This window comes from Sulfurimonas sp., from assembly GCF_041563495.1.
GTDB lineage: Bacteria > Campylobacterota > Campylobacteria > Campylobacterales > Sulfurimonadaceae > Sulfurimonas.
Genome location: NZ_JBFFMZ010000012.1, coordinates 1 through 54,755 on the forward strand (window position 1 = coordinate 1; position 54,755 = coordinate 54,755).

The following is a 54,755-nucleotide window of genomic DNA, read 5'->3' on the forward strand; positions in this document are numbered from 1 at the left end:
ACTACCTTGACCTTTCTTATGTGCCATCTGAAATCTCCTTAGTTTATGCTATTAAGCAGCTATTTTCGTGATACGAACACGAGTGAAGTCTCTTCTGAAACCTCTTTTAACTTTACTGTCTTTACGACGACGTTTTTTGAATGTAATAACTTTTTTGTCACGACCTTCATTAATTACTTCAGCAGTAACAATAGCACCATCCACGAATGGAGCTCCCATTTTAAGTTCACCAGCATTTACAGCTAGAACTTCATTAATCTCGATAGTAGCTTTTGGCTCAAGAGACATTTTATCTAATAGTAAAATATCACCCTCTTGAACTTTATACTGCTTACCACCGTTTTTGATAATTGCGTACATATACAATTCCTTGAATCTTTATAAAAGTGCGGAATTATACCCAACCAAGCTTTAAGTTTTATTTAATCAAGTTTATTTAGTTTAGTTCCAATTGCATTAAGTACATATCTTCACCATCAATTATCTGCAAATCTGAACTTTTACAGCTTGGACAAGTATATTCAAGCTCTTTTAGCGTGGATTCTTTTTGACATTCATTGCACTTTACTACGACACTTTGTATGTTGATGACAAACTCGGCTTCTTCGCACATAGTCTTCTCTTTGAAGGTATCGAATGCCGTCTTTAAAAGATCAGGTTCTACTCCGCTCATCACGCCTATTTTTACTACTACTTTCATAACTTTAGAAGCATCATTTGCTCTTGCATTTTCTTCACAACTATCTAGTAATGACTGTACTATACTATATTCATGCATTCTTTAACCTTTGTGGTGTTTTGATTGGGCATACTTTATATACAAACTCATGTCTTAAAAGATGAAACTCGCTCTTCTCATTCCAAAACTCAGGATGCATGACTTTGAGCTCTTCTTCTTTGCATTCGTTTATATATTCTTTGTTCTCCTGCAGATAATCTTGCTTATCATATATGAAGTCATCGTACTTCTCTTCATCCTCGATTAGAGATGTCGCAAAGCTTCTCAAATCATCAAAATAATTCTCTTTGGCAAAAACCTCATCGACCATTCCTATCTCTTTTGCTTTGTCGGCACTAAGAGGCAGACAAGCTTCAAGAAGTTTCTTTGCTTTTTCTTCGCCTACTCTTTTAGGCAGGCTGTAAGTATGATACTCGCTTCCGCTGAGTCCCATGGTCTTGTAGTGAGGATTTAAAACTGTAGCATCTGAAGCTATGACATAGTCACAAGCCAAAGCCAAAAAGACTCCTCCCGCACCTGCATTTTTATGCAGAGATGCTACGGTGATAACCTCATCTGAGAATATGATAGACTTCACAACATCATTCATAGCGTTGATATTACTCCAGCCGTCTTCTCCTTGCTTTTTAGAGTCTTCTAGTACATTTAGATGGATGCCGTTTGAGAAGAACTCCTCAGCACCTATTAGTACGATCACTTTAGCACTCTCTTTTATATAGTCTAAGGCATACTTTAGTCTGATGCACTGCTCGGATGTCATAGCCCCGTTATGAAAGTTAAAACACAGATACGCCACATCACCATCACAATGAGAACCTATCTCATAAAATGTCTTGTATGTCATATCAAAGATAAGAGGAAGCCTAAGCTCTTTTACCCCTTTTATCTTGTCTTTTAAAACATAGGTGCTTTGAAGCTTGAACTTTCCGACTTCCGTGAGATGGCTAATCCAGATAGCTCCGTCAATAGTTCCCACGCATATAGCACCGTCTCTCTTTGCAAGAACTTCTTTTGGTTTTCCTCTTAGTCTCTCTTCTTCCCACACACCAAAGAGATAACACTCTATACCGAAAAACTCGTCTTTGACACCGGGATAACTGTCACTGAATCTGATTTTTCTCATTATCTCTTTTGTAGTGTCTTTTTCCCATTCTATTGCTCTGTCTTCTTGCGTCAAGTATTTGTGCATCGGAGTTTGAAGCTGAGGAGTAGGTTTGAAGTTCTCATCTTCAAGATTCACAAAAAGTTCTCTCATGGCTTTTATGGTTGCATCTGCGACTTCTACTCTATATATAGAAGCCTTAGACGCATCTCGCATAAGAAACCTTACTTCGCTATATATCTCGCCCCCGTCAAACTCTTCGTTTGCTCTTAAAATCACAACTCCCCACTCTTTTTTCTCATCTTTGATGGCATGGTCAAGTGCATTATGCCCTCTGTCACCTCTGATGCCAGGATGCAAGATAAAAGTCGGTACGTTTAAAAATATCTCTTTAGGAATAAACTTCTTGAGATACGGAGAAAAAACAATGTCTGGTTTGAAATTCTCTACCGCTTCTAGCATCTCCTTATCATTTATGGCAAACTCTACCGAGACGGTATATCCCATATCCTGAAGGAAACAAAAGACTCTCTGCGTAAGAGAGTTAAATGCCGAGACGATTAGAAGGATTTTCATATTTAGCAGATGCGAGGAAGCAGTTCACCGCTTGGAGTATCTAAAAATCTTTTCGTACCCCAGCTACTGTTGAGTATAACTTTTTGAAGATGTAAATCTGTGACTTTTCCTATAATAGTCGCCTGCGAACAGTTCTCAAATGTTTTTAAAATCTCTACAGCTCTCTGTGCATCATCTTTATGTATAGCCAAAACAAAAGTTCCCTCATTTGCAAGAGCAGCCGCTTCAAAGCCAAGCATCTCACAGATGCCGTTTACCTCATCGCTTACAGGAATCTTCTCTTCTTCCACCTCTATACAAACATTTGACTGTTTTGACCACTCATTTAGCACTGCACTTACACCGCCTCTTGTTGCATCTCTAAGAGCCGTTATCTTTATCTCTGCATCCAGCAGAGCTTTTACCTGTGGAAATAGTGAAGCACAATCACTTTGAAGAGAACTGCTCATATCTATGTCTTCGCGAGCTGCAAAGATGGTAGCACCGTGACAACCGATGTCGCGGTTTACCAAAATAACATCATCCACACTTATGTTGTTTGAGCTGATGCCTTTTTTAAGCACCTCACCTACACCTGTCGTATTTATGAAAATCTTATCGACACTGCCACGTGGTACTACTTTTGTATCGCCGCTTACGACCATAGCACCGTTTACTTCAAGCTCACGCTTCATACTGCGAACTATCTTCTCCAAGTCTCTTAGAGGAAAGCCCTCTTCAATGATAACACTGCAAGTCAAGTACTTTGGTTGTGCGCCCATCATAGCAAGGTCATTACATGTCCCACAAACTGCCAGTTTACCTATATCGGCTCCGGGAAAAAAGAGTGGGCTTACTGTAAAACTGTCGGTAGAGAACGCTAGTTCACCACCGTGGATAATAGCCGCATCTTCACTCTTTTGTAAAATCTCATTGGCAAAGGCTTTATAAAACACTTTTGAAATCAGTTCGTTGTTTTCTTGTCCTCCGTTACCTTGAGCGAGTGTAATTGTCTTGTTCATAAAAATTCCTCGTTATCCCATCGGATACATAATGTCTAATTGTATTTTTTTAATCTCTTGCATCACTTCATCGCTGAGTTCTAAATCCATAGCGGCAAATGAGTCGTCGAGTTGTTGAGTTGTTCTAGCTCCAATTATAGTAGATGCTACGAACTTGAACTGTTTTGAATATGCTACGGCCAAGGTAACGGGAGAAATGCCGAGTCCTTGCGCTATTTCCATATATTTTGCTGTTGCTGCCAAAGTCTTCTCGTTTACAAATCTTGTTCCCTGTGCTTTGATGCGTATGTTATCGCTCTTTAAGTACTCGGAAAATCTGGCATTTTCAGGATAAAAATCTCCGTTATATTTACCGCTGAGAACTCCACCTCCGATAGGCGAATACGGAAGAAGCGAAATCTGCTCTTTTTCACATACATGAGCCAACTCATCCAGAAACCTAGGGTTGTTCAAAGAGAAGTTGTTTTGGATAGACTCAAATCTTGGGATGCCCAGTCTTTTAGAAGTCTCATTTGCTTTTGTCAGTCCGTAAGCAGTGTCGTTTGAAGTTCCAAGATATCTAACTTTTCCCTCTTTTACAAGCTCCTCAAATGCTCTTAGTGACTCTTCTATAGGCACGACAGAATCCGGCCAGTGCATCTGATATAAGTCTATGTAGTCAGTTTGAAGTCTTTTTAGACTTCCCTCTACGGCACTTTTGATATGAAACTTGTCAACGGCAGTAAAACCGTTACGAATAGGAGGAACAAACCAGCCGTTTGCAGCTCCTGCAACCTTAGATGCTATGATAAGAGAATCTCTTTTCTTATTCTTTAGCCACCTGCCGATGATAATCTCTGTTTCACCTGCGTAAACCTCTTTTGGAGGAACTGGGTAAAGCTCGGCGGTATCGAAAAAATTTATACCTCTCTCGTAAGCTTTATTCATGATTTTAAAAGATTCATGCTCGTCACTCCAGCTTCCAAAGCCCATGGTCCCCAAACAAATCGGAGTAACTCTGAGTCCTGTTTTTCCTATGTATCTGTAGTTCATTTCTGCCCCTTCTATTATTAAATATCATATAACCTGAACAAGTCCCGATTATATTTAGTCACTAAAGCTACGCCTTTGGCGAGAGAAGTCATTTTGACTTCTTTGGATAATCAAACGATATCAGTTTCGCATTTTTTCTACTGATGTCTTTCCAGCTTTTACAGTTAAACTTTATCTCAACAACCCCACATGTAACTATGTTCTCATCGAAGTCCACATAATCTTCGACAAACATGTTTAAATCTGGGTTATGCCCTAGTAAAAACAGCGTTCTATGCTTATCATCGACTTTTTTTATTATCTTGTCAATTACTATCTCACTAGATGCGTAAATATCATCTTCATATACAATCTCTTTAGAGTATCTGACTTTCTTAGCGATAATCTCTGCTGTTGTCTTTGCTCTTAATGCAGGACTAGATACAAACATATCAGGAACAATATGTCTCTTTCTAAGCCTTCTTCCCATTTCAGGAGCATTTGCTTTTCCTCTTTTGTTTAGAGGTCTCTCAAAATCACTTAGTTTTGAATCTTTCCAACTTGACTTTGCATGTCTTATTATAAACAATCTCTTACGACTCGGCATTTAGTGCCTCCCTGCATTGAACTTTAATTCTTATCACTTAGCACCTACCATTTCCAAATATAACTCTTCAACTTTTTCTCTCGCCCATGGAGTTTTTCTTAAAAACTTCAGACTTGAGTTGATGGTAGGGTCAAACAAGAAACATCTAATCTCTATGAGCTTTCCCAGTTTTTTCCAACCATAATGCTTAACAAGAGCCTCCAAGATATCTTTTAACTTAACACCGTGCAGTGGATTGTTCTTGTTTTTTTCTTCTTCGCTCATAAAATTCCCTTGAAATCTGATTTAATTTTTAATAATTATATCAGATTCCCATACTTATAGTACGCGGCACAAGCACCTTCACTACTTACCATACAGCTTCCTATCGGGCTTGTCGGTTTACATGCGGTTCCAAAGATAGTACACTCAGGAGGATTTGCCATACCTCTTAGTATATCCCCGCAGATGCAGAGTTTATGGTCTTCTATCTCCTCTAGCGGAAGGGAGTCTTTGTATATTACCTCCGCATCGTAGCGGGCAAATTCAGCTTTTAGTCTCAGTCCGCTTTTTGGGATATTTCCTAAACCTCTCCACTTAAAAAGGTCAGCTTTTTCAAAGTACTTCTCTACAAGTTTTTGAGCTGTTTTGTTTCCATCATAGGTAACAAGTCTTTTGTACTCTATTTCAAGCTCGCATCTGTCTTCGATGAACTGCTTGAGAATCATACTGATTCCCTGCATCACATCAACAGGCTCAAAACCGGTCACGACTACCGGACGGTTATAGTCTCTTGGAAACTCTTCATAAATTTTACTTCCGCTTATCACGCTTACATGCGACGGCCCGAGAAATGCATCAATTCTGTTGTTATAACTGTCAACATGTTCATCTCTGGAATCTATAAGCTCTTTCATAACCTCAGGGACCGTTACATGGTTTATGTGAAAAAAGATATTTTTTATATCTTGTTTTATTACCGCATCCAGCAGGGCTGACGTCATTGGCGTTGTAGTCTCAAAACCGATGGCAAAAAAGATTACATTTGCATCTGGATTTTCTTTTGCAATCTTTAAGCACTCCATAGGAGAGTATACAAAACGAACATCCGCACCTTTACTTCTTGCATCTTGAAGGCTTCCGTTGCTTCCCGGTACTTTTATCATATCCCCAAGAGTCACCAAGATGACTTTTTCTTGCATGCTAAGAACATAGGCATGATCTATTCTCTCTTTTGGCATAATACAAACAGGACAACCAGGACCGTGGACAAACTTGATGTTATCAGGCAGAAGCTGAGGGATGCCAAACTTCATGATAGTATGAGTATGACCACCGCATACTTCCATGATGTTTATGGGGTTTTTCAGTTTTTTTGCATCTTCGTTGATGATTTTAGCATATGCTTTTATAGTATCACCGTCTCTAAAGTCATCATAAAGATTTTTAAGTTCCAACTCCATTACGCACCTCTGTTTGGACACTCATCGTCCTCTAAAATCGCCCTTTGCCTATCCTCTTCATTCATCGCCTCGATGATTTCTTTATAGGTCTCAATGCTAAGGAGTGCATCTTCTTCATCTATCTTGTTCATAATAAAACCGATGTGAAGAAGTACATAGTCGCCGATAGAGACTTCACCATCAGCCATAAGGTCTAAGCTTGCATCTCGTTGAACACCCATGGTATCAACTGTCGCTATGTTTTGTTCTTTATCTATCTTAACTACTTTCGACGGTATTGATAAACACATTATCTCATCCCCATTTTAAATTTAATCCAAGATGCCACTTTTTTCAAGCTCTCTTCATCTTTTGTGCTGACTTCGAGTATGTCAACGTTTGGTTTTATCTTTCTTGCATCTGCTTTTTCTTTTTCAATGTCATATTCAAAGTACGGAAGCAAATCCACTTTTGTAAATAAAATCAAATCTGCCTGACGAAACATAACAGGATATTTTGCTATCTTGTCTTCACCTTCTGGAACTGAAACGAGAACAATATTTAAGTGACTTCCAACATCGTAAGATGCAGGACAAACAAGGTTACCTACATTTTCCACAAAACACACATCAAGGTTATCTAAGTCCATATGATGAAGAGCCTTGTGAACCATAAAGGCATCCAGATGACAAGCCGAACCTGTTTGAATCTGATGAGCAGGTATGCCTTTGGCTTTTAGTCTATCGGCATCTCTGCTTGTCTCTAAATCACCCTCGACTACACCAAACTCAAAGTCAACCACATCTGCCAAGTATTCAAGAAGTGTTGTTTTCCCACTTCCCGGGCTACTCATAAGGTTAATGCTAAGTACACCGTGAGAGTTAAAATGTTCTCTGTTGTGATGAGCTTCATGATCGTTTTTATCTAAAATCTTTGTTATGATAGAGATAGTCTTTGGATCATTGAGCTGTGGGTTATCATGTAGATGCTGATGTGCATCTTGATGCTCGTGAGAACTTCCGTGAAAGTGTTCATGAGTATGGCTCTTATCTCCGTGAGAATGACTATGTCCGTGAGAATGTCCCACGCTATCTGTTATACTACAACCGCAATCTTTACACATAATATATATTCCTTTATTGTTTTATCTATGCCAAAAGCATATTTGAGCCTACAACTATTGAAATTACTCCAGCAGTTGCAAACACTCTTTTTAAATTTTGTTTTGAGTTTAATAGATTTTTGTTGATATACAATATCACACTACCAAAACCTACGAAGATGACCATAACACCCAAAGAAAATGCAAATACCATAGTCATGTTAACACTGTTGGCCTCAACCATGCCAAGAGTTACAAGCATCCCTCTGACTCCGCCTATACCCATCAGTGCTCCGACTGTAAATGCCGAAGCCGTATCGCTGTTGTTATCATGCTCGTGATTTTTTCCAAACCAGATATGTATATGCTCTTTTCCGTGGTGATTGTGTTTTTTTAGTTGAATACGGTCATCAAAAACCATAAACAGCAGGTAAACTCCCATAGCCAGTATCACAGATGCAGAGATAATATCTCCATAACCTAAAAGAGACTCACTTATGTTGTAAGTGTCTAAAATCTTTGCAAATATAAAAAGGGTAAGCCCGTGACCGACAGCGAACAAAGCCGTAATTGTCATAGTCTTCTTTTTACTCTTACCGATAGAAAAATCAGCTATTGCCGTTAGGTGATCCGGTCCAAATGCATGTAAAATACCATACCAGAAAATAAGTAGTAACCCTAAATTTTCCATAAGCAAAATCCTTTTTATGAATACGTATTCACTATATTACATTTTTTAATTTTAATCTAAAGTTAATTACTTGTTTTCTTATATGTTTTTGGGACTAAATTATGCTAAAATTCATATATGAACTGTATTTATTGCAATAATAAAAAATTATACGAACTAAAATCAGGACAACTCAAGTGTTCTGCCTGTAAAAAAAAGTTCTCACCGCAGAAAATCAAAAGAGATTTTGAGCTTATAGAGTGCTTTTGCAAAAGCATGACAGCCAATCAGAGTGCCGATTATTTAGGCATAAATTATCTTACGGTCAAAACAAGATTTGAACTTTTTCGAGGGCTGATAGCAAACTTTTTAGAAGATGCTTACCAAGGAAAAGACGTGCTTGAATATGACGAGTATATTTATCTCAACCAGAGCAAAAAGAAAGTAAAAGAAAACATCTTTGATGCCCAAAACTTTTTAACATTCCACTATGAAGATAAAATCTACAATATGCTGATGCCAAATCTAAACAGATATAAAAACGAGTTTTTAGACTCGGGAGCGCAGGAAGCCCACTTCAAAGAGTTTTCAAAGTTCATGATGCTAAATAAAATCTCAAAGACTCAAAAGAGAGAAAATCTCATAACTAAGTTTTGGATTTTTTTTGAGCAGGAGATTTTAAAGTACAAAGGCATCAGAGATAAAAACTTTTTTTACTACCTAAAAGAGATAGAATTTAAGTTTAACAACTCACAAGAAGATCAAATATTGATATTAAAAAGTTTTCTTTATAAATATCTATAAAGAATCTGCTTAAATTTTTTAACGTCTATAGGCTTAGACAAATAATCATTCATTCCATTTTGAATAAACTTATTTTTATCATCCTTAAGTGCGTTAGCTGTCACTGCGATAATTGGTACATCCTTCCCATATTTCGTGGTTCTTATAACCCTGGTTGCTTCCAAACCACTCATATTTGGCATATTCTCATCCATTAAAACCAAGTCATATCTATTTGTCTTGAGCATTTCTATGGCTTCGATACCGTCATTGGCAATATCGCTATCAAGATTTAACTCTTCAAGCAGTAACTCAAGCAGCAACTGGTTTGTTTTATTATCTTCGACTATCAACACCTTAGCACTTAATTTTTTGTTTTGCTCACTAACGTATGGCTTAGCTGTTATGTCTGGGATCACTTCATGCAGAGCTACAGTAAAGTAGAACTTGCTTCCGACTCCCAACTCACTTTCTACACCTATATTTCCGCCCATCAGTTCGACTAAAGTCTTTGATATGGCAAGTCCCAAGCCTGTACCGCCATAACTCCTGCTTACACTGCTGTCAGCTTGCTCAAACGAATTATATATAAATTCTATCCTACTTGGTTCTATCCCTATTCCGCTATCAATGACTTCACAATAGAGTTTGTTTGAATCACTTAGATATTTAACATTTACAACTATATTTGTCCCTTCATTGGCAAATTTTATCGCATTGCTCAATATGTTTGAAAACACTTGCTTCAACCTGGTAGCATCTCCGAGTGTCTTTTTAGGCAGGTCTTTATCTATATTTAAAACTATACAGATTTCTTTCTCTTTTGCATTATCAAAAAAGAGTTCTGTTATATGTTTAAATATCTCTATTGTATCTATGGGCACACTTTCAATAAGCAGCTTTTTGCTCTCTATCTTAGAGAAATCGAGGATATCGTTTATGATTGATAGTAGTAAGTCACTAGATTTTTTTATAATTTGGAGTTTATCTTTTTTAGCATCATCTGTTTCGTTTTTATATAAAATATCAACAAAGCCGACGATACCGTTTAACGGGGTACGTATCTCATGTGACATATTTGCTAAAAAGTTAGACTTTACATTGAGTGCATTTTCTAATTCTCGAGTTCTCTCTTTTATCTTCTCTTCAAGGTTTTCGTTTAAAAGTTGAAGTGTGTTTTTGCTCTTTTGAAGTTCCTGCTGTACCTGTTTTTTTTCATTTATATCTTTCCATGTAACATAAAGCATATCATTCGTGTCAATTGCTATTTTTGTTAAAATAATCTCCGCCCAAAACTCTTCTCCTGTGACTCTTTTGTGCAGCCATTCAAAAGAATATGTGCCTAGCTCCATTGCAAGCTTTATAACTGCATCTGCCTTTTCATCACTTCTCTGCCCGTCAGGCTGAAACTCAGGTGAGAGTTCAGATGGATGCCTGTTTAGAACATCCTCTTTGGATTTTGCATTCAACAATTCTACAACTTGGTCATTACACTCGATGAATTTATTATTTTTTGGATCTATCAATAAAACACCGCCTGATGCTTTTTCAAAAACCAAATCATATAGTTCTTTCTGTTTTTCTAATTTTTCGTTGTATTTTTGCAGTTCTTTAGTTTTTTCATTTACAATTTTTTCTAAATTTTTATTCTCTATTTTTAAAATGTACTGCTTATATATACTCATTAAATAGATAAATAAAATGATCCCTGTAACACTTAGTATAAGTTTCAGAGTGAATATTTTCTTTAATATATTAAATAAGTCATAAGGCTCATAGATCAAACCGCTTAAATAGGTATCTGACTTGTTTGTAAATCCAAGCAGTTTATATATGTTTGCTATCTCCTGTATTCTGACTTCGTTTATATTACCAAACTTGGCTTCTCCTTTATATGCCAACTCTTTAAGTATATTTGCCTCATAAAACAATGCTTCTTTACTTTTATTTTGAGAATTGTATTTTTTAAATATTATTTCAACGCTCTCTTCTATGTGAGAAAAAGCGTACTCCCAGCCTTTTAAAGTAGCACTATGAAAGTTCTCTACCTTTTTAGGATTTGAATCTAAATAATTCTTTGAAGTAAATACAATATCAGCATAAAAATCAAAACCGTAATCCTTTGGATCAAAGACTTTAAAACCCGCACCTGCTTCTATCATGTGAAACGGTTCGTTAGACAAGTATGTAGTCATCAGGTCCACTTTGTCGTGTACGAGATCGTTTATGTTAAAACTATGGGGAACTTCTGTGTAATCTGAAGGTTTTATATCTTTTGTTTTCATCATCGATAATATTGAAGCGACCAAAGCCGTATCATCTGAGAGCATGATTTTTTTATTTTTAAAGTCTTCTATATTTAGCAAATCTGGACGCTGCTTTGATATAAGCACATAGGGAGAGCTTTGATAAATAGCACTTAAGAGAACTATATCTTTACCTTTTAGCTTTTCTAGAACCAACGATGAACGGCCTACACCGACATCTGAGACTCCTGAGAGCACATCATCAACAATGTTTATACCATAGTTAAACTCTTTGATTTCAACATCTAGACCGGCTTGTGTGTAAAAGCCCTTCTCTTTAGCCATGTAAAAACCTGCAAATTCAAACTGATGTTTCCAAAGAAGTTGCAAAGACACTTTATCATTTGCAAAAGCAGATATACTCGCTACTAAAAAAACAGCTATTAACAGCAGAAGTGATTTCAAATTCAGACCCTAAATATAAAGATTACAATGAATAAAGTATACCTTATTATATATTAGATTTTAACAAATAATATATCTGACCCAAAGCTATTCCACCATCATTAATAGGTGTTTCCTGCTGGTAGTAATGTTGTATATTTTCTCTCTTAAGTCCAGATGCCACAAGTTCTAGAAGTGTTTTATTTTGAAATACTCCGCCACTGAGTATTACTTCCATCTTTTCTTTTTTTGATACATCTATAACTATCTGGGCAAGTGTGTTTATAAATCTTGTTACTAACTCTTTGTCAAAAAAGTCGAACTCTATATCTATAATGTCATCGACTATTGTGTACTCGTAAGCATCTGTTACTTTTGGGTTATAGTTCTGCTCACAGATTAGTCCAGCCTCTCCCTCATAACTTTGAAACTGCAACAGGCTTGAAAAACTTGCCATTGCATCGAAGAGTCTTCCGACTGAAGAACTTAGAGGTGCATTTAGGTTTTTAGTGTGGCTTTGATACAAGATTTTAATCTCGCTCTCTTTAAATGACTTTACTAAATCCAAATCAAGACTTAGAACTTCATCAAGTGAGTAGTTATCAAAAAGCATACTAAGGGCAACACGGCGAGGCTCTTTTATAGCCTTTTCTCCACCTAAAAGTTTTAGCGGTTTGAAAGTGTATTTTCTCTCATCACCGACAAATATCTCTCCACCCCAAAGTTTCTTATCACTACCATAACCTGTACCGTCAAAACTAAAACCTAAGTAATCCCCACTCAGACCAAACTCGGCCTTACAAGCGTAGATGTGTGCCAAGTGATGCTGTACTTCTACAAGCTGCTTGTTTTGTCTCTTTGCCCATTTTGTAGTCTCATAGTTTGGATGCATATCGTGGACAATCACATCAGGTTCAAAGTCATAAAACTTTTTAAAAGTCTCTATGGTACGTTCAAAAAACTCAAAGGCTTTTAGTGAGCCCAAATCACCTATGTGTGGAGAGATTATGATGCTGTCTTCTATGACAAAAGCGATTGCATTTTTAGCATTTGCCCCCACTGCCAAGATTTTTTTCTCAGACTTAAACGAAAGCTTTATAACCTTTGGAGCATATCCTCTAGCGAGCCTTAGAATCTGCATCTTTGCATCTACAACTTGAACCAAAGAATCATCCACACCGTTTACTATATCTCTGTCAAAATCAAGCACAAAATCTACAAACGGGAGTTTTTCTTTTATATCTCGTGCTTTGATGATAATCGGCTCGCTTCCAAGGTTCGCACTTGTCGCCACTATTGGGTTTTTGAGTTGCTTAAACAAAAGATGGTGAAGCGCCGTATACGGCAAAAAGCACCCTATCCTGTCTATGTTTGGAGCCACTTCATCAGATATCTTTATCTTCGCATCTGGAGCCTTCTTTAAAATAACTATCGGAGCTTCTTTAGATGCTAAAAGTTCTTCTTCTTTCTCAGATGCAGATGCCAAAAGTTTCACCTGTTCTAAATCCTTGCACATAATCGCAAGCGGTTTAGTCGGTCTGTTTTTGTGTAGTCTTAATCTCTTTATGACCTCATCATTTGTCGCATCGCAGATAATATGAAAACCGCCGAGACCTTTGATGGCAACTATTTTTCCGTCTTTTATAAATTTTGCCGTTTTTTCTATGGTGTCAGATAATGTCGGTCCGCAACTGTTGCATGAGATAGGTTGTGCATGGTAGCGTCTGTTTAGCGGGTCTGTGTACTCGGATTCACATGAGTCGCACATTTCAAATGTGCTCATAGAGGTATTTTCTCTGTCATAAGGAACAGTTTGAATAATACTGTATCTTGGGCCACAATTTGTGCAGGTTGTGGCAAAATAATCGTAATATTTCGGTTTATAAGGGGAGTCAACATCCAAAATACATTCGTTGCAGATAGCCATGTCAGGTATTACCAATGCTACTTTTGAGCCATTGTTGACATTTAGTGTCGAGTGTATTATTTCAAACTGTTCCCTATAAAGAGCTTCTACCTCTATTTGTTCTATTTTATCTATGCGTGCCAGCGGAGGCAATCTGTCCGAGTTTAGTATATTTATAAACTCTTGTATTTGAGGGCTTTTACCTTCAAGTTCCAGATCAACACCGTTCTCACTGTTTTTTACAAATCCGTTAAGTTTTAATTCATTTGCTATTTTGTAAACAAATGGACGAAATCCAACTCCTTGGACCTGACCAAATATCTTAAATCTGAATCTTTTAACTGTAGAGTAATTCGTTTCCGCCATATCTAATGTTTATCCCATCCACCGGTAATTCTTTGTTGAAATATAGTTCATGGTTTACTGAGACTTCTTTATCTAACTTGCTGAATAAATGTTTATTACCAAGCAGTGAACCAGTAGCAACAACTACGTCGTTATTCATGTTTTGTTTTATCTCATCAAGTTGTCCCGACAAGAACTCAACAAAACTCTCAACCACTCCATATGACAGACACAAACTATCGACTCCTGCAAGTTTAAAAGTCATCGCTGTTCTGATTACCATCAATGGATCCAGATAAACTTTGGAGTCAATATTTTGCAATTTGTAATCTATTCTAGGACCTTTGGAACCTGAAAAAGATTTTGCATTGTTTTCCAACTTCTCTGCTGAACTATAAATATCTTTGTTATTACTATACCCTAAAATGATAGAAATAATTCCCCAGAGTTTATAAACATTTAACTCTTTTTCATCAAATGTTATAAGAGAAACTTTTTCATAAAGATCAGTATATTCATTTTTATAATTTTTAAGAAGCTTTATTCCTGTCTCGTTTGTATCTGCTATTGCTTTAAAAATCTCAGCAACAGAGCTATACTCAGACTTGAAAGACAAGTACTCTATAAGTCCAAATTTTTTACCGTAAACAAGTATGTTGTTATGGTAGTCTTTACTCATATTCAAACCGACGACAGTCTTTTCTTTAAAATCATGTTCCTTGATTACGGAGTTAAAAGTTCCGATATATGGAATTACTGCTTCATTTGTAAGTTCAAAATTCGGAAGACCTTTATCTCCTCTGAGAATAACTATGTTTCTCTCGCTTACAACACACTCTATCGGTTCCATAGTCTCTTTAAAATCAGCTATGAGAAGTTCACTCTCGTGTTTCATCTCACCTTTAGTGATAAAAACACAATCTACACCTAGTTTATGCAGCTCTACCATAGTTAAGTAGAGTACAAAATCATCTGCAAGTTTAAATCTTAATAACTCTTCTTCTACGCCTTCAAAATCCGTCTTGAACTTTAGGTTTGTTTTTAAGCCGATAAGAGGTTTTTCTATCGCACCCAAAGCAATAGTCTCGTTTTTTGTTACATTTGTGTACTTTGAGATTGTTGCCAGATCATAACTTAACACATCAAAAGAGATTTCATTACACTTAGCATCCAGCTTACCTAGATAATACTCTCCGTAAAAAGTATTTACTTTTACGCTCATACCGCTATTTATGGTGTTTGCTATCTGCTCAAAGAGGCTCTTATAGTTTCCTCTTTTTCCTTTGGAACCATATCCACAGACATCACACTCGCAATGTGGGTTATAGTAATTCTCACTTGACTCATCTAAAACTTCAGAGAGACAGCTTGGACAAAAAGAGAGAGCCGGTTTGTCTACCTGAGGCAGAATAAAATCATTGTCAGGCATAGCATCTACGACATTAACTTCTGTATTGCGCAAGAAGATTGAGTGAGGCAATACCAAAGACAACTCATTTGCAAACTTCTCCAATAAATCACTATCCTCTGCTTCTACATATAACTTTATTTCAGTGTCACTCTTTACAAGTCTGCCCTCAAGTTCTGAGCCTTCAAGTGCTTTTAGCAATACTTTGTCATATACTAACGACGAAGATGAATATTCAAATAAAAATTCTAATACCATTGTGTACCCCTTAAGTATGATGTTCTTGCAACTTCTTGCAATATCGCACCACTATTTTTTAAAGTTGTCTCTACATTCAACTCTTTTAAATAATTGATGATAGAGTGTTCCATCGTTTTACTAGCTTCAATAACTTCGTTTGTCATCGTAAAAGTTGTATCTTCACCGATTACATAGGGAATCACACCTACTATTTTTACAGGCGGTAAATCTCCAAGCATCTCTATCATTTGAAGGGTTTGAAGCATCTCTACTTCATGAGCACTTCCTTCCCAAGTTATAAAATCAGGAACATCATCAAAGTCAAAACTGTATACATCTCCGATATCTCCATCTACAACATTTACACAGTCTATAATCAAAACTCTGTCATAGTCTGTGATGATCGGTATCAATATCTGAGCAAGTGTTCCGCCGTCTATGACATCTACAGTATGCTCATCAGATATAAAGTTATATTTCTCATCGAGATAATTTGCCAGATGAACACCTATGCCTTCATCTCCAAAGAGTACATTTCCTATGCCTAGTATTAATATTTTCATATCACACCTCTATATATAAATCTTCAATAAGATTTTACAAACAATCATTATGAGGCTAAAATGATTGTTTGTAAAAATCTTATTTTTTCTAACAAAAAGCAAGGAAAACCTTGCTTTTTAACTAGTGTTTTTTATGCCACTTCATACCGCTAAAAATAGCGTCCATTCCACCTTCTTTTCCAAAGATGGCATTATATATAGCCATATAAATATGACCTACGACAAACAAAATCACACCCCATGTGAGTATGTGATGAATAGTACGGACTACAGCAAGTCCGCCTAGCATAACTTCAATGCTTTTCATAACATCGTAAAGATCTGCTCCAAGTCCGTTATGATATACATGAACATAAAGAATAAGTCCCGTAATAATCAGACCAAACAACATAATATACAGAGTTGCATAAGCCATAAACTGAAGAGGGTTGTAAACCCCGCTAAGTTTTGGATGCTTTGCAATCAGCATGTAATAACCTACTTGTTTTATCCAAATTTTTGGATTTAAAATATCTTTAAAAGCCGCTCTTTCCATCTCATGTTTTCTTCCAAAAACAAAAAGATAACTTTTAAACATCACCGCAGATATTAGTACAAAACCAAAAATTATGTGCCATGATCTCATCAAGGCCTGCATAAAATTTGTAGGTTCAGCATTTACTGCAGGGGTTAAAAAAGGAACTGCTATATAAAATCCGGTCACCATTAAAACAACAATAGACACCGCTCTTATCCAATGTTGCCATCTGTAGGCAGATGAAAATTCCAGCTCTTGTTCTATCTCTTGTTCTAATTTGATATCGTTACTAGCTTCACTAATCATAGCTTCTCCTTTTATACGCTACATCCACCATAAATAGGATCTAGTTTGTATTCACTCAGTTTATTCCCTTTTGTATCCATTACGTGAACCGCACATGCGATACAAGGGTCATAAGAGTGAATAATTCTAATAATCTCTAATGGCTGTGTTAAATTCTCGATTTTAAGACCAATCAAATCAGCTTCATATGGTCCTTTTTGACCGTTAGCATCCATAGGTCCCGCATTCCAAGTTGATGGAACAACAGCTTGATAATTTTCAACAACACCGTTTTTGATTCTAACCCAGTGACTTAACATTCCTCTTGGAACATCACCGATACCTCTGCCTTTATACTCTTTGTTTTTATCAATAGTATAAGTAGCACAAGTCTCTTGATCGACTTTTAGGTTCTCAATCAGATTGTTAAATGCGATTAGTGCATTGTCACCGATTAGTTTTGCCTGTAGCATTCTTGCCGCTGTTCTACCAAGTGTAGTAAATAGAGCTGCTGCAGGAAGACCTGTCGTTTTTAAGAAATCATTAACAACTTTTTGAACTTTTTTATTACCTTTTGCATAACTTACAACCATACATGCTAAAGGTCCTACTTCCATAGGTTTTCCGTCATATCTAGGTGATTTAATCCAAGAGTATTTTTCATTTTCATTAATCTGCTTAGAATGAATCATCTTACCGTCAGGACCAACAGTTTCACCATCTACAAAACCTGTATAGTTAGGTTCAGTCTCACCGTCATACGGGTGAAGTGCTTTATCATTTTGGTACCAAGAGTGTGTTGCCTCTTCTGTAATTAAGTCTTCATCGATTTCGAAAACTTTACTTAGGTCTCCATCATAAACGATTCCACTTTCAAAAAGTCTGTCACCGCGTCCTACAATGAAATCCTCATGAGCCATGAAGTTTTTAACACCGGCAGGTTTAACAACTGAACCTTCAGTTTTATACATTTCAGCAGCCATAACGATATCTGCGTAATATGCATTGTTAATAAAGTTAGCAAGTACTTTGAACTTAGTCATGTACTCACCCATTTTTGCAGGATTTAGGATATCCATAACACAAGTAACACCACCGACCGCAAGACTTTGTGGATGTGGATTTTTACCGCCAAAGATAGCTAAAAGTTGAGCAGCCGTTCTTTGGATTTCAAGTGCTTGCAAATAGTGAGAAAGCGCGATCAGGTTTTGCTCAGGAGTCAATTTATATGTTCCGTGTCCCCAGTATGCATTTGCAAACGGCCCGAGTCCTTGAGGGTTTTTAGCAAATTTAGCGATCTTCTCTTTTACCAGTTTAAGTTCATTCTCACCAGTACCTACAGGATTGTCACAATATTTAAATGCTAATTTACTTGCTTTTGCAGGGTCTGCACTAAGTGCTGATACAATATCAACCCAGTCAACACCGTGAAGGTGATAAAAGTGAACAACATGGTCATGAATGAAAAGTGCTGCATTCATCAACGATCTTACAAGTTCGGCATTGTAAGGAATCTTGATTCCAAGTGCATCTTCAACCGCCATTGTACTTTTAAGATAGTGAGAGTATGTACAAACACCGCAGATTCTTTGCATCATAAGCGGTACGTTTCTCGGATCTCTTCCTTTAGCGATTACTTCAAGTCCTCTCCATAAAGTTGAAGATACGAAAGCATCTTTAACTATTCCATCATCACCAACAATAACTTCGGCTCTTAAATGTCCTTCTATTCTTGTTATCGGATCTACTATTACTCTTTTTGACATAATTAAACTCCTCGATTATTCTTTTGGTTTTTTGACAGCCGATATTGCTGCGTGTGCTGCGATTCCAACTGCCGTAACAGTCAATAATCCTAAACCAATCTTGTCTGCCGTTGCATCTGCACCCAATCCACCGAATGTCGTATGGAAAAGTCTGTCCGCAAGTGGTTCATGTAAAACACCCATAGTATCCCAGAAATCAGGTTCACTACATCCTGCACAACCGTGTCCGGCTTGAACAGGCCATGATGTTCCTTCATTGAACTTCTGTCTTGAACAGTTGTTAAATGTGTAAGGACCTTTACAACCTACTTTGTACAGACAAAAACCATTTTTAGCTCCGTCATCACCGAACTCTTCTACGAACTCACCTGCATCAAAGTGACCGCGTCTCTCACACATATCGTGGATTCTAAGTCCATAAGCCCATTTTGGTCTGTTGTAAGCATCTAGTGCAGGAAGGGTCCCATAAAGTAAAAAGTGTAACAGTGTTCCGACTATATTGCTTTCACTAGGAGGACAGCCCGGAACATTGATAACAGGTTTACTTGTTACATTGCTAAGTGAAGTTGCATTTGTAGGATTTGGAGCTGCTGCTTGAACACCGCCAAATGATGAACAAGTACCGATTGCAAAAATTGCCGCTGCATGTTCAGATGCGTCTATAGCACTCTGCTCACCAGTCTTACCATGTCCTCCAATTGTCAAGAAATGGCTACCTTCACCGTGAGGGATGCCACCTTCAACCATTAGAACATATCTGCCTTTATATTTCTCAATAGCATTTTCAAGATTTTGTTCTGCTTGCCAACCAGCCGCCGACATTATCGTCTCTTGATACTCTAAAGATATATGATCAAAAATCAAACTGTCTATACTTGGACTCGCTGATCTTAGTAATGATTCAGTACATCCGGTACATTCTGCCATGTGCAACCAAACAACAGGAAGTCTGTCCGCAACCTCTGCCGCCTTTGCGATTAATGGTGTAAAACTTGAAGGAAGTGCTAACATAGCGGTCATACCACCTGCCCATGTCATAAAATCTCTTCTTGTAAAACCATTCTCTTTAATCAACTCAGGAATTGATTTTTGATCATCTAGTTTAGGTAACTTTGATAACTCATTTACTCTAGCTGACAACTTTTTATATAGAGTGTCATTCACCATAATTTACTCCTTTTGCTTATTCTTATTCATAAATGAATAATCATTCAGTTAGAAGTCTATATAAATATAACTTATGTGTAGCTTAATTTAAAAACTTAAAAAGTGACAAACAGAGGAGCAAGTTTTTGATAATTAAAACAAATACATGGTGTTTTTTTAAGAAGTAACTTTGTATACAAGGGGCTTACCCTTGTTAAATTTATTTAGTAGATTAATGAGTAGTACAAACAGAACAGACATCAAAAGTTTTAAAAACAAGCTCGGCAGTTTTTACATCTTGTAACCCTATCATAGCTTTTTGAGAAATTCCAAGATTTTCTTTAGTCCCGTTTCCCAAGTTCCACTGAGTCGGAGTTATTATCTCATAATTTGTAATTACTCCGTTTTCAATATTGACCTTATGAATCAAAGAACCTCTTGCTGCTTCAACGGCACTTTCACCGTAACCGCTGATATGACTAATGTCTATAGAGGGTTCTATATATGAGGGCTCGCTAAGATCAAGTTGTTCCAACAGTTCTTTTGAGTGGTTTAAAAGTTGCGGTATTTCACATACTCTGGCGATAATTCTGCTGAAGATATTATCACCGAATCTTCTGTGTGCATCTTTTACAAGCGGTATTTTGTTTATCATAGCACGAGATAGAGGTCCTACTTCGTAATATTTATCTTTATACATTACATTTTTTGCCAAAGAGTTTGGATTGCTATACTCTTTTACATGTTCTAGTGAAAGATTATGTGAAGTTATAGTCTTATGGGATTTGCCTTTGGTAAAGTAACTGTTCTCGCCAAAGGCTATAAATCTGTCGTATGATTTTCCATGTTGAAGATATTTTTTCTTTTTTATCTCTTTTAAGATATCCGGCAAGTCACCGTTTTTCTTTAGTACTTTATCTACATTGTCACAGACAAGAAAATCTTTAGTATCAGCTTCTACAAGGTTTTTTTCAAAAAAATTTATTGTCTCTTCTATGTAGTGTTTTACTTTAATGAGGTCTATCTCTGTCACATCACATACAACACCACCCACTATAGCGTAAGATGTATGCGGATACTGCCCTCCAAAGACAGCTATTGCTTTTGCCATAAGCTGAGTCGGATATGTAGCTTTAAGTACTTCTTGTTTCTCTCCAAAAAGAGGTCTCATGGTAAGATAAAACCACTTAAAGTGATTTTGTATAAGCTCAAAGGTAAGTGTTAGTTCTCTGATTATCTGGGCCTTGTTGGATATCTCTACGTTATCATAACAGTCTTCAAGAGCTTTTACCGTAGCTATAAGGTGAGCATGCCCGCAGATGCCGCATACTCTTGGGTTTATTACAAGAGCATCTAAAGGAGACTTGCCTCTTAAGATGTTTTCTATGTTTCTTGCAGTCATAAACTCGATATCTACAAAATCAATCTTCCCATTTGCAAAACTAAAATCCAATTTTGCTTCACCCTCTATTTTTTCTATTAGCTCAATCATCAAATAACTTCTTTTCTAATCTATCTATTGTAAATGCTTTTGTAATTCCGGCAAGAGTCAAATATGTTCTTTTGCCGACGCCTATAGGAAGGTCTTGAGGAATCCCCATATTTTTCTTCGTACCGAAAAGATTTTCTTTTGGAAATGCAGGTTCGGTGCATCCGACACACGGCATCCCTGCCCTTGTCTTGGAATTGACCTCGTTCCAAAGAGTCTTGTTACAGCTTGCATGTGTAAACGGAGCCTGACAGCCATGATCGTAAAACATGCATCCTTCAAGCTCACCGAACTTATGATTGTCTACTTTGTATTCAAAATATTCGTTTCTTGTGCAGCCGTTATGAACCGTATAGGCATAAAACTCTTTTGGTCTTAAAAAATCATCCAGTTGCAGGTCAACACTCTTTTTAATGGCGTACATAGTATTTACAAGAGTCTCAGGATGAACCGGACATCCGGATACCGAGATAGTCTTCTCTACCAACTGCTCAAAATTATCAACTCTTTTGTCTTTGTCAAAGTGCAAACCTGTAGTATCTTTGTAATCGCTATCTCTGAATATTCCTCCAAATGTAGCACATGTACCGACTGTTACTATTTTCTTGACAATATTTGCATATTTTTTTATTATCTCTACAACGGAGACATCTGCTCTTTTAAACTCACTCGATATTGAGCCTTCTATAAGCAGTATATCACATGCTATATCATCTGTGACTATCTCTTTGAGTGAGTATTTGGAATCTATAATGGGATGGTATATGAACTCAAAATCTTCTAAAAATTGTTCCATATACGGATAGTTTAAAAAAGAGTGAGTGTTGCCGTTACAGGCTATGGAACTTAGCCACAGCACTCTCACTTTATTGTTCATAATATTTATGCACTCAACGCTTTATATATATTATGTGAAATATCATCGACATAATCATCCAGCTCTTTTGGCAAGATGTTTTCGCCTTTTAAAAAGACCATTCCGCCAAGGTAACCCATGAAAAGTCCAAAAGCACTAAAAAAGTCTTGATCTCTCAAATCTCCGCATTTAACGCCTTCTTCAAAATAAATCATAATCTCTGTAACAAACTCGTTTACACAGATCATTCCTTCGCACCCCTCTTTAAACACTTCACGAGTTGAGAGATATATTCTTAAAAAGTAGTCTATCATCTCAGGTTTTTGCATGGCTGTCTGGAAATATACTTCTATTATCTTTCTTGTTTTTTCCTGCGTGGATATATCCTGCTCATTGATCTCTTTTATCTTATGTCCAAGATATATTGATATATATTTTATAATCTCTTTAGCCAGTATATCTTTTGATTTAAAATAATTGTACATATTACCTACACTCATCTTAAGTGCATTTGCAATGTCTGGAATAGTAGTGTTATAAAAACCTTTTAAAGAAAAAAGTTCCAATGCACCTTGCATTATCTGCTCTTTTCTCTGTTCTTTTTTGCTTAACAATATATCATCTCCTTAACTTCTTGAGCAATTATACTATGTATAATCATCTAAAGCAAAACCTTTAGAGAAGTAAGGGCTGCTCAATTGAAATTTACTCAGTATTCTGCTGTATAAGACACTGTTTTCAAATATATCACCCATCATCACGAATTTGTCAATTTTAAACTTTGTTTTTAACTGCCCAAAAGTTGATATAACCATATCGCCAAGAGCTTCAAAAATGGAGTAAGCCAAGTAATGTTCGTCGGTGTCTGCAAGTTTAAAACTCATGATAGAACCGATAAAAGAGACATAGTCGAAACCTTCATCACTAAAAGCGGTATCTATCTTCAACCCGCCGTTACCGTGAAACTCTAAAGACTTGTCACTTACTGACTCAAAACTTTTATCTTTTAATTCTAAAATTGCTGCGATTGTCTCAAACATACCGTATTCATCATTTTGGCGAAGTTCTTGCATCAATTGCGGAAATTTTTTCTCAAAGTTTAAAAGAAGTTTTGATTTATTTTCATCTTTACTCATCAAGTCTAAAACAGCTTTTAATTTAAAATCTTGAAAAGTTATGACCTTTTTATTTCCTGCCTCGTTTGAGACTATAAATGAGATGCCACCTCTTGTACTTAGATTTGCGGTAATAGAACCCTTTTCATAACCTGCTTCTTGGGAAATGTTTAAAAATCTGTTAATAGTGCTGTCACTGTCCAACTCTTTTAACTCTTTTGTAACGCCTCTTGCATCTCTAATGACAGTTATATTGTCTTGAACAACGACGACTTTTAAATCATCACTGCCATCAAAGAATAGGTACTCAACTTCACTCTCTCTTGCATTAAGAGCAACCAAATTGCTTTTTACACTGTACGGAGATTTTATGTTTATAAAATTTTTCCCCGTTAACTCTCTTAGCACTTTATCTTTGATAGTAACTTTTAGAGTAGGTTTTTCTATGCTAAAGAGTGCTTTTATCTCTTCTTTAGTCATTATAAAGTGTTTATTTACACTGTTTGGATCTACTACCAAGAGATCACTTCCCTCACTGTAATGCGGGGAGTAGTATTTAGAATCCAAGAACTCTTCATTTGCCTCGTTTGAGTAGTGAGTACATTTTAGAGAATCATTCAAGTAATCTTGGCTTGAGGGATCAGTTAATTTTTCTAAGCATCTTGGACATGCTGATATATTATAAGTAGGTGATTTAAAATCTGACTCTAAACCTTGTGAGTCAACTTGTATAGTCTGTATATCTCCTAAAAATAGCGAATGTGCCAAATATTTATTTGATAATTGGCTAAAATCAGATATCGCCTGTTGATTGGAATCATCTAATCTAATCACAATAGAATCATCAGCCTGAGAAACACTTCCAACGACACCGCTTTCTTTTATCATGAATTGCAAAAAACCTGCAAAATATTTACTGTCGCTTGTGTATTTAATTACTTGTTTGATAGCCATTTTTAAACTCACTTTGTGGATTTGCATATTTTTCTATTATATCATCTAGTTTTACGATGTCTGTGTTTTTTTTATATTCTATACCTGACTTGTCAAACTCAGATACTGCTGCATCAATCAAGTGATGAAACTTATTTTTCATCTCGATTGTAAGACCGATATTCACACTCTCTATATCTTTTGGGACAATTCCTATGATATTTACATCAGCCATCCTCTCAAGAAGTGAACAGATTTCTAGCATCTCTATAATCTCTACTTCATGAGCAGTCTGTTTATAACTTCCAAGCCCAAGCAGCTCTTGGGAAGGCAGATTATAGATAGAACCGACCTCATCATCCATTGTTATAGTATCAAGGATAATCACTTTATCGTAGTCTTGATAGTATGTCATTAGTTGAAAGCCCAAAACACCGCCATCAACTAATGTCACATCACCCTTAAATGTAAAATTTTCTTCAATATATTTTGAAGCATAAACTCCGATGCCTTCATCTTGGTATATTACGGTACCGGCACCGACTATTGCTGTTTTCATATTTATCCTTAATAAAAAAAGCCAAAAAGAGATTATTTTTCCTAGCTTATTGACTATATGATGTTAATGTTATTTTTCTTGCACAAACTTATTTCCGCCGACTACTATGTTGATGTCACCTTCTTTCCAAAAGATTGTTCTCCATACTTGGTAATATACATGTAGCACTAAACATTTTTGCCAAGGTTTCTCTTTTTTCAATCATAATCTACCCCTTATCTTGGAAATCAAAGCTTATGAATAAACATTCATTAAAGTTAATTGTAATGGAGATAAACTTAAGTTAAACTTATATTTCGCTGATGAAAAAAGAGGCACTTTGTAAAAAAAATTATATTAAAAAAATAATTGAAATGGATTATCATAAAAGCGTAAGAAGATTAAGAAAAAATTTAAATAAAACTAAAGCTTTTTTTTATCTAAAGTTTGTATCAAATAAGAACAAAATTTAATAAATTATAAATCTATTTATACCCTTTTCATATTCATATTCTAATTTATATCCATTAGCATTTAATATGTTGTTTATGATATAAAATCCTAATCCAAAACTTTGATTTGATTTAACACTGTCTGCTTTGAAAAAAGGTTCATAGTAGGCTTCTAATGGATAAATCAATTTTTTGCCAATATTTTCAAATATTATCTTTGTATCTTGAGTTTTAATAACTACTCTATTATCCTGAGAATATTTGATCCCATTATCAAGTATATTTTTTACGGCAATTGAAAAAAGTATGAAATCAACATTGATTTTAATATTTTCAAACTCTTTGATAACGTCTTCTTCATCACACATTAAAAGGTCAACTGCATTGTCAATAATATCAGCTAAATAATACTCTTTTTTTTTCAGTATCTTTTTAGTTGAAATCAACTCTTCAATAGATGCAAATTCATTGATTAATGATTCAAGCCGATAAAAGACTTTTTGCATCTTTTCTTTATTTTCTTGGGTTTGTGGAAGTTCAGTTAAAAACCTTCCCTTTGTAATTGGCGTCTTTAACTCGTGCATGATGTTTCTTATAAATATATTTCTTGATTCTTGAAGTTTTTTAAGTTTTTTGGCTGATTTGTCAAACTCATTTGCCAACAGTGAAATCTCATCTTTTTCATCACTTGCACAAGAGATATCAAACTCTTCATCTCCAAAATTTTGAACTTTATCTTTTAAAGTCTTTAATGGTCTTAATTTCTTAATTGTTGTTATATACAAAAATGTAAAGACAATAAAAATCACTAAAAACACAAAAATTATAGTGTATTGATGGTTTTTTATTTCATTATTGTTAACTAGCAGATAAGAACCTCTTGGTGTTTGTATATATACATAGTAAATGCCATTTAGTTTTAAATTTTTAATGAGAACTCTGGCTCTTCCTCTTTGTTCAATGTGAAGCTCTTTTATATTTTTATCATTTAGTATCTTGTTTTGTAGTCTTGCATCTGTAATCACTGAAAAGTTCATCATTTGAAGACTTTCTTCTAACTCTTTTGAAAAACCTCTATGCCTATATTCTCTTAAAAACATTCTTGAAGCATCCATATTACTTTTATTTGTGAAATGCTCTTCTCTTTTTTGGCTACCGGCAAATAAGATAAGAAAGCTTATTAGTATCATGACTAAGGCTATGACAAAAGTTATGGTAATGGAAAAGATAATCGAGTTTTTATTCATTCTACCAGTTTATACCCCACGCCTCTCATAGTTAAAAAGTACTCCGGTTTTTTAGGATCTTCTTCTATTTTATGTCTTATCCTGTTTATGATTACCGCTATGCTTCCACTATCTTCATCAGAGTTTAAAAAATCACAACTATCGAGAATGTCATATCTTGAAACTACAAAACCTTTTCTTTTGCACATTAAAGACATTATCTGAAATTCTGCCGGAGTGAACTTTATGAACTTGCCGTCTTTTTTTATCTCTTGCTTTTCTTCATCTAAAGTAAAAACTTCCTTTTTTTCCTCCACAGGCTTTGGCATGCTCTTGTTAAAACGTCTAAGTATCGTCTTGATTCTTACTTCCAACTCTCTTGGGTCATAAGGTTTTGGAAGGTAGTCATCTGCTCCGAGTTCGAGTGCTATAACTTTATCTGTTATATCACTTCTGGCACTCGATATTATTATGGGAATATCATATTTAGTAACCAACTCTTTACAGACTTCCAAGCCGTCCATGCCAGGAAGAGTCAAATCTAATATAATAAGATCAAACTCCTCTAGAGCAATAGCACTAAGAGCTATAAAAGGGTCTTCAAAGTTTGTTACTGAAATATTAAACTTACAGAGATACTGAGTCAGGACTTCTGCCAACTCACTGTCATCTTCCACCATTGCAATTTTTAGCATTACAATTCATACCTTTCATCATCTTTTTTTTCATAATATCTTTCATGTCAAGCATAGTTTTTAAATCTTTCTTTTGTGAAGCATCAAGAACTGCATATACTTTCTCAATCATATCTGCTCTTGTCTCAATTTTAGCATCTCTTCTCTCATTTGCCAATTTAATGAACTTCTTTTTATCAAAAGATGTCTCTGTAAATGCTTCATGAGGATTTGGCATACTTGCCATACTCTTTTTTACAATAGCTATTATTTTAGTTCTTTGCTCATCACTAAGGTCAAGCATCATAACTGTCTTCATAAACATATGTTTACCCTTATGTCTTTGACCTTGCATCATCATCTTACCTTGCTTAAATCCTTGTTTAGAACCTTGACCCATCTGTCCTTGTCCGTTAAAAGCCTGTAGTGATGAAGTAAGTAGTGCCGTTGCTGTTAAACCTAAAATAATTTTCTTGTTCATGGTGAACTCCTTATATTTGATGTTAAAAGTATAAGATTATGATATTAACGATATTTAAATTCGAGTTTAACAAAAGATTAACGAGATGCTTAGAGTTTTATCAGAATTGATATGAGTACATAAAAGAACCGTAGGTGTCAGCATTATTTTGCTCATTTGTATATGGTGAGTGAGATTGATAGAAGTATGAGAGTTTATGAACATTGTAGTAGAGTTCTGCCCCTACGTATAAAGAAACATTAAATGTTCTGTTGCTGATATCATACCCATCTTTTTGGGCTTGATCTATAATATACGAGTATCCTACTATTTCGCCATTTATTCCTGTACTTAGAGCCCAACCAAAACCATGAGAATTCTTTTCTATCTCTAACAAACCGGCCTCTTCTTTAAGATATGGATAGTGGACATTAAAATTTTGAATATAGTTGTCTCCTATACGAAACATCGTTCCTGCAAAACCCCTTATCTCAAAATTTCCAAACTCAAAACCGGTATGATTAAACCAGTCTATACTTAATGAACCACTCTTATTAGATTTCCAACTTGTCTCACCGTATCTATATAGTAGATTTAGAGTATATTTAATCTCTATTTGAGTGTCCCAGCCTTTTGCATGATGGTTTCTTATGATATTGTGAAAAGTATCTTGAACCTCTTGTGCCAGTGATTCTTTACCTACTACACCAAGTTCAATCCTTAACTCATTAAAACTCTTCTCATCCCATTCAAAAATATATCCACTAAGTGCCAAATATCCTGCATATGGGATATCATCATACTGAGGAGTGGAGAGAGTCGTGTCTATAGGAGTTATGATTATCTGAGAGAGACTCGCACCTGCACTGTAGCGTTTGGACTTGTCAAGTCCATTTGGAGATAAAGTTTCAAAAGTGTCTATCATTAAGTTACTGTAAGAAGTTATAGAATTACTGACATTATTTTCATATGCATTGTCAAGCCAGCTAAACGCTACCCCGTTTGTAAAATGCTGATCAGTCCCTGCAAAAAAATCATTGTAGAGTTGAAACGAGAACTGATCGGCACTTAATGTAGTTGCAACAAGTAACGATAATAATTTTTTTTTGTGCTTCATGCGGTAATTTTAGCTATTTAATTCTTTTTACCACATAAAACTTTTTCAAGAAACTGTCTATAGGATTAATCAATCTGTACATAACCGGAACGACAAGAAGTGTCAGTACCATAGAACTTAACAGACCGCCGATAATCGAGATGGACATCGGTGCTTTTGTCTCGCTTCCAAGCCCATCACCTATAGCTAATGGAAGCATGGCAAACACCATTGCAATCGTTGTCATTAAAATCGGTCTAAGTCTCTTTTCTCCCGCTTCAATCAATGCTTCATCCACACTCTTTCCTCTCTCAAGAGCACCGTTTGCAAAGTCCACAAGAAGTACGGCATTTTTACCTACCATACCCATTAAAAGCATAAATCCTATCATTACAAATAGACTAAACTGAAGTCCTGACGCATAAAGTGCGAGCATCACACCAATGATACTAAGAGGCAGTGCCATCATTATGATTATTGGTTGGATGAGTGATTCATAAAGAATCGCCAAGATGATAAACATAAGTATGATAGAAAGTCCGATGGCAGCGCCAAAAGCTTTACCTGTTTTTTCCATCTCCTCGGCAAATCCCGTAAATCTGTACGTCACGCCCGCAGGCATCAGAGCATCTATGCCTTTTTTTGTATAAGCAACCGCTCCGCCAAGGTCAAGGCCAAACAAATCAGAGAAAACAGTTACTTGTCTCTGTCTATCAAAGTGATTTATAGAAGCCAATGCTTTACTTTTGGTAAATGTTACCAGACCGTCAAGATAAACAAACTCTCCGTTACCAGAACGAAGTTGAATCTTTTTAATATCATCAATACTTACTCTATTTTCATCATCAAATCTAAGAGTGATGTTGTACTGTTTTCCATTCTCTTCAAAGTATGAAATTTCCAAATCACTTGAAAATGCCGTCGAAATAGCTTCTGCAATCTGGGATGCGGAGATGCCAAGACGGTTTGCATTTTGTCTTAATATATTTATATCTATCTGAGGTTTTGAATCATCGAGATTTGTATCGATATCGACAAATCCTTTTTTCTTTGCCAGATACTCCGTTAGATTTTTCTTTGCGACTTCCAAGTCTTCAAAGGAATCTGACTTTAAAACTATCTGGTATGGAACGGTTACACCGGTACCTTTGATGTTTGGAATTGCAGCTGCAGTTATAAACATATCTTTGGCAAACGGTTTCATCATCTGTCTAAAGCTCTGCGTCACTTCTTCTTGGGTTAACTCTCTTTTATCTTTTGAGACAAGTTTTACATACATCAGAGCTTTGTGCTTCTCATGCGCCGTGTTATAACCTATGCTTAATGTAGTGTACATAACGTTTTTATCGGCTTTGATAAGGTCTTCCACTTCTTTTGATTTTCTTATCATCTCCTCTAAGGAGATGCCTGAATCTGCTTTCATCTTTATCTCCAGCTCCGACTTGTCCTCTTTTGGGATAAAATCCATCCCAATCTTTGGAAAGAGACTAAGAGATGCAAAGAACAAAGCAAAGACCGCGATCAGAGTAAGGATTTTAAACCTGAGTACAACTTTGAGTGTCTTCTCATAAGCTCTCTCTAAAGCTTTAAATACCGGCTCTGTCATATTGTAAAATCTACTCTCATCCTTGCGCAGGACTCTGGCACTCAAACTCGGTATAAAACTAAGCGCAATCGAATATGAGATAATAATAGCAAACCCGACAGTCATGGCAAACGACTCAAAGAACTTACCGACTATTCCGCTCATGAATGAGACAGGGATAAATACAGCCAAAAGCATCGCAGAAATTGCTAAAATAGTAAAAGCCATCTCTTTTGTACCTTCAACTGCCGCTTCAAGTTTGTCCATGCCTTTTTCCATCTTTTTATAGATGTTTTCTATGACAACGATTGCATCATCTATGATAATCCCGATGGCCAAAGTAAGACCTATTAAAGTCATCTTGTTTAAATCGAAACCCATGTAATCCATAAGAGCGAACGTACCCATGATAGATGCCGGAATTGAAAGTGCAGATACCGCTGTAATCGTCATATTTCTCAAAAATACAAAGACAATAATCGCTGCCAAGACTGCTCCGTACATAAGGTCAAACTTTACATCTTCGAGTGAATGTATAATAAATGGAGAGGTGTCATTTAATATCTTAACATCATATCTCTCTTTAGCTATCTCTTGAAGCTGTGGAACTACCTTTTTTACACGATTGACTATCTCTATGGTATTTGTTCCAGATATCTTTTGAACTTCAAGCATAACACCTTCTATACCATTGTACGAGGCATAACTCTTTGCATCGCTGAGTGCATCTTTTATGGTTGCTATATCTTTTAGTTTTATGTCATCTTTGATTTTTATATTTTCAAGGTCTTTTATACTAAGTGCATCTGCTTTTGTCTTTAGTATAAACTCCTCGGTTTGAGTTATTAGTTTACCGCCTCCGATTTTTACGTTCTCATTTGCGACTATCTCATTTAGCTCACGAACAGTGATGCCAAACTTGTTTAGAAGTTTCGGGTCCGGATATATCTTTATCTCTCTGTCTTTATAACCGATGATATTAACCGCACCTACTCCGTTTATCTTCTGAAGTTTCGGCTTTACCTTTTCATCTGCAAATAACATAAGATTTTGGATAGTGTCATTTTTCGCAGTTAAAAAAACATTTATGATAGCTGCCCCGCCAATGTCAAGTTTACTGACAAGAGGAGTTTTGGCATCGCGCGGTAAGAGTACTGCCGAGACCTTGTCTCTTACATCGTTCGTTGCTTCATCTATATCACGCTCTAAAAAGAACTTGACCGTAACGACACTGATACCCTCACTGCTGGAAGACATAATGCTGTCAATCCCGCCGATGCTGGAGACTGCCTCTTCTATCTTGTCAGTTACCTGAGACTCTAAAGTGCTGGCTTCTGCTCCCGGATAAATAGTTTTGATAGTTACTATCGGAAAATCGACATTTGGAAAAAGTGCCGAGGGCATAGACTTAAAGCTCATAAACCCGAATATTACCAACGCAACAACATACATCAGTGTTGTTATAGGTCTGTTTATTGCAAACTTATACATCTAGTCCTACTTACTCTCAGGTATTGTAATATACCCTTCGCCAAAAAGACCTACTACAAAACCGTCTGCCGTTACTTCTGCTTTTATCTTTCTGTTATCACTGTTTGCATGCGGGTACACTTTAGAGATTTCACCCGTGTAACTCTTCTCATCACCGTTTACAGTGTACTTGACACTGTCTCCCGCTTTTACGCTCTTCCAGTATTTTTGGTCAAACTCAAAGATCAGTTTTCTTTTTGATTTGCTCTGAATCTTAAAAATAGTACGAAGCATCATCCCGCTGACCACATCGCCCACCTCAACACTCTTCTCAAAGATAACACCGTCAAACGGAGCTAAGATAATACTTCTGTCTAAAAGTGACTGCTGATAGGCAAGATTTGCTTTTGCAGATTCCACTGCAACTTTTGCTCTTTCATAAACCATCTTATACTGGTCAAACTTCGCTTCATCTATAAGGTCTTTAATAAGAAGCTGTCTATCATAATCTTTTTTGGCAAACTTCAAACTCACCTCTGCTCCAGAGAGTGATGCTTTTGCAATTTTAAGAGATGCTTTTAAGTCGTCATTTTGAAGTTCTACCAGCTTATCGCCTTTTTTTACACTGCTTGATACATCTACATATACTTTGTCAATAATCCCGCTTGAATAAAAAGCCAGGTTTGCACTCTTGTCGGCTTCTATATTGAATGTTGCGTATACCTCTTGCGCACTCAGACTGGCTGCTAAAGCTATAATTGCTATTAAAAATTTTCTAATTCTTCTCATTGTAAAAACTCCTCTATATTTTTTCCTGCGTAGTAATAGTACGCTGCATACGCTATTTCCAAGTCATTCATCGATTTTTCATAAAGTGCTTTAGCCTCTGTCTGAGAACTAAGCGCATCCAGATAAACTACATTGTCGACAATCCCTGCATCGTATTTTTTACTGATGGTCTTAAAAGCGCTTGTCGCCGCTACCAAAGCACTCCTGGCACTTTTGATTTTTATGTTGCTTGTCTCTATGGCTGAAAGTGCCAAGTCATAGCGCATAGCCTGCTCTTTTTTAAAGTAAGAGACTTGTACATTTAGTGCCTGTGAGTTAATCATAATTGCCTCTTTGCTCTTGGCTACACTCCCTTTGTCAAAGAGTCTCATGTTTAAAGAAAGCAGTAGTCTGTTCTGGTTGTCAACACCCTCCGGATGCGAAGCATCTGAACGCTCATAACCATATACGCTGTAAGTATCTTCTATTTTAAGTTGCGGATAATAGATGCTATCTACAGACTCAGCTCCATCCACCAAAGCATCTTTTTGAGCCATCAGAGATTTCACACTGTCGATGAGTTCGATATCGTGTTTTGCAAATTCTATGAACTTTGAATCATCGAGTGTCTCTATGCTTTTTCCTACTTTTAGCTCCAGCGATTTTTTGGCTGAGAGTATTTGAAGTTTAATTGACTCCATCTCATAAATGTTTGTATCGTAAGCTGCTTGAAGTCTGTCAACATCATCCTTTGTAGCAACCTTAGCTTCAAAGAACCTTTGCATCCTTGTCAGCTGCTCTTGCAATGATTTTCTAGCCTCTTCTCTGGATACAAGAGTTGCTTTGAGACTTTTTATGTTAAAAAAGTCCTGCACTATTTGAAGACTCAAACTTTTTTTAGTATATTCAGAGTCAAAACTGCTTGCTTTATATTCGTTTTCGCTCTTTGAAAGCAGTGCCGACTTTTTTCCGCCGTCATAAATATCAAAAGAGACTTTTGCATAACCGCTGTAAACATCACCTGCTTGCAGGAGTGTCCTCTCATCTAAAGACTGATAAAAAGCGCCTGCATCTATGGTCGGATAATAGGCACTCTCTCTTGAGTCAACTTCTGAAGCTTTTGCTTTTTGCGTCAGAGTTTTTGAAACTACCAAATCACTTTTTTGAGAAGCATAATCAAGCAATGATTTAAGACTCTCACCATATATAAAAACTGGGATAATTAAAAAAATCAATCTTTTCATTGTTTCACCTCTATAAGATCAAACAGTGCATCTGTGAACTGATGTATCTCTTTTTTCACATCATCAATGGTATGTGTAACGACACTTGAGATAAAAATTCCCTCTGCCATTGCAAACATGCCTCTGGCAAACTTTTGTGAACTCTCTATCAACTCCCCGTTTGCTATACCTTCATCTATAATGGTTTGAAACCACTCAAAATATGTGTTTGTACAAGCAGTTTGAAATTCCATCATCTCTTTATCCGGGTTTGTTAAAGAGATGGAGATAAATTCTTTGTAGAGTTGTCTGAGTTCTATATCTTTTTCATCATAAAATATACTCGAAAATGTTTTGATTTTTTCTCTTGTTGAAGATGCACTGTTTAATTTTTCATGTTTGGACTCATTATGTTCCACCATAAGAATATTTACTATTTCAAAAACAATATCTTCTTTATTTTTAAAGTAGTCATAAATAGTACCCTTACCGACTCCTGCCGTTTTTGCGACCTGAGAGACAGTTAAATCATTGATACCGTTTTGAAAAAAGAGCTCTTTACATGCAAGTGCTATATCTTTTCTTTTCTGTACCTTGTCTACAATAATTGCCATATTTTTCCTTTAGAATAAAATGACTGACCGTCGGTCATTTAAAGAAATTGTATATTTTTACTACTTAATTGTTACTAAAACAAATATATTAAATAAGTATTATGCTGATTTAAACTCTTTAAATCTCATATTTTTTTCTTTTCAAAAGTAAGCCTAAAAAGTTCAAAGATATAAATGAGGTAGACATCATTAAGATAAAAATGGGCTGCAGAGTCCCATCATGCAGATAACTGGCCAATAACCCGATTAGCGAAGATATAGTAAATCCGACTACCCCGTTTAAAGCGGTTGCCGTAGCACTTATATCTTTAAAATGCTCAAGAAGCAAAGAGATAGAGTTACCAAATACAAGACCAAGAGCACCGATAAAAATCATAAATCCTATAACAACAGCCGGAAGAACTAAAACTGATGAAAAACTAAAAAGCAAAGCTGCAGTTAAAAACTGAATGGTTATACCGGATATAAATAACCTCATAGATGAGTATTTCTCCAAAAGTCTTATATTTAATCTGCTAAACATCATCAGGCTTGCCACATTCAAGCCAAAAAAGAGACTAAAATATATGGTATCTAGATTAAAATGCTCCATATAGATAAATGAAGCTTTTGTGATAAATATAAACAGTCCTGAAAATCCAAAACCACTTGCCAGTATAAGCAAGATCGCATTTGGATTTTCAACTATCTCTATATAGTTTGAAAACATTCCGCCTCTTTTTATCTTCGGTGAAGTCTCCGGTAGTTTAGTTATAAAATACAACAGCGTTAAAGCATAAACAGATAGAAATACAAAGATATAACGCCAAGTAAAAAAATGAAGAATCCCTACTCCGATAACGGGTGCAAGCATCGGAGCAATCATGATAATCATAGATATGATTGAAAAGATTTTTGCACCCTCTTTTCCATGGTATATATCTCTAACGATTGCACTTGTGTTTACAACTGCAAAACCACCGCCGATAGCCTGAAAAAACCTGAATATCCACAGTTGTTCAACCGATGAAGCTAAACTGATTGAAAATGAAAAAAGTATATAAACGCTTAATCCGCCAAATATAAACATCTTTCTTCCGTATCTGTCTGAGAGAGGTCCTCCCAAAAGCTGCCCTAGGGCAAACCCCAAAAGATAAATGCTGAGCGTTATCTCTATCTGGTCTATCGAAGTGTAAAATTGATTTGCGATTTGTGTAAATGAAGGAAGATATACGTCAATAGCAAGAGGAGTGATAGCCGTCAGCATCGCAAGGATAAATATAAAACCTTTTGGAAGGTCGTATTTTGTTGTGTTCATTCTCAGGCTCTATTTTACTAGAGCCACCGCATCTATCTCTACTAGAGCATTTTTAGGGAGAGTTTTTACGGCTACTGTTGAGCGTGCCGGTTTGTGTGAACCAAAAGCTTCTTCATAGATTTCATTGATAATTCCAAAATCATCCATAGATGCTATAAAGATAGTAGTCTTTACAACATCGTTCATAGAACTTCCAGCTTCTTCTAAAACAGCTTTGAGATTTGCCAAAACCTGCTTTGTCTGAATAAGCACGTCATCTTCTAGCATCACGCCTTCTGGTGTAAGTGCTATCTGTCCTGAAGTGTATACCATACCGTTTACTACGACTGCCTGCGAGTATGGTCCTATTGCCGACGGTGCTTTGCTTGTCTGTACAAATTTCATTTTAATTTCCTTATCTCATATTTTTTTTGAATTTCTTTTCATACTCTTTTTGCGCATCATCTAAAAATGATTTAAAGTCAAAAGAGTCCCAATAACCCGGAAACGTAAAAATTTCCTCACCATCGGCAGTTACAAAGTAGTGTCTTGGAGTGCTTCTTGTATTCATCCAAGACGGCAAATCATCTATATCTCTGTTTGCATGGACTAAGACATACTTTTCACTCAGTAACTTTAATATTTCTTTGTCTTGAAGAGTTGTATTTTCAAATTTTTTGCACCAAGGACACCCTGTAGAAGTTATTAGCACGTAAAGGTTCTTATGCTCTTTTTTTGCAACTTCAAGTGATTGTTCATAGTCATCCGACCAGCCAAGCTCTACACTCCAAAGTGAAGAGATCAATAGTAATGTTAAAACTATATATTTCATATTTTCCCTATTTCCAGATTGTGATTAAATTTTTAAAGACTTGGTAAAGTTCTTGAACTTCTTTAACAGTTGTTCTCTCATTTACGGCATGAATAGTGTCGTTTATGACACCGAACTCAACAACATCTATGCCCATCGGAGAGATATATCTTGCATCTGAAGTCCCGCCTGCAGTTGAGTGTTTTGGTTTGATACCAGTCACACTCTCTATGGCTGCATCTATGTTCTTGACAAGTTTTGTATCTGTGTCGGTCTTAAACGGGTAAGAGCCTTGTGTAAGTTTTAGCTCGTACTCTAAACCGTCTAAATTTTTCGCTACAAACTCACGAACTTCTTTTTGAGTAGTAAGAGTCGTGTTTCTGACATTGAACATCATATCAAGATGATTTGGAGTCACGTTTGTCACTTGCATCCCCGAACGTATGTCAGTAATTACAAACTTGCTCGGAGAGAAAAACTCATCCCCGTTATCCAAATCCGCTCCCGCCATATTCATAAGTCTTGGTGCAATGTTGTGGATAGGGTTAATAGCCTTCTCAGGATAAGCGGCATGCCCCTGTTTTCCCTTCAAAGTTATGTACCCGTTGATGGAACCTCTGCGCCCTACTTTAATGGCATCTCCGAAATTCTCTTCGCATGTCGGCTCTGCGACTACTACAGCATCCGGGAGCATTGAGTTTTCTTTTAAGTACTCTAAAACTTTAACGGTGCCGTTTATTGCATCGCCCTCTTCATCCGAAGTAAGCAAAAGAGATAAAGTACCGTTAAAAGAAGACGTTTCTTTAACAGCCTGAGTAAATGCAGCTACACCGCTTTTCATATCTTGAGTACCGCGACCAAAGATGTAACCGTCTTTTTCTACCGCTTCGTAAGGATTTGTATCCCAGCCTTCTCCCGCAGGAACAACATCGACATGCCCCGCAAAACAGAGATGCTCACCCTCTGAAAACTTCTTATAGATAAAAAGGTTTTTGACATCTTCAACATCTACACGTACAGCCGTGAAGTCAGGAAGATATTTTTCTATAAAATCCAACAATCCGCCATCGCTGGGTGTTTCGCTCTTTTGAGCTATGAGATACTTAAATAGTTCTAATACGTTCATAGATTACTCATGACCAGGATTGTCATAAAAGATGTATGAAGTAGAGTAATCACTTATCTCAAAGTAAAGTTTTTTCTCACCAGGATCGACTTTGAGGTTTTGGTTCGCATCTAGGACACCGTAACCGTATCTGTATGTTCTCGAACTTTTTCCTTGCGTAGCTTCGGCAGTTGAGAGTTTGTCTATCTTGATAAATCTTTTTACAAGTTTCTCACCCATGTAGATGTCAAGCACACCATCAGTACCAGTCCAGTTCTGGATGCTTCTGCCTATCTTGTTCTGTGTCTCTTGCGTACATCCGCTAAACATCAAAGCAAGCGCTATAGTTACTAATATTATTAATTTTTTCATATTTATTCCTTCATCTAAAAAAAGTAATTATACACTTTTTTGATTATAAAAGGCTTTTGATTTATTTTCAGTTAAAAATGGAGATTCATTCACAGAGGTGTAATTGTAATTGAACTAAGTTATACAATAATTTTATATGCGTTGTATAAATCTTCCGATAGTATTTTGTCTTGCTCATGAATTAAATTAATTACATCAATATCGATAAATTCTTCTTCATCTTCTTTAACATAATTATTGTGTAAAGTTACTTTATCCTTGGAAATTGTACATCGTGTTATATAATGATAACTCAAAGGTTTTTTAGTCTTTATTTCTTCTCTCAAAGTTGGATGACCAATTGCATTATTTCTGATAGTTCTTATTTTCTTTAATTTTTCATTTCTCCTATAATCAACGTTTAAAGATGCCAGCAAATTTTTAACTGCATCTTGTTGAACAAATAGAACTTGTAATACACCATAAATAAATATATACTTTTGTCCAATATCTAAAGGAAAATCTAACTTTACATATGAATCCATGGCTAAACTTGTATCACCAATAGTGTCAAGTGAAGCACAAATCTGGTGCAACATCGAAAATTCATTATCTGAGACTAGTCTATCAATTAATCCTGATTCATTTACATACTCTCTAATTACTTGCTCTGCATTGCCAATTAAAATAGTAATCCTTTTCAAAACTAAACACTTATAAAGTTTGTTATATAACCCTAATCCCAATCATCCAAAACAAACTCATCAGATGTATCTTGAGCTTTTGCTTCATTGATTTCCGGTTCTTTTACCTCGGCAGGTTTTGGCTTGCTCATCTGCTCTTGGAACTTAAGTTCGAGCCCGTTTGTGGTCATTACAAAGCCGTCAATACTGAGTTTTCCGTTGTGTATGTCGTTGTGGTGGTCTTTACACAACGGTACAAGGTTGTGTTTATTGTCTTGGTGGAAATGACCTATGAAACCTGCTTTGTCTGCAAGTGAGCGTTGTGAGATGTGATGGACATCTTCCGCCATTGCCCCGCAGATTACACATTTTGTTACATAAAGCTCTTTGTTGTACTTGCTTTTTTTCTTCTTGACCAGAAGCTCAAGTTCGTCAAAGTCATTTGCAAGTCTTTTTCTTATCTTGTTTGCAATCTCTAAAAAGTCCGCATCCATATGAAGAGACTTTGCAAACTCCAGACCGTAGATGCTGCTTCCGCTTCCTGATTGTAAAACCCTGTTAAACACAAGTGCATCTTTTGCTTCATCGTACTCAACACTCAGATGCAGGTCTACAACATTGTCCAGCGTTGTTATCTCTTTCATGGTAGAGAGTTGATGCAGATGCGTTGCAAAAAGAAAAAGCGAGCGGAGTTTGGCAAGCTTTATGATGGCAGATGAGACTATGGCAACGCCTGAGAGCGTCTCGGTTCCGTGACTTATCTCATCACCGAGTATGAGTGAGCGCACAGTCGCACGGTTGAAGATGTTTTTGAGTTCAAGCATCTCTACGGCAAATGTCGAGAGCCCTTTTGCAAGGTTGTCTTTAGAGACTATGCGGGTAAAGACAGAATCAAAAAGAGAGAACTGCATAACCGCCGCACTTACAAAAAATCCGGATTGAGCCATAAGAACGGCGATGCCGATGCTCTTCATAAGCGAGGACTTACCGCTAGAGTTGATGCCATACAAAAGAACACCGTTTATGTCGTGTCCGTCATGCACACCCACATCAAGCATCACCGTCTCAGGATGAGGCAGATCCATATAGTCGCGATTGCCCATTACTATGTCATTTGGCACGTAGATGCCGCCGCGTTCCTGAACTTCTATGAGCGGATGGCGAAGTTGCATCACCTGCATAAAGTTTTCATCGGCTTTTACATCGACAATCATCGGTCTTGAGTGTTTGTACATCTCGGCTACTTTAGATGAACTAACACCTACGTCAAGGTCAGCAACATAATTTATAACCCTGTCAAAAAGCAAAGAGTAGCGTCTCTCATAAACACCTTGAAGCTGTATAAACCTGTCTTTTACCAAAACCACTATTTTTCTGCGGTTTTTCATAATCTTGTCAGAGAGGGCATCAGTAAAGGCAGATGTTATCTTCACGCTGTTTGTAAGTTTTTTGACACTGAACTCTTTAAAGTCTTCATGGTTTTTGAACTCGTTTTCTATCATAGAAAAACGGTTTTTACTCAGAGAGATGTAGTAACCCTCTTTCTCCAAGATGCCAAGAGAGACTAAGCGGTTTGAACTTCCGGCATTTGCATCTGAGAGCATCTGCTCGATTTTTGTCATGATATCTTCAAAAGCTATAAGCATGGTAGAGTTTTCTTCCACCAAGATATCTACAGCTTCATCGACTCCGCTCATCAAAAAGTTTTCATCTACGGTAGCATTTGTAAAACGGCGGGAGACATCAAGGTCTATACTTTTGTTTATCTCTCTTAAAAACTCTTCGAGTTCAGATTCATGAAAAGGCGTCTTTTGTATCTTGTGTTTTTTCACATAGAGCATCAACTCTTTTACATTTAACATAGACTCATAGATATGATTCATCTCAAAAGGATGCAGACGTCCAAGGTTAAGTCTGCGGGCAAGTCTTTCCAAGTCGTAGATGCCGCGCATGGTCTCATCCAGGAATCTTGTATGCGAAGAGACTTTTTCTATAAGATTGTAACGGCGCTCCAGCTCTTCTTTTTCCATAATAGGATTTAAAAGTCTTTCTTTTAAAAGTCTTCGCCCTATTGCCGTAGCACTCTTGTCCATCATCTTTAAAAGAGTGAACTCGTTTCTGTCTTTTGAGATAATGCCCACTTGTTCTAGCGCATTGTTGCCTAGATACATAAAACGACGGTTATCTATGAGGTTTGGACGGTTTAGTTTTTGAACTATATGTATATCATGTTCTATCACAAAATGAATCAAGACTGCAAGTGACTCGGTTATCATCGGATTTCTCTCCAAATCCAGATGCTCAATAGGAGAAAGCAGTGACTGAATCTGATAAACCTCAGCAAAAAGTTTGTTCTGAAAATCAATACGAGGTCGCTCATTATTAACAGAATAGTGATAATGCTCGGCAATCTCAAGATACTGGACTACATGTTTTTGGTCCGTAACACCGTCTAAGAAACTAATTACCACTTCTGAAGTGCGGTGAATGTTTAAAAGGTTAAATATCTCATCAAGGGCGTAAGAAGGATCTTCGCTTGTACCGTGTGTCTCATAAAGCCAAGTCTTGCCTGTCGTGACATCTATGGCAGAATATCCGACATTGTAGATACCTCTGTGACAATCGATGAGAATAGACGCTATATAGTTGTCATCATTGTCAACTATGTGGTCAAAGTTTGTTCCGGGCGATACTATCTGCGAGATATATCTGCTGATTTTCGGCGGGTTGCCCTTTTGTTTTACAACGATTATCGTATATTTTTGCTCTTGGATTAGACGGCTTAAATAACGCTCAAAAGAGACTGCAGGCACACCTGCTAGAAGCGGGTTTTTGTCAGAGTTTTCTATGATATTTTTATTTTTTTTAGTAAGCTGAATGTTTAGTAGTTCTGCTATCTCTTTGGCTTTTCCGACTTGTTCTTCATCATTGTTTACTTCATATACTTCAAAGAAAGTCCCTATTTCCATAAAGACTACAGTATTGGTCCCATACTTCTCTTCAAAATGTCTCTGTAAATCGAAATATGTCTGAGTTAATAATTTATCTTTGTTATTTATAATTGAACTTACGTCTGATGAGAGCATTGATTACTTTTCCACTGTTTATATTGGTTGAGATTATATCATAAATGCCATATTTGGGAATAAAACAGGAATAAGAATTGCTTAATTTGTGACAAATTGTATTGATTTTTATGTTTTATTTTGTATAATCAATTCTCAATATGTTATATCACTAAAATGAATGGGATGTTCAAATGAAAAAAAGATTATTGCTTGCTATTTCAGTAGTAGCAACGCTAAGTGCTCAAGATTTAAAGACTACAGTTGACGAAGTTTTATCCACTAATCCAATTATTCTTGAAAGACTCAAGAACTACAATGCTACAAAAGAAGATATCAAAAGTGCAGAAGCAGGATACTATCCAAAACTTGACTTATCTTTAGGCATAGGTAGTGAACATACGGAAAAAAGAGCAAGTGCCCTGGCATCTTCAGACGGCTCATTTGACTTCTCGGTATATCAAAACTCATTGACTTATACGCACAATCTTTTTAAAGGTTTTGAGACTACATACCAAGTAGAAGAACAAAAAAACAGAACTATTGCAGCAGCTTACAGCTACATAGAAAAAGTTAATGACACATCTTTTGAGATGGTAAACAGTTATCTTCAAGTTATGAGAAACAGAGAACTTTTAGAAAATGCAAAAGCAAATGTTGAGATTAACAAAGAGATTTTCAAAAAAGTACAAAAGCTTTACGATGCAGGTCTTACGACTCTGTCTGAAGTAAATAAGATAGAATCTTCTCTTGCTCTTGCAAAATCAAACTATGTAGTTCAAGAAAACACTCTTTTGGATGTTACATACAATATGCAAAGGGTTTTAGGTAGATATCTAGATCCTGAGACAATGGTTAGACCTACATTAAATGTAGCTCTTCCTGCAAATATAGAAGATGCAGCACAGTACGCCATGCAAAATAACCCTTCACTATTAGTGAGTAAATATAACATCAAACTTGCACAAGCTACATACAAGGAGAAAAAATCTCCTTTTTATCCTCACTTAGACATAGAAGTATCGCAGTCTATGAACAAAAATCTAAGTGCCGTAGAGGGTGAAAATGACCGTTTTAGAGCAATGGCGTTTTTAACATACAACTTTTTCAACGGTTTTGCTGATGAAGCTGCACTACAAAAAAGCGTAAGCACTATTCATCAAGAAGTTGAGTTAAAAAACACTCTAAGAAGAGAAGTCATCGAAGGACTTAACCTATCATGGGCAGCAAATGAAAAACTGGGTGACCAGCTAGAGCATCTAAAAGACTATAAAAAATTCTCACTGCAAACTCTTACACTTTATGCAAAAGAGTATGACTTGGGTCGTCGTTCACTACTGGACCTGCTTTCTGCACAAAATGATTTCATTGGTGCAAAAGGTCAAATTATCAATACTGAATACAGCATGCTCTATGCAAAGTACAGAATTCTGGATGCTATGGGAACTCTGGTTAGTACGGTCATAGGAAACACTGATATTGTTTACTCAAATGTCGGTCTTATCGGTGAGACACCGAAAAATGAAGATACACTTCCTGTTGCATTTGACAGAGACAGAGACCTTATCGTAGATGAAGAAGATATCTGTAATAACTCACTGCCAACAGAGATGCGAAGTTTATACGGTTGTAAATTTGTATATGAAGACACTAAGCGCATAGAGAGATACAGCGGTTTCTTATTTGAAAAAGGCAGTGCAAATCTGACTTCTGCAGGTCAAGAGAGACTTAACAAACTAATCACTCAGATTCAGCCTTACGGTTGGCAAAATCTTAAATTTGATGTTCTAGGCAATGTTGAAGATGAAAAACTGACAAAAGAACAACTTAAAGAACTTTCCGCTCAAAGAGCCCAGACAATTAAAACAAAACTTACTCAAGCCGGTGCAAATGCAGAATTTATTGCACTTCACTCAAAGGCTGATACGGCTCCTATGTTTAGTGATGAGAGTGATGATTCCATCGGATTAAATAATCGTGCGGATATCATTGTAAGAAAATTGAAAAAATAAGGGCAGTAACTGCTCATAGAAAAAATATTAAAAACTATGATAAAGGTTAAGACAAATGCTTATAACAAGTGCTGATAACTTAAGAATGGACGCTTTGCTTGATTGCTTGGTTCTTTTTACAAAGTTATATCACAAACCATTCTCAGCAGAAGCTTTAACTGCCGGATTACCTATTGAGCCCGGAAGTGAGGCGCCGGAACTTTTTTCTATAAACAACGCAAAAGGTCTATTTTCAAGAGCAGCAGAAAAGGCTGGGTTAAAATCAAGCCTTATTAGAAGACCACTTTCACAAATATCACCTCTACAACTTCCTATGATAATTTTACTCTCAAACCAAAGTGCATGTATTTTAGACAGATACAGCGAAGACGGAAGCCAAGTAAAAATAATAATGCCTGCAGAAGATGCCGTTGAGCAGTGGGTAGATATTGAAGTACTGGAAGACGAGTACATAGGTTACGGTTTTATGGTTAAAAAAGCTTTTGAGTATGCAGATGAAAACTCAAGAACTCTAAACTTAAACCAAAAACACTGGTTTTGGAGCACTATAAAACTCTCGGCAGGAGTATATAAAGATGTACTTTATGCTTCACTTCTTATAAACCTCTTTGTTCTTGCATCTCCACTCTTTACCATGAATGTTTACGACAGAGTAGTTCCAAATAATGCCATAGAAACACTTTGGGTATTTGCAATCGGGGTAAGTATTATTTATATATTAGACACATTTTTAAAGTTCACTCGGACCTACCTGCTTGAAAGTGCTGCAAAAAAGAGTGATATTATTATGTCCTCAATCATCTTTGAAAAGGTACTAGATTTAAAAATGGCACATCATCCTGCATCTGTAGGGTCATTTTCGAGTAACATAAAAGATTTTGACTCTATTAGAAGTTTTTTGACAAATGCTACGATGGCTGCCGTAATTGACCTTCCTTTTGCAGTTATTTTTCTTGCTGTAATCGGTTATATAGGTGGAAGTATTGTTGCTATTCCTATTATTACAATGTTGTTAATTCTATCTTATGCAGTATTTATTAAAAAACCTCTGCGTGCAAGCATCGAAAGTACACATGAAGCCAGTGCTAAAAAGAGTTCAATCCTTATAGAGACTCTAAACAATATAGAGACTCTAAAAACTCTTGGAACACTGAACCAAGTACAATGGAAGTGGGAAGAATCAACCGGAGAAATCGCAGGAAAAAGCCTTAAATCTCGACTTATGTCAGCTTCTATTCCGACTGTTACTCAACTTTTTATACAATTAAACACTGTTATGATTATAGTTTACGGTGTATATCTCATACAAGAGTTTGAACTCTCAATGGGTGGGTTAATTGCTATTGTTATACTTACAGGCAGAACACTCGCGCCTATGGGACAAGTAGCTGCACTTTTGACAAACTACGAAGACACTAAGACATCTTATGAGACATTAAATGAGATTATTTCTCAGCCTAGTGAGAGACCTGCCGGAAAGAAATTTGTTGAGAGACCTGATTTTAGCGGTCATATAGAATTTGTAGATGTTACCTTCTCTTATCCAAACACGGATGTTCCTGCGCTCAAAAATGCATCTTTTGCAATAAAACCGGGAGAACATGTAGCCATTATAGGTAGAATAGGTTCCGGTAAAAGTACAATCCAAAAACTTATACTCGGTCTTTACGAACCTGATTCCGGTCAGATTTTAATAGACGGTATTGATATCAAACAGATAGATCCGGCTGATTTGAGAAAACATATGGGTTATGTATCTCAAGATATTATGCTATTTCGAGGAACTGTAAAAGATAACATTACATACAGAGCTACGCATGCCAGCGATTCACAAATGATACGAGCATCAGTGATAAGCGGTGCTTCCGAATTTATCAAAAAACATCCAAAAGGCTATGAGATGCCAATCGGAGAAAGAGGACAAGGATTATCCGGTGGGCAAAGGCAGAGTATTGGTATTGCAAGAGCTTTTTTAACAAATGCTCCAATTATGCTCATGGATGAACCGAGCAATGCTATGGACCAAATCACAGAGTCCAAACTACTTGAGAGTTTAACTGTAAACTTAAAAGGCATTACATCTATATTTGTAACACAAAAGATGACTCTTTTAAAAATTGTGGATAGGGTTATAGTTATGAATGAGGGTAAAATTTTTATAGATGCTCCAAAAGAAGAAGCTTTAAAACAACTACAAGGCGGAGGTAAAAAAAGTGAAGAAAGCGAATAAGCCTGTAGAATATACGGAAAAAGATTACGATTTTATGAATAGCCTCAGCTCGGCTATTTTAGAGCAAACACCTTCTAGAGTAAGTAAAGTTCTTAAAATATGGCTAATAACAATTTTTCTTTTTATACTTTGGGCCTCTTTAGCAGAAATAGATGAGATTACAAGAGGCGACGGTGATGTTATACCATATGGACAGAATCAGGTTATTCAAAATCTTGAAGGCGGTATTGTAGAATCTATTTTAGTAAAAGAAGGAGACAGTGTTAAACGCGATCAGATTATACTGAAAATCAGCAATGCAAAATCAATCTCAACATCCAAAACAAATGAAATGAAATTTTATGAACTTAAAGCAAAGAGTTTAAGACTTTATGCAGAAGCGAATGACCTTGAGTTTCAGGAGATACAAACAACCTCGTCTGAATTAAAACAGCAGATTAAACTTGCCAAAGAGCTTTATGAATCCAACAAATTGGAGTTTTTGGCAAAAGACAACTCTTTTATAGAACAGATAGAACAAAGAAAACAAGAGTATAAAGAAGCAAAAGCCAGAGTTTCATCTTTGAGAAAATCACTTGAATATGTTTCAGAAGAGATTGCTATGACCGCACCAATGGTTAGAGAGGGTGTAAAATCAAAGGTTGATTTTCTAAAACTAAAAAGAGAGGCTAACGGTATAGAAAACGATATCGAAGCAGCTGAACTTTCACTGCCGCGCTTGGCTTCTGCTATTACTGAATACAGAGAAAAACGCATAGAATCAAAACAACTCTTTATCAACAATGCGAAAAAAGAACTAAATGAGGTCACTGCCGAGCTATCAAGACTTGAAACACAACAAGTAGCTTACAGTGACCAGGTTGAGAGGACTATGGTTAAATCACCTGTTGACGGTATTGTTCAAAAATTATTTATAAATACCGTAGGTGGTGTTATCAAACCTGGTGATGATTTAGTAGAAATTGTTCCAACAAATGAAAAACTATTTTTAGAGGTAAAAATCAAACCTAGCGATATAGCATTTTTACATCCGGGAGCAGAGGCAAAGGTAAAAGTGTCTGCATATGACTTTGCTATTCACGGTGGGTTAGTTGGAAAAATTGTGAATATCTCGCCTGATACAATTACTGATAAACAAGAGAATACTTTTTATCTTATACACATTGAAACAGAAAAAAATTACTTAGGAACAAAAGAGCACCCGCTTCAGATTATTCCGGGTATGACTGTCAGTGTCGATATTGTTACAGGTCAAAAAACTGTCATGCAGTATATTTTAAAACCAATTTTAAAATCAAAACAATATGTTTTTTCGGAGAGATAAATGCAAATAGTATTTTTTAGTTCAAGTTTTGATACGATTGACGAATGGAAATTGCGACACAATGCAGAAGTGTATGCTTCATGTTATGATGTAGATTCGTTAATTTCTGAGCTGAAAAATTTACACTCATATATTATAATAGCTGATTATGACAGTGTAGCAACTGACATTAATCACTGGATTTCATCAAATACTCTGCCTCAGAATGTCATAGTTCTTGAGAGAGCACCTGAAATAACTACTGGTAAAATGCTGTTATCTCATGGTGTAAAAGCGTATGGAAATTCAAGAATGCTTACTAATCATTACATGCAAATGATAGAAGTCGTTAAAAACGGTAATATTTGGACATATCCGGCTCTAACCGCAAAACTAGTAAAGAGCAAAAGCAGAGATTCTTTAAACGAAGATGCAAAAAAGTTACTGGAAAACAGGCTCTCCAAAAAAGAGCAAGAAGTAGTTTACTTAATTCTTGAAGGTCTTACTAACGATGCAATTGCTTCAAGACTTGAAATCACGACAAGAACCGTAAAAGCTCATGTTAGTGCAATCTTCTCAAAACTACATATAAATGACAGAGTCTCTTTAATTCTTCTTTTAAAATAAATCTTTAACTATTAAATTGTTTTAAACCCGAATTTATTTCGGGTTTAAATAAGTTGTTTTTCTAACTCTCTGAAATTTCGATATCTGTACTGATTTCTAGTGTTACAGTACTATCACCTTCACCGCCTATAACCTCTTGATAAGTTTGTCCAGACTCGGCATCTGTTTTAAAGTCTCCTAGAGTCCACTCAGCATCCGGACCTTCTGTATTAAGGTTTATACTATCGTTTTCGTCGCCCTCTATTCTTAGAACGTTATCTGTATCTGTTATTTCTAGTACATCTTCAATACTAATGGAAGTGATATTTTGTGCACCCTCACCTAAACCGAGAACATCAATATCCGAGTAGTCACCACTCAACGCACCAAAATCGATTTCCATATCTTCAGTAGCTAAAAGTGAGTCAACACTATCATCCGGTGTATCTTCCGCTATAGTGTCTTCGTCGCTCTCTTCGGTATTAACAACTTCATCTACAGTAGTCTCAGTAGTCACATCGGAAGTATCTTCATCTGTCGTATCTTCTGCTACGGCATCTGTTGTATCTTCTGCAAGAGTATCTTCATCTACTGCATCTGTAGTGTCTTCATCTGTAGTAACTTCATCACTTGCAGGTGTATGTACTACATCATCTGTAGTATCTTCTTCAACGGCATCTATAGTATCTTCATCTACCGTTTCTTCTGCGCTTGCAGCTGTTATGATTACGGAATCTATTGTACTCTCATCACTTGCAGGTGTATTTATAACAGCATCTGTAGTTGATTCAGCTACGGTTTCTGTTGTATCTTCATCCGTAGTATCTTCGTCTATTGCACCGGAGTTTACAACATCACTGGTATCTTCGTCTACCGCATCCGTAGTTGCTTCAGCAACTGTACTCTCAGGGGTCGCATCTGTAGTGTCTTCATCTGTAGTGTCTTCATCCACTGCGTCTGTTGTATTTTCTGTCGTAGTGTCTTCATCTACTGCATCTGTCGTTGATTCATCTGTTGTCTCTTCTGCGCTTGCAGGAGTATGTACCACATCATCTGTCGTATCTTCTTCTACTGCAGGTATTGTGTCTTCATCCACTGTTTCTTCTGCACTTGCAGCAACAAGAACAATAGGATTAGTCGTGTCTTCATCTACTGCATCTGTTGTCGTTTCAGCAATTGTACTCTCAGGTACTTCATCTGTTGTATCTTCATCTGTAGTATCTTCCGCTATTGCATCTGTTGTTTGTTCATCAGCTGTATTTTCCGCTACGGCATCCGTTGTCTCTTCATCGGTTGTAGACTCATCGACAGCATCCGTTGTCTCTTCAGGTGCTGTTTCTTCGCTAACCGCATCGATAGTTGCTTCAGGTGCAGTTTCTTCAGCTACTGCATCTGTTGTATCTTCATCAGTCGTCGCCTCATCACTTGCAGGAGTAATTACAATAGTACCTACTGTATCTTCAGGAACGGCTTCTATTGTATCTTCTGCTGTTGTATCTTCATCTACAGCCGGTGTAGTCTGCTCGTCTGTCGTTTCTTCAGCACTGCCTGCAATAGTATCTTCAGGCGTAGTCTGCTCATCAACTCCATCAGTAGTCTGCTCATCAACAGTAGTTTCTGCTATTGCATCTGTAGTTTGCTCGTCAGCAGTATCTTCTGCAGGTGTATAGTTTGTATCCTCTGCCGTTGTACTCTCAGGAATTTCAGCTACTGTCGCTTCAGGAATAGCGTCCGTCGTATCTTCTGCTATTGTGTCTTCTGATGCATTGTTCTCAACAGCACCTCCAACCTTAAACTCTTGACTATTACTTCCACCACCAAAAGCATTCCCGGTATGGATAACTTCATAAGAATCAAACGTCGTACCGTCATTGATAGTTATAGTTGTGTCAGCATTATCTCTTGAATCATAAACATCATCTATGCTTACTCTTCCAACTTCTTCTCCATCTTTATAAAGAATTACCTCACCCTCATCTTTACTAGGTTTGTAAGACTTAATCTCTATACTTAAATCATCTACATCATGGCCTAGAGAAATTATTCCTGTAGAATCACCTGCTTGATTTAGATTAGACTTATCTGCTCCACCATTCTCATAAGTATCTTCTGCTGTTGTACTCTCATCTGTTGTGCTTTCTGCTGCAGCATTTGTTGTATCTTCTGCTACTGCATCTGTTGTACTTTCATCCGTAGTACTTTCAGTTTGTGCATCATGAGTCTGTTCAGCAGTTGTATCTTCAGACACCGCTTCTGTTGTATCTTCAGGAGTTGTGTCTTCTGTTGATGAACCATCATTAATTGTTTGTGCAACAGTTGTGACCCAAACTCCTTGAGCATTTTGATGATACCCAGCAGCTTCCATTGCTTCTGAATCTATTTCAGGTTCATTTTCATCTCTGTCACCGCTGTCATCATGTCCGCTGTCGTTTCCACTGTCATGTCCGCTGTCATGTCCGCTGTCATCTCTGCTGTCGTTTCCACTGTTATGTCCACTGTCATCTCCGCTGTCATCATCAGATCTATAAATATAATTAGTTGTGTCTACAGGAACTTCTACTTCTACTTCTGTGCTCTCTGGAGTATCAGTTGTAGCTTCATCAGTTGTAGCTTCTGCAACTGCGTCTGTTGTACTTTCAGGAGTTGTGTCTTCAGGTATAGAAGTATCTTCTGCTACAGTTGACTCAGGTGTTGCGTCTGTTGTTGATTCATCTGTTGTTGATTCAGGAACTTCTGGAGTTGTATCTTCTGCAACTGTAGACTCTGGGACTTCTGCTGATGTATCTTCCGCTGTCGTCTGTTCATCACTTGCAGGAGTGTTCACAACTTCATTTGTAGTATCTTCCGGTATCTCTGCTGTAGTATCTTCAGGAATTGTATCTTCTGTCACAGAATCCGTAGTACTTTCAGGCTCTGTTTCTTCCGGTCTCTCACTAATTATCTCATATGAAGCAATTGTCATCTCTGCTCTAGCTTCTGTAGTTATGACCTCAGGTGTTGTGTCTTCATCACTTGCAGGTGTAATAACTATCTCATCAACGGTCTGCTCGGCTACAGCATCTGTTGTACTTTCAGGAGTTGTGTCTTCATCTACTGCATCTACAGTATCTTCATCTGTCGTATCTTCATCAACAGCATCTACAGTATCTTCTGCCACAGTATTTTCAGCCGCAGCGTCTATTGTATCCTCATCTGTTGTATCTTCTTCTACCGCATCTGTTGTATCTTCATCTGTAGTTTGTTCTGCAGCTTCTTCTCTATTTACAACGTCGCTTGTATCTTCATCTACTGCATCTACTGTTTGTTCGGCTGTTGTACTCTCAGGAACAGCATTTGTGGTATCTTCATCTGTAGTAGCTTCTGGAGTTGCAGCTCTGTTTACTACTTCATCTGTTGTATCCTCTGCCACCGCATCTATTGTATCTTCATCCGTTGTTGCTTCCGGAGATGCCGGAGTATGTACTACATCTTCTGTTGTATCTTCATCTACTGCAGGTGTTGTATCTTCAGCTGTTGTAGCTTCTGGAATCTCATCTGTTGTAGCTTCTGCAGTTGTATCCTCATCTACTGCATCTGTTGTATCTTCATCCGTTGTATCTTCTTCTACTGCATCTGTTGTATCTTCATCTGTTGTTTGTTCTGCACTTGCAGGAGTAATTACATAGCTGTCTGTTGTATTTTCTGCAACCGCATCTGTTGTATCTTCTGCAGTTGTACTTTCATCACTCGCCGGTGTAACAACTATTCCATCAATTGTATCTTCTGCCACTGCATCTGTCGTATCTTCCGGAGTTGTTTGTTCATCTGTAGTATTTTCAGTATCTTCTGGTATTGTGTCTTCAGCTACCGCATCTGTCGTTTGCTCAGGTGTTGTTGTTTCTGGAGTTGTATCTTCAGTAATACTGGCAGTCGGAACAGTAGTCTGCTCATCTGTTGTATTCTCAGGTATTGTATCTTCAGGCGTACCTGGTATTGTATCTTCCGGTGTATCTGGTGTTTTAGCTTCTGTCGCAATGGTAGATATACTTTCAGAAGTCGCATCTTCGCTACTATCTTCTTCACCGCCAAATGCACGTTCTCTAAGAGTTGCGTTAATATTTACACTTGCATTATTCAAATCTGCAAAATCAGCTTCACCACCTTCTGATGATTCTGGTCCGGCTTCTTCTCCGGCCGCTGTTTCAAGGTCATCTACATTATCGCTATCTCCAAGATCATCCAATATTGACTGAATCGATTCTGGTTGGGTTACTGTTTCATTTGTTGCAAATTCTTCTGATGCTAAAGAAGAGTCAAAAAGTTGTTCCTGATCCCCTAGCACTACGATGCCCCCGTTACCATCATTCATACCAATGATAACACTGTCAATACCCTTATTGGATTTGTCTCCTATAACGACCTCACCCTCATATATCTTGTCACCTTTTGAGAGTTCACGAAGAGAACCATCTTCAGCTTTTGCGTAAAACTTACCATCGATACTTTCGATTTTTCCAATTACTTTTGACATAATAGACTCCTTAGAAAATAGCTAATTGTCAAATAGTATGATAATTTTAAGTAAATGTATATTGGACTTGAGTACAGTAGATTAACTTTTAAGTTAAAAAAGTATAGTATTTGCAAAATTAAGTCTAAAAGAGAATCTATGAAAAACATTAAAGAAGCAATAATTTCATTGGATATTATGCCAAGAGAAACTTACGATAAGTTTAGTAAGTTCTCAAAACTGCAAAATGCTTCTCCAGATGAGATTTGGAAACATTATCCATCAACCGGACTTAACAACTACGATTCAAACACAATGGTATTAGAAGCCTCAATTATAGAGACTTATCTATTAGTCAACTACCTAAAAGACAATAACATAAAAGCCAGATTTTGGTACAACAATCCTCTCTTTATTCATAACGACGATTTATATAGAATAAGGGGAAATGAGATTATTAAAGAATCAATAGAGAACTTATATTTTGTCTCTATGAGAGAAGCACTGTCTCATCCGTTTTTTAGAATATTAAAGATTATTTTACAAAAAAGAGGCGGTGATTTAGTAAAACCGAACATTCAAACAATGGAAAATGCCGGCTGTATGAACAAGTTTTATGCAAAAAGAGAACTTTATAACAAAAGAGAAAAATATTTAGGTGATGTCATCATACCTTTTAACATAACCCAAAGAGATCACGAAGTATTTATGAAGTATGTAAAAGAGAATCTAGGTGATAAAATAGTTTTAAAAAAAGATTGTGTACAAGAAGGAAAAGGTGTTATTTTTAAAGATTTAACAAGAGAAAACCAGATGCAAAGCATCTCAAAAATACTAAACTCACACAAAACTAAAGACAGAGAAGTCCTAATCTCTTCTGCATATGAAATTGAACGAGAATATAGATGTTATTTTACTCAACATGGCGATAAAAAAACAGTTTACTCCATAAAACAAAGAGTTAATTCAGAAGATATCGATGTTTACGATAAAGATGATATTACCATTTACAAAAATATTGCAGTAAAATGGCACGAAGTTAAAACTGACTCAGATATTTTTAAATTTGGAAGTGAAATAACTAAAGATATGCTTGAATATCTTAGTTTTGACACAGGATGTTTGGAATTTGCAAAAACAAAAGATGGAAAAATAATATTTTTTGAAGTAAATCAAATGGCAGGTCCGCTGCCTTTTGCAGGTGAAGACACAAAAAACATGACACGTTATTATTATAGTATGTTTGATAATATGTTTAAAAAATAAAATCTGAAATTTACAAAGTGAAAACATTAAGCGAATTTATAAAAAACAATAAAAATCTTATAGATTTAATGAAAAAGTGTTCATATCATTATGATAATGAAAATTTAAACCTTCACCACCTAGAAGGTGATGTATGGACACATACTCTCATGGCATACATAAACACTGTCAAATATAAATGTTCAACTTATGTTAAATGGGCAGTTTTATTACATGACATCGGTAGGATTTACACAAGAACTGAAAATATATCGAAAAAACGTGTGTCGTTTGGTGATTTTGAAGGTGCATCAATTTTTACTTCTATTGATATACTCAATAAAACAAAATTGACACACGATGAAAAAATTAAAGTCCTAAAAATAATTTCATATCAATATACAATTATTGATCATGTAAAATATAAAAAACCATCTCATGAGACATTGCTCAATAAATTTAAATATGAAGAAGATATCTTACATGAGTTATCAAATTATGTAAAGTGTGATTTATTAGGTAGAAAAATAGATAAAAGCAGAATTCATTTCTACAACAAAGAAAGCATTGAACACTTTATCGGTTATACTAAAAATATTCAAAAAAATATTAAAGAGACTAAAGAAAAGAAAAATACATTAAATATCCTAGTAGGTCCACCATGTTCTAAAAAAAGCACTTGGGTGAAAAAATATAATAATGAAGCAATTATAATAAACAGAGACTCATCGGTTGAAGAGATAGGTAAAAAATATAATAAAAATAGTTATGATGAAGCATATAATTACATGCTAAAGAATCCAAATATAAAGATCGAAGTTGATGCTCTTGAAAAAAAAATAAAATATCAAGCAATTAACTCTAAAAATATAGATGTAATTATAGATAATCCAAACCTCAGTTCAAAAAATAGAAAAACATGGATAAATATTTTTAAAAATACTCACACAATTAGTGTAGTTGTTTTTTTATCTTCATTTAATGAATTACAAAAATGCAGTGAAGAACGAAAAAAAAAGATAAATAAAAGCATAAGTAAAAAAGGATTAATAAATAAATTCAAACTCTTCAACTATCCACTGCTAAATGAAGGTATAGATAATATAAGCTATAAATAAAAATAAGGATATTTGTAAACAGATTAAGTAAATAAAGTTAAAAAGAGGGAGTAAATAAGAGTAAATTGATCAACTAGGCAGCGA

The 54,755-nt window shown here is 36.3% G+C and carries 46 protein-coding genes and 1 pseudogene; 7 read left to right on the forward strand and 40 right to left on the reverse strand.

Annotated elements, in window-relative coordinates:
- Positions 1-51: 51 nt before the first annotated feature.
- The 11 genes from rplU to ABYK18_RS10755 all read right to left on the reverse strand — a co-directional run bounded on the left by rplU (position 52) and on the right by ABYK18_RS10755 (position 8,250).
- Positions 52-360 (reverse strand): 50S ribosomal protein L21, encoded by a 309-nt coding sequence (gene rplU, locus ABYK18_RS10705; RefSeq protein ID WP_373036667.1) that lies wholly within the window; start codon positions 358-360, stop codon positions 52-54.
- 76 nt (positions 361-436) lie between these two features.
- Entirely contained in the window at positions 437-778 is a 342-nt protein-coding gene (gene hypA / locus ABYK18_RS10710) for a hydrogenase/urease nickel incorporation protein HypA (protein ID WP_373036668.1), read from the reverse strand.
- Positions 771-2,417 (reverse strand): hydrogenase maturation protein, encoded by a 1,647-nt coding sequence (locus ABYK18_RS10715; RefSeq protein WP_373036669.1) that lies wholly within the window; start codon positions 2,415-2,417, stop codon positions 771-773. Before ABYK18_RS10715 ends, hypA begins: the two co-directional genes overlap by 8 nt.
- A 2-nt stretch (positions 2,418-2,419) precedes the next feature.
- Positions 2,420-3,418 carry a hydrogenase expression/formation protein HypE gene (hypE, locus tag ABYK18_RS10720; protein WP_373036670.1) on the reverse strand — a complete coding sequence of 333 codons (999 nt, stop codon included), beginning with the start codon at positions 3,416-3,418 and terminating at the stop codon, positions 2,420-2,422.
- Positions 3,419-3,430: 12 nt separating this feature from the next.
- The gene (locus tag ABYK18_RS10725; RefSeq protein ID WP_373036671.1) at positions 3,431-4,450 is read right to left on the reverse strand and encodes an aldo/keto reductase; all 1,020 of its coding nucleotides are present in this window, start codon (positions 4,448-4,450) and stop codon (positions 3,431-3,433) included.
- A gap of 88 nt (positions 4,451-4,538) precedes the next feature.
- Positions 4,539-5,036, reverse strand: a complete 498-nt coding sequence (locus tag ABYK18_RS10730; RefSeq protein WP_373036672.1) for a histidine phosphatase family protein — start codon at positions 5,034-5,036, stop codon at positions 4,539-4,541.
- Positions 5,037-5,069: 33 nt separating this feature from the next.
- On the reverse strand, positions 5,070-5,300 hold the full coding sequence (locus ABYK18_RS10735) for a VF530 family DNA-binding protein (RefSeq protein ID WP_373036673.1): 231 nt from the start codon (positions 5,298-5,300) through the stop codon (positions 5,070-5,072).
- Positions 5,301-5,335: 35 nt separating this feature from the next.
- Positions 5,336-6,478, reverse strand: a complete 1,143-nt coding sequence (hypD, locus tag ABYK18_RS10740) for a hydrogenase formation protein HypD (protein WP_373036674.1) — start codon at positions 6,476-6,478, stop codon at positions 5,336-5,338.
- Positions 6,478-6,768 carry a HypC/HybG/HupF family hydrogenase formation chaperone gene (locus ABYK18_RS10745; protein WP_373036675.1) on the reverse strand — a complete coding sequence of 97 codons (291 nt, stop codon included), beginning with the start codon at positions 6,766-6,768 and terminating at the stop codon, positions 6,478-6,480. Before ABYK18_RS10745 ends, hypD begins: the two co-directional genes overlap by 1 nt.
- On the reverse strand, positions 6,768-7,580 hold the full coding sequence (hypB, locus tag ABYK18_RS10750; RefSeq protein WP_373036676.1) for a hydrogenase nickel incorporation protein HypB: 813 nt from the start codon (positions 7,578-7,580) through the stop codon (positions 6,768-6,770). The genes ABYK18_RS10745 and hypB overlap by 1 nt, the downstream gene beginning before the upstream one ends.
- A 25-nt stretch (positions 7,581-7,605) precedes the next feature.
- Positions 7,606-8,250: a hypothetical protein gene (locus ABYK18_RS10755; protein ID WP_373036677.1), complete on the reverse strand. Its 645-nt coding sequence runs from the start codon at positions 8,248-8,250 to the stop codon at positions 7,606-7,608.
- Positions 8,251-8,367: 117 nt separating this feature from the next.
- Between ABYK18_RS10755 and ABYK18_RS10760 the strand changes: the two genes are divergently transcribed.
- Positions 8,368-9,033, forward strand: a complete 666-nt coding sequence (locus ABYK18_RS10760) for a transposase (protein ID WP_373036678.1) — start codon at positions 8,368-8,370, stop codon at positions 9,031-9,033.
- Here the strand turns inward: ABYK18_RS10760 and ABYK18_RS10765 are convergent.
- The 28 genes and pseudogenes from ABYK18_RS10765 to ABYK18_RS10900 form a co-directional block, all read right to left on the reverse strand.
- Positions 9,018-11,723: an ABC transporter substrate-binding protein gene (locus ABYK18_RS10765; RefSeq protein ID WP_373036679.1), complete on the reverse strand. Its 2,706-nt coding sequence runs from the start codon at positions 11,721-11,723 to the stop codon at positions 9,018-9,020. The two genes, ABYK18_RS10760 and ABYK18_RS10765, sit on opposite strands and share 16 nt — an antisense overlap.
- Positions 11,724-11,769: 46 nt before the next feature.
- Positions 11,770-13,974: a carbamoyltransferase HypF gene (gene hypF, locus ABYK18_RS10770; protein ID WP_373036680.1), complete on the reverse strand. Its 2,205-nt coding sequence runs from the start codon at positions 13,972-13,974 to the stop codon at positions 11,770-11,772.
- The gene (locus ABYK18_RS10775; protein WP_373036681.1) at positions 13,946-15,619 is read right to left on the reverse strand and encodes a hydrogenase; all 1,674 of its coding nucleotides are present in this window, start codon (positions 15,617-15,619) and stop codon (positions 13,946-13,948) included. Before ABYK18_RS10775 ends, hypF begins: the two co-directional genes overlap by 29 nt.
- Positions 15,610-16,164: a HyaD/HybD family hydrogenase maturation endopeptidase gene (locus ABYK18_RS10780; RefSeq protein ID WP_373036682.1), complete on the reverse strand. Its 555-nt coding sequence runs from the start codon at positions 16,162-16,164 to the stop codon at positions 15,610-15,612. Before ABYK18_RS10780 ends, ABYK18_RS10775 begins: the two co-directional genes overlap by 10 nt.
- Positions 16,165-16,285: 121 nt before the next feature.
- A complete protein-coding gene (gene cybH / locus ABYK18_RS10785; RefSeq protein WP_373036683.1) occupies positions 16,286-16,987 on the reverse strand; it encodes a Ni/Fe-hydrogenase, b-type cytochrome subunit in 702 nt (233 codons plus the stop codon).
- 11 nt (positions 16,988-16,998) lie between these two features.
- Positions 16,999-18,732 (reverse strand): nickel-dependent hydrogenase large subunit, encoded by a 1,734-nt coding sequence (locus ABYK18_RS10790; protein ID WP_373036684.1) that lies wholly within the window; start codon positions 18,730-18,732, stop codon positions 16,999-17,001.
- Positions 18,733-18,747: 15 nt separating this feature from the next.
- A complete protein-coding gene (locus ABYK18_RS10795; RefSeq protein ID WP_373036685.1) occupies positions 18,748-19,899 on the reverse strand; it encodes a hydrogenase small subunit in 1,152 nt (383 codons plus the stop codon).
- A 211-nt stretch (positions 19,900-20,110) separates the two neighbouring features.
- Positions 20,111-21,370: a nickel-dependent hydrogenase large subunit gene (locus ABYK18_RS10800; RefSeq protein ID WP_373036686.1), complete on the reverse strand. Its 1,260-nt coding sequence runs from the start codon at positions 21,368-21,370 to the stop codon at positions 20,111-20,113.
- Positions 21,363-22,244, reverse strand: coding sequence for a hydrogenase (locus tag ABYK18_RS10805; protein WP_373036687.1), 882 nt, complete (start codon positions 22,242-22,244; stop codon positions 21,363-21,365). The genes ABYK18_RS10800 and ABYK18_RS10805 overlap by 8 nt, the downstream gene beginning before the upstream one ends.
- 5 nt (positions 22,245-22,249) lie before the next feature.
- Positions 22,250-22,837 carry a TetR/AcrR family transcriptional regulator gene (locus ABYK18_RS10810; RefSeq protein ID WP_373036688.1) on the reverse strand — a complete coding sequence of 196 codons (588 nt, stop codon included), beginning with the start codon at positions 22,835-22,837 and terminating at the stop codon, positions 22,250-22,252.
- Between the two features lie 33 nt (positions 22,838-22,870).
- Positions 22,871-24,319, reverse strand: a complete 1,449-nt coding sequence (locus ABYK18_RS10815; protein WP_373036689.1) for a hydrogenase — start codon at positions 24,317-24,319, stop codon at positions 22,871-22,873.
- A complete protein-coding gene (locus ABYK18_RS10820; protein ID WP_373036690.1) occupies positions 24,270-24,830 on the reverse strand; it encodes a HyaD/HybD family hydrogenase maturation endopeptidase in 561 nt (186 codons plus the stop codon). The genes ABYK18_RS10815 and ABYK18_RS10820 overlap by 50 nt, the downstream gene beginning before the upstream one ends.
- Positions 24,831-24,899: 69 nt before the next feature.
- Positions 24,900-25,001, reverse strand: a pseudogene (locus tag ABYK18_RS10825) (Ni/Fe hydrogenase); the annotation flags it as partial.
- Positions 25,002-25,278: 277 nt separating this feature from the next.
- Positions 25,279-26,508, reverse strand: a complete 1,230-nt coding sequence (locus tag ABYK18_RS10830; RefSeq protein WP_373036691.1) for an ArsS family sensor histidine kinase — start codon at positions 26,506-26,508, stop codon at positions 25,279-25,281.
- Positions 26,505-27,182 carry a response regulator transcription factor gene (locus tag ABYK18_RS10835; protein ID WP_373036692.1) on the reverse strand — a complete coding sequence of 226 codons (678 nt, stop codon included), beginning with the start codon at positions 27,180-27,182 and terminating at the stop codon, positions 26,505-26,507. The genes ABYK18_RS10830 and ABYK18_RS10835 overlap by 4 nt, the downstream gene beginning before the upstream one ends.
- Positions 27,154-27,642: a Spy/CpxP family protein refolding chaperone gene (locus tag ABYK18_RS10840; protein ID WP_373036693.1), complete on the reverse strand. Its 489-nt coding sequence runs from the start codon at positions 27,640-27,642 to the stop codon at positions 27,154-27,156. Before ABYK18_RS10840 ends, ABYK18_RS10835 begins: the two co-directional genes overlap by 29 nt.
- A 100-nt stretch (positions 27,643-27,742) precedes the next feature.
- Positions 27,743-28,738 carry a lipid A deacylase LpxR family protein gene (locus ABYK18_RS10845; protein WP_373036694.1) on the reverse strand — a complete coding sequence of 332 codons (996 nt, stop codon included), beginning with the start codon at positions 28,736-28,738 and terminating at the stop codon, positions 27,743-27,745.
- A 13-nt stretch (positions 28,739-28,751) separates the two neighbouring features.
- Complete coding sequence (locus ABYK18_RS10850; protein ID WP_373036695.1) at positions 28,752-31,793, reverse strand: efflux RND transporter permease subunit; 3,042 nt, start codon at positions 31,791-31,793, stop codon at positions 28,752-28,754.
- Between the two features lie 6 nt (positions 31,794-31,799).
- Complete coding sequence (locus ABYK18_RS10855; protein WP_373036696.1) at positions 31,800-32,561, reverse strand: efflux RND transporter periplasmic adaptor subunit; 762 nt, start codon at positions 32,559-32,561, stop codon at positions 31,800-31,802.
- Positions 32,558-33,784 carry a TolC family protein gene (locus ABYK18_RS10860; RefSeq protein ID WP_373036697.1) on the reverse strand — a complete coding sequence of 409 codons (1,227 nt, stop codon included), beginning with the start codon at positions 33,782-33,784 and terminating at the stop codon, positions 32,558-32,560. Before ABYK18_RS10860 ends, ABYK18_RS10855 begins: the two co-directional genes overlap by 4 nt.
- Complete coding sequence (locus ABYK18_RS10865) at positions 33,781-34,377, reverse strand: TetR/AcrR family transcriptional regulator (protein ID WP_373036698.1); 597 nt, start codon at positions 34,375-34,377, stop codon at positions 33,781-33,783. The genes ABYK18_RS10860 and ABYK18_RS10865 overlap by 4 nt, the downstream gene beginning before the upstream one ends.
- Before the next feature lie 118 nt (positions 34,378-34,495).
- Positions 34,496-35,674 (reverse strand): multidrug effflux MFS transporter, encoded by a 1,179-nt coding sequence (locus ABYK18_RS10870; RefSeq protein ID WP_373036699.1) that lies wholly within the window; start codon positions 35,672-35,674, stop codon positions 34,496-34,498.
- A gap of 9 nt (positions 35,675-35,683) precedes the next feature.
- The gene (locus tag ABYK18_RS10875) at positions 35,684-36,058 is read right to left on the reverse strand and encodes a RidA family protein (protein WP_373036700.1); all 375 of its coding nucleotides are present in this window, start codon (positions 36,056-36,058) and stop codon (positions 35,684-35,686) included.
- A gap of 10 nt (positions 36,059-36,068) precedes the next feature.
- Entirely contained in the window at positions 36,069-36,485 is a 417-nt protein-coding gene (locus ABYK18_RS10880; RefSeq protein ID WP_373036701.1) for a thioredoxin family protein, read from the reverse strand.
- 7 nt (positions 36,486-36,492) lie between these two features.
- Positions 36,493-37,590 carry a succinyl-diaminopimelate desuccinylase gene (dapE, locus tag ABYK18_RS10885; protein WP_373036702.1) on the reverse strand — a complete coding sequence of 366 codons (1,098 nt, stop codon included), beginning with the start codon at positions 37,588-37,590 and terminating at the stop codon, positions 36,493-36,495.
- A 3-nt stretch (positions 37,591-37,593) separates the two neighbouring features.
- On the reverse strand, positions 37,594-37,941 hold the full coding sequence (locus tag ABYK18_RS10890) for a hypothetical protein (protein ID WP_373036703.1): 348 nt from the start codon (positions 37,939-37,941) through the stop codon (positions 37,594-37,596).
- Between the two features lie 119 nt (positions 37,942-38,060).
- A complete protein-coding gene (locus ABYK18_RS10895; RefSeq protein WP_373036704.1) occupies positions 38,061-38,624 on the reverse strand; it encodes a hypothetical protein in 564 nt (187 codons plus the stop codon).
- 32 nt (positions 38,625-38,656) lie between these two features.
- Complete coding sequence (locus tag ABYK18_RS10900; protein ID WP_373036705.1) at positions 38,657-41,689, reverse strand: HNH endonuclease; 3,033 nt, start codon at positions 41,687-41,689, stop codon at positions 38,657-38,659.
- Between the two features lie 173 nt (positions 41,690-41,862).
- On the opposite strand from ABYK18_RS10900, the gene ABYK18_RS10905 reads away from it, so the two are divergent.
- The 4 genes from ABYK18_RS10905 to ABYK18_RS10920 are packed head-to-tail and all read left to right on the forward strand — an operon-like array spanning position 41,863 to position 47,840.
- Entirely contained in the window at positions 41,863-43,680 is a 1,818-nt protein-coding gene (locus ABYK18_RS10905; protein ID WP_373036706.1) for a TolC family outer membrane protein, read from the forward strand.
- Positions 43,681-43,735: 55 nt separating this feature from the next.
- Positions 43,736-45,910: a type I secretion system permease/ATPase gene (locus ABYK18_RS10910; RefSeq protein WP_373036707.1), complete on the forward strand. Its 2,175-nt coding sequence runs from the start codon at positions 43,736-43,738 to the stop codon at positions 45,908-45,910.
- A complete protein-coding gene (locus ABYK18_RS10915) occupies positions 45,894-47,234 on the forward strand; it encodes an HlyD family type I secretion periplasmic adaptor subunit (RefSeq protein ID WP_373036708.1) in 1,341 nt (446 codons plus the stop codon). Before ABYK18_RS10910 ends, ABYK18_RS10915 begins: the two co-directional genes overlap by 17 nt.
- The gene (locus ABYK18_RS10920) at positions 47,235-47,840 is read left to right on the forward strand and encodes a response regulator transcription factor (RefSeq protein ID WP_373036709.1); all 606 of its coding nucleotides are present in this window, start codon (positions 47,235-47,237) and stop codon (positions 47,838-47,840) included.
- Positions 47,841-47,901: 61 nt separating this feature from the next.
- On the opposite strand, the gene ABYK18_RS10925 is transcribed toward ABYK18_RS10920, so the two are convergent.
- On the reverse strand, positions 47,902-52,329 hold the full coding sequence (locus ABYK18_RS10925; protein ID WP_373036710.1) for a hypothetical protein: 4,428 nt from the start codon (positions 52,327-52,329) through the stop codon (positions 47,902-47,904).
- Positions 52,330-52,467: 138 nt separating this feature from the next.
- Between ABYK18_RS10925 and ABYK18_RS10930 the strand changes: the two genes are divergently transcribed.
- Both ABYK18_RS10930 and ABYK18_RS10935 read left to right on the forward strand, forming a co-directional pair.
- Positions 52,468-53,574, forward strand: coding sequence for a hypothetical protein (locus tag ABYK18_RS10930; RefSeq protein WP_373036711.1), 1,107 nt, complete (start codon positions 52,468-52,470; stop codon positions 53,572-53,574).
- 17 nt (positions 53,575-53,591) lie between these two features.
- A complete protein-coding gene (locus ABYK18_RS10935; protein WP_373036712.1) occupies positions 53,592-54,671 on the forward strand; it encodes an AAA family ATPase in 1,080 nt (359 codons plus the stop codon).
- Positions 54,672-54,755: the final 84 nt, after the last annotated feature.

Coding starts and splice junctions, on each gene's coding strand:
- rplU (WP_373036667.1), bottom strand. CDS start 360: ATGTACGCAATTATCAAAAACGGTGGTAAGCAGTATAAAGTTCAAGAG.
- hypA (WP_373036668.1), bottom strand. CDS start 778: ATGCATGAATATAGTATAGTACAGTCATTACTAGATAGTTGTGAAGAA.
- ABYK18_RS10715 (WP_373036669.1), bottom strand. CDS start 2,417: ATGAAAATCCTTCTAATCGTCTCGGCATTTAACTCTCTTACGCAGAGA.
- hypE (WP_373036670.1), bottom strand. CDS start 3,418: ATGAACAAGACAATTACACTCGCTCAAGGTAACGGAGGACAAGAAAAC.
- ABYK18_RS10725 (WP_373036671.1), bottom strand. CDS start 4,450: ATGAACTACAGATACATAGGAAAAACAGGACTCAGAGTTACTCCGATT.
- ABYK18_RS10730 (WP_373036672.1), bottom strand. CDS start 5,036: ATGCCGAGTCGTAAGAGATTGTTTATAATAAGACATGCAAAGTCAAGT.
- ABYK18_RS10735 (WP_373036673.1), bottom strand. CDS start 5,300: ATGAGCGAAGAAGAAAAAAACAAGAACAATCCACTGCACGGTGTTAAG.
- hypD (WP_373036674.1), bottom strand. CDS start 6,478: ATGGAGTTGGAACTTAAAAATCTTTATGATGACTTTAGAGACGGTGAT.
- ABYK18_RS10745 (WP_373036675.1), bottom strand. CDS start 6,768: ATGTGTTTATCAATACCGTCGAAAGTAGTTAAGATAGATAAAGAACAA.
- hypB (WP_373036676.1), bottom strand. CDS start 7,580: ATGTGTAAAGATTGCGGTTGTAGTATAACAGATAGCGTGGGACATTCT.
- ABYK18_RS10755 (WP_373036677.1), bottom strand. CDS start 8,250: ATGGAAAATTTAGGGTTACTACTTATTTTCTGGTATGGTATTTTACAT.
- ABYK18_RS10760 (WP_373036678.1), top strand. CDS start 8,368: ATGAACTGTATTTATTGCAATAATAAAAAATTATACGAACTAAAATCA.
- hypF (WP_373036680.1), bottom strand. CDS start 13,974: ATGGCGGAAACGAATTACTCTACAGTTAAAAGATTCAGATTTAAGATA.
- ABYK18_RS10775 (WP_373036681.1), bottom strand. CDS start 15,619: ATGGTATTAGAATTTTTATTTGAATATTCATCTTCGTCGTTAGTATAT.
- ABYK18_RS10780 (WP_373036682.1), bottom strand. CDS start 16,164: ATGAAAATATTAATACTAGGCATAGGAAATGTACTCTTTGGAGATGAA.
- cybH (WP_373036683.1), bottom strand. CDS start 16,987: ATGATTAGTGAAGCTAGTAACGATATCAAATTAGAACAAGAGATAGAA.
- ABYK18_RS10790 (WP_373036684.1), bottom strand. CDS start 18,732: ATGTCAAAAAGAGTAATAGTAGATCCGATAACAAGAATAGAAGGACAT.
- ABYK18_RS10795 (WP_373036685.1), bottom strand. CDS start 19,899: ATGGTGAATGACACTCTATATAAAAAGTTGTCAGCTAGAGTAAATGAG.
- ABYK18_RS10800 (WP_373036686.1), bottom strand. CDS start 21,370: ATGATTGAGCTAATAGAAAAAATAGAGGGTGAAGCAAAATTGGATTTT.
- ABYK18_RS10805 (WP_373036687.1), bottom strand. CDS start 22,244: ATGAACAATAAAGTGAGAGTGCTGTGGCTAAGTTCCATAGCCTGTAAC.
- ABYK18_RS10815 (WP_373036689.1), bottom strand. CDS start 24,319: ATGCAAATCCACAAAGTGAGTTTAAAAATGGCTATCAAACAAGTAATT.
- ABYK18_RS10820 (WP_373036690.1), bottom strand. CDS start 24,830: ATGAAAACAGCAATAGTCGGTGCCGGTACCGTAATATACCAAGATGAA.
- ABYK18_RS10830 (WP_373036691.1), bottom strand. CDS start 26,508: ATGAATAAAAACTCGATTATCTTTTCCATTACCATAACTTTTGTCATA.
- ABYK18_RS10835 (WP_373036692.1), bottom strand. CDS start 27,182: ATGCTAAAAATTGCAATGGTGGAAGATGACAGTGAGTTGGCAGAAGTC.
- ABYK18_RS10840 (WP_373036693.1), bottom strand. CDS start 27,642: ATGAACAAGAAAATTATTTTAGGTTTAACAGCAACGGCACTACTTACT.
- ABYK18_RS10845 (WP_373036694.1), bottom strand. CDS start 28,738: ATGAAGCACAAAAAAAAATTATTATCGTTACTTGTTGCAACTACATTA.
- ABYK18_RS10850 (WP_373036695.1), bottom strand. CDS start 31,793: ATGTATAAGTTTGCAATAAACAGACCTATAACAACACTGATGTATGTT.
- ABYK18_RS10855 (WP_373036696.1), bottom strand. CDS start 32,561: ATGAGAAGAATTAGAAAATTTTTAATAGCAATTATAGCTTTAGCAGCC.
- ABYK18_RS10860 (WP_373036697.1), bottom strand. CDS start 33,784: ATGAAAAGATTGATTTTTTTAATTATCCCAGTTTTTATATATGGTGAG.
- ABYK18_RS10865 (WP_373036698.1), bottom strand. CDS start 34,377: ATGGCAATTATTGTAGACAAGGTACAGAAAAGAAAAGATATAGCACTT.
- ABYK18_RS10870 (WP_373036699.1), bottom strand. CDS start 35,674: ATGAACACAACAAAATACGACCTTCCAAAAGGTTTTATATTTATCCTT.
- ABYK18_RS10875 (WP_373036700.1), bottom strand. CDS start 36,058: ATGAAATTTGTACAGACAAGCAAAGCACCGTCGGCAATAGGACCATAC.
- ABYK18_RS10880 (WP_373036701.1), bottom strand. CDS start 36,485: ATGAAATATATAGTTTTAACATTACTATTGATCTCTTCACTTTGGAGT.
- dapE (WP_373036702.1), bottom strand. CDS start 37,590: ATGAACGTATTAGAACTATTTAAGTATCTCATAGCTCAAAAGAGCGAA.
- ABYK18_RS10890 (WP_373036703.1), bottom strand. CDS start 37,941: ATGAAAAAATTAATAATATTAGTAACTATAGCGCTTGCTTTGATGTTT.
- ABYK18_RS10900 (WP_373036705.1), bottom strand. CDS start 41,689: ATGCTCTCATCAGACGTAAGTTCAATTATAAATAACAAAGATAAATTA.
- ABYK18_RS10905 (WP_373036706.1), top strand. CDS start 41,863: ATGAAAAAAAGATTATTGCTTGCTATTTCAGTAGTAGCAACGCTAAGT.
- ABYK18_RS10910 (WP_373036707.1), top strand. CDS start 43,736: ATGCTTATAACAAGTGCTGATAACTTAAGAATGGACGCTTTGCTTGAT.
- ABYK18_RS10920 (WP_373036709.1), top strand. CDS start 47,235: ATGCAAATAGTATTTTTTAGTTCAAGTTTTGATACGATTGACGAATGG.
- ABYK18_RS10925 (WP_373036710.1), bottom strand. CDS start 52,329: ATGTCAAAAGTAATTGGAAAAATCGAAAGTATCGATGGTAAGTTTTAC.
- ABYK18_RS10930 (WP_373036711.1), top strand. CDS start 52,468: ATGAAAAACATTAAAGAAGCAATAATTTCATTGGATATTATGCCAAGA.